The 44,432-nt window shown below is 65.5% G+C and carries 36 protein-coding genes; 19 read left to right on the top strand and 17 right to left on the bottom strand.

Annotated elements, in window-relative coordinates; all coding sequences use genetic code 11:
• Positions 1–942 (top strand): iron chelate uptake ABC transporter family permease subunit (locus tag ACS8YF_RS15515; RefSeq protein WP_440851054.1); only part of this gene is annotated, 942 nt, incomplete at its 5' end.
• Between the two features lie 9 nt (positions 943–951).
• Here the strand turns inward: ACS8YF_RS15515 and ACS8YF_RS15510 are convergent.
• Together ACS8YF_RS15510 and fhuF are read right to left on the bottom strand one after the other, a co-directional pair.
• The gene (locus tag ACS8YF_RS15510) at positions 952–1,140 is read right to left on the bottom strand and encodes a hypothetical protein (RefSeq protein WP_440851053.1); all 189 of its coding nucleotides are present in this window, start codon (positions 1,138–1,140) and stop codon (positions 952–954) included.
• A 121-nt stretch (positions 1,141–1,261) separates the two neighbouring features.
• Entirely contained in the window at positions 1,262–2,050 is a 789-nt protein-coding gene (gene fhuF, locus ACS8YF_RS15505) for a siderophore-iron reductase FhuF (RefSeq protein WP_440851052.1), read from the bottom strand.
• A 228-nt stretch (positions 2,051–2,278) separates the two neighbouring features.
• Here fhuF and ACS8YF_RS15500 point away from each other — a divergent pair, with 228 nt between their 5' ends.
• Positions 2,279–3,820: a flavin-containing monooxygenase gene (locus ACS8YF_RS15500; protein WP_440851051.1), complete on the top strand. Its 1,542-nt coding sequence runs from the start codon at positions 2,279–2,281 to the stop codon at positions 3,818–3,820.
• A gap of 13 nt (positions 3,821–3,833) precedes the next feature.
• Here the strand turns inward: ACS8YF_RS15500 and ACS8YF_RS15495 are convergent, their stop codons facing one another.
• Positions 3,834–5,099, bottom strand: a complete 1,266-nt coding sequence (locus tag ACS8YF_RS15495) for a PQQ-dependent sugar dehydrogenase (RefSeq protein WP_440851050.1) — start codon at positions 5,097–5,099, stop codon at positions 3,834–3,836.
• A 388-nt stretch (positions 5,100–5,487) separates the two neighbouring features.
• Here ACS8YF_RS15495 and ACS8YF_RS15490 point away from each other — a divergent pair, with 388 nt between their 5' ends.
• From ACS8YF_RS15490 to ACS8YF_RS15480, 3 genes are all read left to right on the top strand, one after another.
• On the top strand, positions 5,488–6,561 hold the full coding sequence (locus ACS8YF_RS15490; protein WP_440851049.1) for an NADH:flavin oxidoreductase/NADH oxidase: 1,074 nt from the start codon (positions 5,488–5,490) through the stop codon (positions 6,559–6,561).
• A gap of 118 nt (positions 6,562–6,679) precedes the next feature.
• Entirely contained in the window at positions 6,680–7,663 is a 984-nt protein-coding gene (locus ACS8YF_RS15485) for a bile acid:sodium symporter family protein (protein WP_440851048.1), read from the top strand.
• Positions 7,660–8,871: an MFS transporter gene (locus ACS8YF_RS15480; RefSeq protein WP_440851047.1), complete on the top strand. Its 1,212-nt coding sequence runs from the start codon at positions 7,660–7,662 to the stop codon at positions 8,869–8,871. The genes ACS8YF_RS15485 and ACS8YF_RS15480 overlap by 4 nt, the downstream gene beginning before the upstream one ends.
• Positions 8,872–8,890: 19 nt before the next feature.
• On the opposite strand, the gene ACS8YF_RS15475 is transcribed toward ACS8YF_RS15480, so the two are convergent.
• Positions 8,891–9,775, bottom strand: a complete 885-nt coding sequence (locus ACS8YF_RS15475; RefSeq protein WP_440851046.1) for a metallophosphoesterase — start codon at positions 9,773–9,775, stop codon at positions 8,891–8,893.
• A 126-nt stretch (positions 9,776–9,901) separates the two neighbouring features.
• Here ACS8YF_RS15475 and ACS8YF_RS15470 point away from each other — a divergent pair, with 126 nt between their 5' ends.
• The 4 genes from ACS8YF_RS15470 (at position 9,902) to ACS8YF_RS15455 (ending at position 15,462) form a co-directional block, all read left to right on the top strand.
• Entirely contained in the window at positions 9,902–12,052 is a 2,151-nt protein-coding gene (locus ACS8YF_RS15470; protein WP_440851045.1) for a TonB-dependent receptor, read from the top strand.
• An 88-nt stretch (positions 12,053–12,140) separates the two neighbouring features.
• Positions 12,141–13,415, top strand: coding sequence for an ATP-binding protein (locus tag ACS8YF_RS15465; RefSeq protein ID WP_440851044.1), 1,275 nt, complete (start codon positions 12,141–12,143; stop codon positions 13,413–13,415).
• Positions 13,412–13,939, top strand: coding sequence for a response regulator transcription factor (locus ACS8YF_RS15460; RefSeq protein WP_440851043.1), 528 nt, complete (start codon positions 13,412–13,414; stop codon positions 13,937–13,939). Before ACS8YF_RS15465 ends, ACS8YF_RS15460 begins: the two co-directional genes overlap by 4 nt.
• 305 nt (positions 13,940–14,244) lie before the next feature.
• Positions 14,245–15,462: a TraB/GumN family protein gene (locus ACS8YF_RS15455; protein ID WP_440851042.1), complete on the top strand. Its 1,218-nt coding sequence runs from the start codon at positions 14,245–14,247 to the stop codon at positions 15,460–15,462.
• Positions 15,463–15,486: 24 nt separating this feature from the next.
• Here the strand turns inward: ACS8YF_RS15455 and ACS8YF_RS15450 are convergent, their stop codons facing one another.
• Entirely contained in the window at positions 15,487–16,470 is a 984-nt protein-coding gene (locus ACS8YF_RS15450) for a sugar-binding transcriptional regulator (RefSeq protein WP_440851041.1), read from the bottom strand.
• Between the two features lie 446 nt (positions 16,471–16,916).
• Between ACS8YF_RS15450 and ACS8YF_RS15445 the strand changes: the two genes are divergently transcribed.
• The 8 genes from ACS8YF_RS15445 to ACS8YF_RS15410 all read left to right on the top strand — a co-directional run bounded on the left by ACS8YF_RS15445 (position 16,917) and on the right by ACS8YF_RS15410 (position 25,867).
• Positions 16,917–18,044 carry an alcohol dehydrogenase catalytic domain-containing protein gene (locus ACS8YF_RS15445; RefSeq protein WP_440851040.1) on the top strand — a complete coding sequence of 376 codons (1,128 nt, stop codon included), beginning with the start codon at positions 16,917–16,919 and terminating at the stop codon, positions 18,042–18,044.
• Between the two features lie 337 nt (positions 18,045–18,381).
• Positions 18,382–19,035: a DUF2291 family protein gene (locus ACS8YF_RS15440; protein ID WP_440851039.1), complete on the top strand. Its 654-nt coding sequence runs from the start codon at positions 18,382–18,384 to the stop codon at positions 19,033–19,035.
• On the top strand, positions 19,032–20,570 hold the full coding sequence (locus ACS8YF_RS15435) for a sugar ABC transporter ATP-binding protein (RefSeq protein ID WP_440851038.1): 1,539 nt from the start codon (positions 19,032–19,034) through the stop codon (positions 20,568–20,570). The genes ACS8YF_RS15440 and ACS8YF_RS15435 overlap by 4 nt, the downstream gene beginning before the upstream one ends.
• A 26-nt stretch (positions 20,571–20,596) precedes the next feature.
• The gene (locus tag ACS8YF_RS15430; RefSeq protein ID WP_440851037.1) at positions 20,597–21,745 is read left to right on the top strand and encodes an ABC transporter permease; all 1,149 of its coding nucleotides are present in this window, start codon (positions 20,597–20,599) and stop codon (positions 21,743–21,745) included.
• Between the two features lie 76 nt (positions 21,746–21,821).
• Entirely contained in the window at positions 21,822–22,790 is a 969-nt protein-coding gene (locus ACS8YF_RS15425) for a D-ribose ABC transporter substrate-binding protein (RefSeq protein WP_440851056.1), read from the top strand.
• 75 nt (positions 22,791–22,865) lie between these two features.
• Positions 22,866–24,599, top strand: a complete 1,734-nt coding sequence (locus ACS8YF_RS15420) for a dihydroxyacetone kinase family protein (RefSeq protein WP_440851036.1) — start codon at positions 22,866–22,868, stop codon at positions 24,597–24,599.
• Complete coding sequence (locus tag ACS8YF_RS15415; protein WP_440851035.1) at positions 24,596–25,078, top strand: ribose-5-phosphate isomerase; 483 nt, start codon at positions 24,596–24,598, stop codon at positions 25,076–25,078. Before ACS8YF_RS15420 ends, ACS8YF_RS15415 begins: the two co-directional genes overlap by 4 nt.
• 39 nt (positions 25,079–25,117) lie before the next feature.
• The gene (locus tag ACS8YF_RS15410; protein WP_440851034.1) at positions 25,118–25,867 is read left to right on the top strand and encodes a triose-phosphate isomerase; all 750 of its coding nucleotides are present in this window, start codon (positions 25,118–25,120) and stop codon (positions 25,865–25,867) included.
• A 445-nt stretch (positions 25,868–26,312) separates the two neighbouring features.
• On the opposite strand, the gene ACS8YF_RS15405 is transcribed toward ACS8YF_RS15410, so the two are convergent.
• From ACS8YF_RS15405 to ACS8YF_RS15385, 5 genes are all read right to left on the bottom strand, one after another.
• Positions 26,313–27,218 carry a ribokinase gene (locus tag ACS8YF_RS15405; protein ID WP_440851033.1) on the bottom strand — a complete coding sequence of 302 codons (906 nt, stop codon included), beginning with the start codon at positions 27,216–27,218 and terminating at the stop codon, positions 26,313–26,315.
• 200 nt (positions 27,219–27,418) lie between these two features.
• Positions 27,419–28,162 carry a DUF429 domain-containing protein gene (locus tag ACS8YF_RS15400; protein WP_440851032.1) on the bottom strand — a complete coding sequence of 248 codons (744 nt, stop codon included), beginning with the start codon at positions 28,160–28,162 and terminating at the stop codon, positions 27,419–27,421.
• Between the two features lie 61 nt (positions 28,163–28,223).
• Positions 28,224–29,477, bottom strand: a complete 1,254-nt coding sequence (gene ectB, locus ACS8YF_RS15395; protein ID WP_440851055.1) for a diaminobutyrate--2-oxoglutarate transaminase — start codon at positions 29,475–29,477, stop codon at positions 28,224–28,226.
• Between the two features lie 23 nt (positions 29,478–29,500).
• Complete coding sequence (locus ACS8YF_RS15390) at positions 29,501–30,958, bottom strand: NAD-dependent succinate-semialdehyde dehydrogenase (RefSeq protein WP_440851031.1); 1,458 nt, start codon at positions 30,956–30,958, stop codon at positions 29,501–29,503.
• A 262-nt stretch (positions 30,959–31,220) separates the two neighbouring features.
• A complete protein-coding gene (locus ACS8YF_RS15385; RefSeq protein WP_440851030.1) occupies positions 31,221–32,015 on the bottom strand; it encodes a COG4705 family protein in 795 nt (264 codons plus the stop codon).
• 514 nt (positions 32,016–32,529) lie between these two features.
• On the opposite strand from ACS8YF_RS15385, the gene ACS8YF_RS15380 reads away from it, so the two are divergent.
• The gene (locus tag ACS8YF_RS15380) at positions 32,530–33,546 is read left to right on the top strand and encodes an alcohol dehydrogenase (protein WP_440851029.1); all 1,017 of its coding nucleotides are present in this window, start codon (positions 32,530–32,532) and stop codon (positions 33,544–33,546) included.
• Positions 33,547–33,731: 185 nt separating this feature from the next.
• Here the strand turns inward: ACS8YF_RS15380 and ACS8YF_RS15375 are convergent, their stop codons facing one another.
• The 5 genes from ACS8YF_RS15375 to ddlA all read right to left on the bottom strand — a co-directional run bounded on the left by ACS8YF_RS15375 (position 33,732) and on the right by ddlA (position 40,922).
• The gene (locus ACS8YF_RS15375) at positions 33,732–36,785 is read right to left on the bottom strand and encodes an efflux RND transporter permease subunit (protein WP_440851028.1); all 3,054 of its coding nucleotides are present in this window, start codon (positions 36,783–36,785) and stop codon (positions 33,732–33,734) included.
• Positions 36,782–37,810 (bottom strand): efflux RND transporter periplasmic adaptor subunit, encoded by a 1,029-nt coding sequence (locus ACS8YF_RS15370; RefSeq protein WP_440851027.1) that lies wholly within the window; start codon positions 37,808–37,810, stop codon positions 36,782–36,784. Before ACS8YF_RS15370 ends, ACS8YF_RS15375 begins: the two co-directional genes overlap by 4 nt.
• A 3-nt stretch (positions 37,811–37,813) precedes the next feature.
• A complete protein-coding gene (locus ACS8YF_RS15365) occupies positions 37,814–39,253 on the bottom strand; it encodes a TolC family protein (RefSeq protein ID WP_440851026.1) in 1,440 nt (479 codons plus the stop codon).
• Between the two features lie 96 nt (positions 39,254–39,349).
• On the bottom strand, positions 39,350–39,766 hold the full coding sequence (locus tag ACS8YF_RS15360; protein ID WP_440851025.1) for a hypothetical protein: 417 nt from the start codon (positions 39,764–39,766) through the stop codon (positions 39,350–39,352).
• A 64-nt stretch (positions 39,767–39,830) separates the two neighbouring features.
• The gene (gene ddlA, locus ACS8YF_RS15355) at positions 39,831–40,922 is read right to left on the bottom strand and encodes a D-alanine--D-alanine ligase (protein ID WP_440851024.1); all 1,092 of its coding nucleotides are present in this window, start codon (positions 40,920–40,922) and stop codon (positions 39,831–39,833) included.
• Between the two features lie 176 nt (positions 40,923–41,098).
• On the opposite strand from ddlA, the gene htpG reads away from it, so the two are divergent.
• Positions 41,099–43,048, top strand: a complete 1,950-nt coding sequence (gene htpG / locus ACS8YF_RS15350; protein WP_440851023.1) for a molecular chaperone HtpG — start codon at positions 41,099–41,101, stop codon at positions 43,046–43,048.
• Positions 43,049–43,693: 645 nt separating this feature from the next.
• Here the strand turns inward: htpG and ACS8YF_RS15345 are convergent.
• Both ACS8YF_RS15345 and ACS8YF_RS15340 read right to left on the bottom strand, forming a co-directional pair.
• On the bottom strand, positions 43,694–43,993 hold the full coding sequence (locus ACS8YF_RS15345) for a CcdB family protein (protein WP_440851022.1): 300 nt from the start codon (positions 43,991–43,993) through the stop codon (positions 43,694–43,696).
• Complete coding sequence (locus ACS8YF_RS15340; RefSeq protein WP_440851021.1) at positions 43,993–44,238, bottom strand: type II toxin-antitoxin system CcdA family antitoxin; 246 nt, start codon at positions 44,236–44,238, stop codon at positions 43,993–43,995. Before ACS8YF_RS15340 ends, ACS8YF_RS15345 begins: the two co-directional genes overlap by 1 nt.
• Between the last annotated feature and the right edge of the window lie 194 nt (positions 44,239–44,432).

Below are 44,432 nucleotides of genomic sequence, written 5' to 3'. Positions count from 1 at the left end.
GCACCGTGGCGCTTGATCGGGCGGTGCGCGATCGTGGTGGCCGCGATGGCGGTGATCGCGCTGCTGGCCGGGCGCGGCCTGCATGGCTGGAACGCGCCGTTCGCACTGCCCTGGTCGGAAACCGGCGCCTGGCGGGCGCCGCGCGTGCTCGCGGCGGGCATGGCCGGCATGCTGCTGGCACTGGCGGGCACCATCATTCAGCGCGTGTCGGGCAATCCCATGGCGAGTCCCGAGGTGCTCGGCGTGAGCGCCGGTACCGGCATGGGCCTGCTGGCATTGATCTGGTTCGTGCCGGCCGCGGGCACGCTGGCCCTGCTCGGGGCCGGCACGCTCGGCGCGCTGGCGACGCTGGCCCTGCTGATCGCGATCAACGCCCGTGCGGGCTTCGAGCCGCAGCAGCTTTTGCTGACCGGCATTGCGGTGATGTTCGCCTTCGACGCGATCCAGCGCATCGTGCTCGCCGGCAACGATCCGCGCAGCCAGTCGATGCTGGCGTGGATCTCCGGCTCCACCTATTACGTCGACATGGGCACGGCGGGAGTGATTTCGGCGGTCGGCGTGGTGCTCGTCGCGCTGGCCTGGCCGCTGGCGCGCTGGCTCGATCTGCTGCCGCTCGGCGCGTCGGTCGCGCGCGCGCTGGGGATCAACGTCACCCTCAGCCGGCTGGTGCTGCTGGGGCTGGTGGCGGTGCTGACCGCCGCGGCCACGCTGGTGGTCGGCCCGCTGTCGTTCGTTGGCCTGCTGGCGCCGCATCTGGCCCGCATGGCGGGCCTGGCCCGGGCGCGAACGCATATGGCGGGGGCGATGGTCTTCGGCGCCCTGTTGATGATCGCGGCCGACTGGGTGGGCCGGCAGATCCTGTTCCCGGTCGAGATTCCGGCCGGGCTGGTGGCCACGCTGATCGGTGGCAGCTATTTCATGTGGCGGCTGCGGCGGATCTGACGACGGTTTTCAGTCGCGCTTGCGGCAATACTCGATTGTGCCGCCGAAGCGCAGGGTCTGCGGGCCGTCGGCGAAGAAATGATCGACCGAATCACGGGGCCATTTCTCGATCGCCGCGAACGTGCGGCCGGCGCGATCGGCTGCGGCGATGGCGTCGCTCTGGCTCGTCAGATAGGCCACGAAGGCATCGTGGGTCATGGTGCGGGCGCAGATCGAACACGAAATGATGGCCGAGCGCGCCCTGGGCCATGCTTGCGACCGCCGGCAAAGGCAGGCGGTAATCCCGAACAATCAGGCGAAACAGGTCCATGGGCGCGGCTCAGGCGCGGTCGGGCGCCTGGCCCGCCGGCTTCAGGGGACGCGCGGCGTTCGCTTCGCCGGCCTCCGGATAGGTAATGGCGCGGGGGCAGTTGGCGCACAGGGGCAGCGATGGATCGAGGTCGCGCACACAGCACAGCCGCCGACATTCGCGGGTCGGCGCGCCCTCGCCGTCGTGCGCACCCGCCGCCAGCGGCTTGAATGCGGCATGAAACGGGTTGGGGCCGCCGTCGGGCCGCGCGGGCGAATCCAGCAGCGTGCGCGCCGGTGCCAGCCCGCCGGGCTCGGTCCGGTGCTGTTCGGTGAGCTGGTCGAGCACCCACGCGTAGTACACCGCGCCATTGGCGCCGAACACGCGGGGCGACAGCCGGCAATCGGCGGCCAGCGCCGACGCCAGCGGTGTCATGACGGCGTCGATCAGGGCGCTCATGTCGCCCGGCGCGGGCGCGCCGAGTGGGTCGTGATCGAAGATGAAGTGCGCGATCGTGCCGTCTTCGCGACAAGACACGCGCCAGCGGGCCGGGTCGAGATCGAGCCGGCGGCCGGTGGCGCATTGAACCACCACCACCGGGATGATCAGTCGGGCAAAGAAGAACTTCGACCACTCGCTGGCCGCGGCCCGTCGATCGGTCAGCGCGCGCGCCGCGGCAAACCGGGGCAGCACTGTATCCAGCGCGTCGCCGCAAACCAGGGCCCGACCCGCGATGACCGGCCCGCCCGCGGGCACGGCATCGCGACAGAGCGCGTTCGCTGCGAATTCGAACCGGCGGGGGAAAAAGCGCGCGTACATGCCGCCTGCAATGCTGTCGCGTAAATGCGAATGGTTATCGATACGGTAACGCGCCCGGTCCGTCGAGGAAAGCGTGTCAGGCGGCGCGATCGATCCCGCCCACGCCGGGCACCGTGTCGCCAATTCTGACATGTCGTCTTGTCAGAATTGGCGGGCGTTGCTATGTTGCCGTCAGAACGCGCGCGAGCGCCGCGCCGCACTGATGCCATTCGTCCGATGGAGGCCGCCATGGCCGCGACCCGCCTGCTTGCCCGACTCAATCCGCTGGCCTCGCGCCGGATCGATACCGACATGGATATCGCCATCGTCGGCGCCGGCTTCTCCGGCCTGGGCATGGCGATCCAGCTCAAGGAAGCCGGGATCGAGAGCTTCACCCTCCTCGAGCGCGCGGACGAGGTCGGCGGCACCTGGCGCGACAACCACTATCCGGGCGCGGCGTGCGATGTCGCCTCGCACTTGTATTCGTTCTCGTTCGAGCAGAATCCGAACTGGTCGCGCGCCTTCGGCCAGCAGCCGGAGATCTTCGACTACATCAAGCGGGTGGCCGCGAAATACGATTTGTATCGCCACATCCGCTTCAACACGGCGATCCGCGAGGCCCGCTTCGATGAAGACGCCGGCATCTGGCATGCGATCACCGGCTCGGGCGAGGAACTGACGGCACGCGTGGTGATCTCGGCGGTGGGCGCGCTGTCCGACCCGGCCTATCCGAAGATCGAGGGGCTGGAACGGTTCCAGGGCAAGCTCATGCACACCGCGCAGTGGGACGACGACTACGATCTGGCCGGCAAGCGCGTGGCCGTGATCGGTTCGGGCGCCTCGGCCATCCAGGTGGTGCCGGAGATCCAGAAAGCGGCCGGCCACATCACCGTCTTCCAGCGCACGCCGAGCTGGATCATGCCCAAGCCCGACCGGCCGATTCCGGAAAAGGAACAGGCCGAATACCGCGATTCGTTCTACAAGCTGGCCAAGCGCCGTTATCGCATCTACTGGATGAGCGAGCTGTTCGCGCCTTTCATCATTTCCGATCGCAGGTTCTTCAAGAAAAAGGCCGAGCAGATGGCCAAGCGCCATATCCGCAAGCAGGTGGCCGACAAGGCCCTGCGCCAGACCGTCACCCCGGACTATGCGATCGGCTGCAAGCGTATTCTGATTTCCAACGACTGGTATCCGGCGATCCAGGCCGACAATGCCGAACTGATCCCCGACGGGCCGGCGCGGATCACCGAAAACAGCCTCATTACGAAGGACGGACGCGAGATCGCGGTCGACGCCATCGTCTGCGCGACCGGCTTCAAGGTGCCCTCGCGGGCGGCGCCGTTCCCGGTCAAGGGTCTGGGCGGGCTCGACCTGAACACGGCCTGGGCCGACGGTGCCGAAGCCTACAAGGGGGTCACCGTCTCCGGTTTCCCGAATCTGTTCTTCCTGATGGGCCCGAACACCGGGCCGAGCCATACCTCGGTGCTCGCCTTCACCGAAATGCAGATGGAATACATCGCCAGGGCGATCGGGCATATGGCGCGCCACGATCTGAAATGGCTGATGGTGAAGAAACCGGTGCAGGATCGCTTCAATCGCGGTATCCAGAAGCGCATGCAGCACACTTCGTGGACCTCTGGGTGCAACAGCTGGTATCTCACCGATTCAGGCAAGAACACCACGCTGTATCCCGGCTTCAACTGGGAATACCGCATGCGTCTGTGGTTGTTCCGGCCCGGTGAATACGAGTCCGCGCCGATGCGGCGCGTGGGCGACCGCGAGGCGGCTTGAAACATCAAGGGCCCTAGTTCTTCTGATAGCTGATGCGGTAGATCGTGCTGCCCTGGTCGTCGCTGACATAGAGCGCGCCCTTCGGCCCGACCGCGAGCCCGGCCGGGCGATGGGCGGCGCTGCCCGGCGAGCGCACGATCTTTTCGCCGGTAAAGCCGGCCGGGCCGGCGAAGGTGCGATAGGGTTTGCTCGGCTTGTCGCCGTTGAACGGCTGGTAGATCACCCGAAAGCCCTGTTGCGGTTCCGGTGAGCGATCCCAGGAGCCGTGGAAGGCGATGAATGCGCCGCCGCGATAAGCCTTGGGGAAGGCCCTGGCCTGATAGAAGACCACATCCATCGGTGCCCAATGCGCCGGGTAGGCCGCGATCGGGTCGGTATAGTCGGCACAGCGGCCGATCTTGTGGCCATCGCCGCCGTATTCCGGGTTCAGGCGGCGCGCATGCGCTTTACCGTCGTAATAGCAGTACGGCCAGCCGAAGTTGTCGCCCTGCTTGATGTCGAGCAGAACCTCCGCCGGGAGCCGTACGTTCTGCTCGGTCGAGAATTTCTTCGGCCATAGGGCCGACAGCTGATCGCGGCCCATCTGGGCGCCGACCAGGCGGTGCCGCGCCCGATCCCAGGTCAGCGCGAACAGATTGCGGATACCGGTGGCATAGCGTGCCTTGGCGCTGAATTTCTGATTCGGCTTGTCGGCGGCGAAACGCCAGATGCCGCCCTGTTTTTTCAGCAGGGGGCAGGGGTCCTGGCCGGGCGAGCCCGGCTGACGATCGTCTTTCTGGCAGGCATTCGATGGCGCGCCGATGGCCACATACAGATGGTCGGCATCGTCCACCGCGAGCCCGCGTGCACTGTGGGCTTTCTGATCGGGCAGGCCGGTGACGATGAGCTGGCCCTCGCCGTCGGGAACCGCGCCCCGATGCAGTTTGTAACGGCGCACGCCCGTCGCCGAGGCGGCATACAGCCAGCCATCATGGAGGGTCAGGCCGGTGGCGCCGCCGCGGCCGAACAGTTGGCGTTTGTCGGCCACGCCGTCGCCGTTGCTATCGATGAGCGCGAGAAGATCGTGTTTGCCGTCACCGTGATTGACGTTGGCGTAGACCGTGCCGTTGGCCGCCACAGCGATATGGCGCGGCTGGCGCGCGTTCCTGGCGAAAACCGTGGCGCAGAAATGCGGCGGCAGATCGAGGCCGGCCGTCTTGCACGCCGCCGCGGCCGCCCCGGGCACAACCAGCATCAGCAGGGGCGCGCCGAGCAGCGCTGGGTTCAGTCGACGAATCATGGCATGGCCTGGCATCAGTTCGCTTTCGCTTATAGCAGCCCCGGTGCCCGGGCGCTATCCGAAGCAGTACGCAGGAGTGCGCGTTATCGTGGCCTGTTGCCAGGGGCCGTGCCCGGTGCGGAGGAGGCCTGGGGCTCCGGGGCCGTATCCGGCGGCGGGCCCCAAGCGACGACGCCTGTCTTGCCGGTTGCGACTCCGGACAAGGTCGAAGCCGCGCGGTCAGTGCGAACCGGCGCGAATTCCGGCCGCCGACGCTGCGCCGGCCCGGCAACAATCGTCGCGATAGTCAGAATTGCATGCCCGGTCTCTTGAAGCCGTGCATGATGCACCGATCTAGTGGGTATCGATTTTCACGCGCGCAATACGTCGCGCCCCACTGGAGTGCTGCATGCCCGATCTATTCAAGCCCTGGACCATTGGCGACGTGACTTTCCGCAACCGGATCTTCGTGTCGCCGATGTGCCAGTACTCGGCCGAGGATGGCTATCCGAACGACTGGCATTTCGTGCATCTCGGCAGTCGCGCGGTCGGCGGTGCCGGGCTGGTGATGATGGAGGCCAGCGCCGTCACGCCCGAGGGCCGGATCACGCCGGGCGATCTCGGGATCTGGAGCGACGCGCATATCGGCGAGTTCAAGCGCAATGCCGATTTCATCCGTGCGCAGGGGGCGGCGGCCGGCGTGCAGCTCGCCCACGCCGGGCGCAAGGCGTCCTGCACCGCGCCGTGGATCGACGGTGGCCGGGCGCTGACCGCCGCGGAAGGAGCCTGGCAGACGGTGGCGCCGAGCGCGGTTCCGTTCTCCGATAATGCGCCGACACCGCATGCCCTGGGCAGCGATGAAATGGCGGCGCTGATCGATGCATTCGTGGCCGCGGCCAAACGCGCCGACGCCGCCGGCATGGACATGATCGAAATCCACGGTGCGCACGGTTATCTGTTGCACGAGTTCGTCTCGCCGCTATCCAACGAGCGCACCGACGACTATGGCGGCAGCCTGGAGAATCGCTGTCGTTTCCCGCTGGAAGTGGTGCGCGCCGTACGCGCCGTCTGGCCGGCCGACAAACCGCTGTTCTATCGCGTCTCCGCCAGCGACTGGGAAGATGGCGGCTGGGACATCGAGCAGACCGTGCAACTGGCCGCATGGCTCAAGGCCGAGGGCGTGGACGTGCTCGATTGTTCCGGCGGCGGCAATACGCCGTCGGCACAGATCCCGGTCGGGCCGGGTTACCAGACCGAATTCGCGGCCCGCGTACGGCGCGAGACCGGCCTGGCGACTGGCGCGGTCGGCATGATCACCGACCCGGTGCAGGCCGAACACATCGTGCATTCCGGCCAGGCCGACTGCGTGCTGCTGGCGCGCGAAATGCTTCGCGATCCGTACTTCCCGCTGCGGGCGGCGACCGAATTGCACGGCGACGATAATCTGGCGCCGCCGGTGCAGTACGCGCGCGCCTTCAAGTAGCATCGGCCGATCGCGCCGGGTGACTCCGCCCCGTTCGAATGCAGGCGAGCGGGGCGTTTCTCGTTATGGCTCGCGCGCCGAATCCACAAAGCCGGCGCGCCGAGGTTAGAATAGCGCGATGCCACGACCGCGCCTTCTGCCCGACAACTTCATCCTCGCGTTGATCGGGGCGATTCTGCTCGCCACGCTCCTGCCGATTCGCGGCGGGGCGGCGGCCATTTACGAGCACGCCACTACATTGGCGATCGCGCTGTTGTTCTTTCTGCACGGCGCCAAGCTCTCGCGTGAGGCCGTTGTCGCCGGGGCCTCGAACTGGCGCCTGCACCTGTGTGTGCTGGCCGCCACCTTCCTGCTGTTTCCGCTGATCGGTCTGGCGGCCCATCCCCTGTTGTCCGATCTGCTCACGCCCGGGCTGGCCGCTGGCGTGCTGTTCGTCTGTCTGCTGCCCTCGACCGTACAGTCGTCGATCGCCTTTACCTCGATCGCCGGCGGCAACGTATCGGCCGCGGTCTGCAGCGCGAGCGCATCCAATCTGCTGGGCGTGTTCCTGACCCCGGCGCTGGCGGGGGTGTTTCTGTCCCAGGCCGGCCATGCCGGCGGTTCGTTGTCGGCGATCGTGCATATCGTGGGCGAGATCGTGGTGCCGTTCGCGGCGGGCCAGTTCGCGCGCCGCTGGATTGGCGGCTGGGTCAAGGCGCACCCGAAGGTGGTCAAGTTCGTCGACCAGGGCTCGATCGTGCTTGTGGTGTATGGCGCGTTCTCGGCATCGGTGGTGCAGGGGCTGTGGCACCAGATCCCGCCGATCGCGCTGGCCTGGCTGTTCCTGGCCGACGCGGCGCTGCTGGCGATCGTGCTGGCGGTCACCTGGGGTGTCGGGCGGGCGTTTTTCGCGCGTGAAGACGCCCTGGTGCTGTTGTTCTGTGGTTCCAAGAAATCGCTGGCCAGCGGCATCCCGATCGCCAAGGTGCTGTTCGCGTCCGGCGCGCTCGGGGCGATCGTGCTGCCGTTGATGATCTTTCATCAGATCCAGCTCATTGCCTGCGCCGCCATCGCGCGGCGGGCGGCCCGATACGCGCCCGAGGCCCAGCCGGTTCGCGGATGACACGCGCGCAGCGCAGCTGGGCGATCGCGGCGATCGCCTTCACTGGCGGTGTGGGCGGCGGCGTGGTGTTTCCGATCCTGCCGATGGTGGGTGTACAGCTCGGCATCAGCGGGGCGATGATCGGCCTGATTCTGTCCGCCAACCGGATTGCACGGCTGCTGTTCAATCCGGCCACCGGCTCGTTGCTGGATCGCTTTGGCGCCCGTTGGCCGGTGGCGGCTGGTCTGTTACTGGAGACCATCGGCAGCGGTGCCTACGCGATTGCGTTGTCGGCTGACCGTCCGGCGCTGTGGTTCCTGGTCGGACGTCTCATCTGGGGGCTGGGCTCGTCGCTTCTGCTGGTGGGTGTGCTGGCGGCCATCATGTCGATCAGCGGAAATGCTTCCCGCGGTAGCATGACCGCGCGCGTGCGCACGGCGATCAGCCTGGGGTTTCCCGGCGGTCTCGTCATCGGCGGGCTGATCGCCGATCTTGCCTCGGATAACGCCGCGTTTCTGGTCGCCACCGGACTCAGCCTGGCCGCGGCCGCCGGCGCGGCCTGCGTCATGCCGGACCACGCCGAGCGCCGGCGTCCGGCGCGCGCGAACGGCGCATCACGCTGGGCCGCCTGGGGCGACGTGCTGTCGCTGGGCACGCTGCGCATCATCTTCGCCGCCAACGCGTTGCTGTTCTTCGCCGTGTCCGGGGTGTTGCTGGCCACCGTGGCGCTGGCCGTCGATGCCCGGCATCTGTTGCTGTTCGGTCTGGGTGCCCAGGGCAGTGCCGGGTTGTTGATGGCGGTGCTGATGGGCGCGCGGGCGTCATCGTCTCTCGCTTGCGGGCGCTATCTCGATCGCTCGACCTCGCGGACCCGATTGTTGCTGCCGGCCATGGCGGGCGTGGCGACCGGTTTCGTCATCCTGGGCCTGGCCACGAATCTGACGCTGGCGATCATCGGTCTGTTGCTTATCGGCGCCGGCGCGGGCGGCCTGACCATTCCCATGCTCACGCTGCTGGGCGACGTGGCGCCGGCGCGCATCCACGGCCGGGCGCTGTCGGTTTATCAGTGGTCGTCCGATCTGGGCGGTGCGCTCGGCCCGGTTCTGGGGCTCATGTGCGGCCGCTGGATCGGCTACGGGCAGAGCTATGTCGCGGTCGGTCTGCTGATTGTGGCGATGGCGCTGCCGCTGCGGCATCTGGCGGTCGATGAGCGGCGGCGCGCCGGCTGATCGGTGTGGTGGCTGCGGATCAGTCCGGGGTCGCCAGGGTCAGGTGTTCGATGGCCTGTGCCGTGTCGTCGACCCAGACCGTTGCGGCGTGGGCTCCGCCAGCGTCGAGGGTGAGCTGGAGATGATGGCGCCGGCGGCCGTTGTCCTCGATGCGCGGCACGCGCGCGGCATTGAGGTAGAGCGTGTCGTGGTGGTGCGCCCAGGTGCGGCGCCAGGCCCCGCTGTGCTTGCTGCGATGGTGCATGTGACCGGCGACGACGGCACGCACGCGATGACCGGTGGCACGGGCATGCACGAGCGCATCGCGCAGATCGGGATCGCCGAAATCGCCCAACCCGGGATCGAAATCGCAGCCGAATGGGTCGGTAGGATCTGCCCCGAGCCCGGCCGGGCCGTTGTGGGCCAGCACGATCAGATCGCGCGGTGCGGCGTCGATGAGCGCGCACAGTCGGTCGCGGCTGTCGGCGAAGCGGGATACGCCGAATGCGCTTTTCAGGTAAGGCCGGAAATACAATCGGTTGCCGCCCATGGCATGAGGGCGCGCGATCACCAGACCGAGATCGGGCGCCAGCGAATGGAGGCTGTAACCCCCAAGCGTGACCGGGCCCAGGTCGCGGGCGAGCCGGGCGACACGGCGGCGCATGCCGAGTGCGGTCCAGCGTGTGGCCCAGGGGCGGCCCCGGATCTCGGCGAGCAACTGCGCCAGAGTGGTTGCGTCGTGATTGCCCGGGATGGCCCATGCCGGCACCGTCAGCCGCGCCAGCTGACGCGCCACGGGCCGGCTGTTCACCACGCGGGCGAAATCGCCCACGAATAGCACGGCGTCGTAGCCGGCGGCGTTGAAGAACGCGGTGTCGATGTCGTCCCACGCGCCGTGGATGTCGCCGATGATGCCGATCTGCATTCGAGGGTTGTAAGAGCGCCGCGGCCAACCGTCAAGACGTCGGGCGCCGCGACGATATGTCGCATGGGCGCATGCCGTGTGCCCGGCTAGTCTTGCCGCCGATTCCGCAGCAGTTGGGGGCATGGCATGCGACGTTATTCGGTGATGGTATGGGGCGGTCTTTTTCTGGGTGCGGCGGCGCCGGTGTCGGCACAGGCTGCGGGCCCCGGGCCGGACATCGTTGCCGCCCCGGCGGTGAGTGCGCCGACCACCAGGCTGGCGCCGCTTGCGGTGCGTGGCCTGATCAGCCGGGCCGATAACGTGCAGCCCCCACTGGCGCCGTCGACCGTCGATACCGCGGCGGCGATGGGCGAGGTGCCCGGGGGCGCGCTGGTGGACAACGGCGGCATCTCGGGCCAGGTCCAGTTCCGCGGCTTGACCGGCTATCGCAATCAGACGCGCATCGACGGCATGAGCGTGGCCTCGGGCGGGCCGAACTGGATGGACCCGCCGTTGCACTATGCGCCGGCCGCGCTGGTCGAGTCGCTGTCGGTGACACGCGGGATTCCCTCCGTGGCGGACAGCATCGATACGATCGGCACAACGGTCGATGCCAGGACCCGCCAAAGCCGCTACACCAGTGGCGATAGCTACGAGCTGCACGGCTGGGGCGAAGCGACCGCGCAATCGGTCGACGACGGCTACAGCCTGTCCGGCCAGGCCAGCCTGGCCAACGACATCAACCGGATCGGCCTGACCGCGGTGACTGACCAGGCCGCGAACCTGCGTACGCCGTATGGCAAACTCCGGGCCTCGGCCTACGATCGCAAGCAGTACGGGCTCGATTTCGGCCATCGTGAGGCCTGGGGCGAAACATCCGGCTTCGTGCGCGCGCAGCGCACCGGCGACACCGGCAACCCGGATCTGCCGATGGATATTCATTACTTCCATGGCACGCTGGCCGAATTGAAGCAGACCGCGGATATCGGGCGGACGCGGGTCACCGCCCAGCTCGACTTCAGCCACGTCGAGCACGAGATGGACAATTACATCCTGCGCCCGGCGCCGGACTTCTCGCCGCTCAACGGCGATGCGCCCGATCCGCGCTATATCCGGGCCCGCAGTCAGCGCTATGCGGCCAAGCTGCACGCGGCGCACCCGCTGGCCGGGGGCACCTTCAAGGCCGGCTTCGACGGCAGTTGGGTCCAGCACAATGCCTTCGTGGGCAATCCGAAAATGGCCGCGTTCGGCGTGAATGCCTTCGACGACATTCGCCGCGACACCTACAGCCTGTTCGGGCAATGGGCGGGGCCGATCCGCGGGCCGTGGCACGGCGAGCTCGGTGTGCGCGACACGATCGTGCATACCGCGGCCGGGCCGGGCGGCGTGGCCCCCTCGCTGCCGATGCCGGCGCAGCGCCTGGCGGCCGATTTCGCCGCCAGCGATCGCGATCAGACCGACAACAACGTGGATGTGGTGACCAGGCTGTCGCGCGATATCGGCCAGCGCTGGCAGGCCCGGCTCGGCCTGGCACGCAAGACACGCTCGCCGTATTACACCGAGCGCTATGCCTATATCCCGCTGGAAGCCACGGCGGGCTCGGCGGACGGCAACAATACCATCGGCAATACCGGGCTTTCGCCCGAGGTCGCCTACATGGCGGATCTCGGTCTGAGTTTCACCGGTAGCCGGCTGACGTTTTCGCCCGAGGTCTATTACCACCGCATCCACGACTACATCACCGGCGTGCCGTATGCCGGGGGCAATAAGGACGTGGTCATGGTGTCGACCGCCAACGGCGATCCGACGCCGTTGCAGTACGCCAATGTCGGGGCCGAGGTCTACGGTGCCGACCTTGCCGCCGCCTACAAGCTGGATAACGCCTGGACGCTGTCCGGCGGGGCCGGCTACACCCGCGGTCGGCGCACCGACACGGGCGACAATCTGTATCGCATCGCGCCGGCCAACGTGCGTGCACGGCTGGCCTACCAGCGCGCCGACTGGCGCTTTTCGCTGTCCGAGCGCTATGTCTTCGCCCGGCATCACATCGCCGATTCGCATCGTGACGCCCGGCTGGGCGATCCCGAAACCGGCGGCTATGCATTGACCGACATTGCCGCCCACTATCAGGCCAACCGGCATCTGTGGGTGGAAGTCGGCGTGGATAATCTGTTCAACCGGGGGTATCGCGATTTCATGGGCGGCTTCAATCGCGTGGCCGACAGCGCGGTGCCGGTGGGCGCGCGCCTGCCCGGGGCCGGGCGCAATGCGCACGCGACGGTGCATTTTGCGTTCTGAATGGCGTTGGAACGGGCGCGCGAGGCCGGCCTCGCGTGCGCTGGCGTGCAAGCGGTAGGGTGGTGTGCATTCCGGGGCTGGAGGGGCCATGAAACCTACGCTGCCTGCCCATGTGTTTTCGCTCGAGCCCGCCGCTGTGATGCGGGTGCTGGCCGGGTTGCGCTATCTGGCGGTGGCGCTGGTCGGCCTGGCACTGCTGCTCATGGCGGTGGCCGGGCGAACGTTGCCGCCGGCGCTGTGGGCCCTGCCCGTTCTGCTGCTGGCGTTCAATCTGGTCGTGGTCTGGCGCCTGCGCTATGCCGCGCCCCCGTCCGCGCTCGAGCTGGTCGCCCATCTGGCGGTCGACACCCTGGCCCTGTTCACGCTGTTCTGGGGGCTCGGCGGGGCGACCAATCCGTTCGTGTCGCTGTTCCTGGTGCCGGTGGCGCTGGCTGCGACGATCCTGTCGATTCGCGATGCGATCGCGGTGACGCTGCTGGCGGTGGCGGCCTATACAGCGCTGCTGTTGCGTTATCTGACACGAATCCACGACCCGGAAGCCATGGTCGGCTTCGAGCGCCACGTCGTCGGCATGTGGGTCAATTTTCTCCTGGCCGCGGCGTTGCTCTGCGGTTTCCTGCTGGTGCTGGCGGCGGTGCTGCGGGCGCGCGAACGCGAGCTGGCGGGGCAACGCGAGCGGCTGATGCGCGACGACGCCGTCGTCTCCGTGGCCACCGTGGCGGCCGGCGCGGCCCATGCATTGAATACGCCGCTGTCGACGATCGCGGTCGCGGCCGAGTCGGTCTCCGAGCATCCGGATCTGCCGCCCGACGTGCATGAGGATATCGCCATCATCCGCAGCCAGACCGCGCTGTGCGCGGCCGAACTGCGGCGCTTGATCGCGGCCCGGGACCCGCGTGCGCAGTCGGTCACGCCGCTATCCGCCTATGCCGGGCATCTGGTCGCCGACTGGCATATGCGTCGGCCGGAGATCGATCTGACCGAGACCGGACGCGCCGCGCTGACCGCCGCGCCCATCCGCAACGATCCGGCGCTGACCCAGGCGCTCGTGAATCTGCTCGACAATGCCGCCGATGCGGCGATCGCGGCGGGGGATCAGCGCCTGTGGCTGACATGGCGTTGCGAGTGCCGGTTGCTCGAGTTGATCATCGACGACCCGGGCGCAGGTCTTGAAACCGTTGCCGACCAGACCGCACGCCCGGCGCGCGGTCTGGGCCTGGGGCTGACGCTGGCGCGCGCGAGTCTGGCCCGCCTGGACGCCACGCTGGATTTTTCGACCTCGTCGCACGGCGGCACGCGTACACGGGTGCGGCTGCCGCTCGGCCCGCTGATGCCGAACGACGCGACAGGAGACGCGGCATGAGGTTGCTGATCGTGGATGACGATGTCGTGTTCACGCGCACGCTCGGCCGTGCGCTGGAGCGGCTCGGGCACGTCGCTACCGCTGCCGATACGCCGGCCTCGGCGCTGTCGGCGGTCACGCCGGACCATTTCGATGCCGCTATCGTGGATCTGCGGCTCGGCGAGCGCAGCGGGCTGGCCTTGATCGAGCCCTTGCTGGCCGCCGATGCCAACCTGCGCATCCTCATGCTCACCGGCTATGCCAGCATCGCCACCGCAATCGAGGCGATCAAGCGCGGCGCGTTCAATTATCTGCCGAAGCCCGCGACCGCGCGCCAGATCCTCGCGGCGCTGGCGCAGGACGGCGTCGCCGACAATCCGGTCGAGCCGCCGGGCACCCCGACCTCGCTACGCCGGCTCGAATGGGAGCATATTCAGCATGTGCTGGCCGAACACGACGGCAACGTCTCGGCCACGGCGCGGGCGCTGGGCATGCATCGGCGCACGCTACAGCGCAAGCTGGCCAAGAAGCCGGTCGCCGAATGACGACGCCGGCGACAACGTTTGGGTGGCGCGTCGAACCGCGTCCGGATTCGGGAGGGTGAATCATGATCGGGATCTTCATCTTTGCCGCGGCCATGGTGCCGTTCTTCGGTTTCCTCGGCTGGGTCGCCTACAAGCTCATCACCAGCGACGACGATTGAACGGGCCCGCGACGCCTGCGCGAATCCGGTCGAATCGTCGTCCGGAATGCCCGGGTTGCCGTCGAGCGTGGACGCTGAACGCTGCAGCGGCGACAATCGGGCGCCTGATGCGGGGCGCCCGCCTGTTTTTGCTGCTGGATCGCATTTATGTCCGAGTCGTCGAATCCGACATCGCCCGCAACCGAGGCCGGGCCCCGCCGCATCGTCACCCGTGGCGAGCGTCGTTTCGTGCTGCTGGGCACCGCCCATGTGTCGAAAGCGAGTGCGGACGAGGTGCGCGCCGAGATCGAGACCGGCGACTACGACCAGGTGGCGATCGAACTCTGCGATGCGCGCCATGCTGCGCTCACCCGCCAGTCCGAAATGGCGGATATGGATCTGTTCGCGGTGATCAAGAGCGGCCAGGCCGGCATGGTGGCGGCCAATCTGGCGCTCGGCGCCTATCAGCAGCGGCTGGCCGACCAGTTCGGCATCGAGCCCGGTGCGGAGATGCGGGCCGCGATCACCGCCGCGGAAGCGGCGGATACCCCGCTGACGCTGGTCGACCGCAATATCGGCATCACGCTCAAGCGGGTCTATCGCGGCATCCCCTGGTGGCAGCGCGCGTCGGTGCTCATGGGGTTGGCCGCAAGCCTGGTCTCGTCGAACAAGATCAAGGAGGAAGACATCGAGCAGCTCAAGGAAGGCGACATGCTCGAAGCCACCTTCAACGAGTTCGCGGAGCAGTCCGAACACATGCACGCCGCGCTCATCGACGAGCGCGATCAGTACATGGCCGCCAAGCTGCTGATGCAGGCCGATACGCCCGGCACCACGCTGGTGGTGGTCGGCGCCGGCCACCTGAAGGGCCTGGCCCGCTATCTCGAGCGCGGCATGGCGGCGCCGGCCGAGCGCGTGGCCACGCTCGATACCGTGCCGGCCGGCGCGCGCTGGGTGAAATGGATTCCCTGGGTGATCGTGGCGCTGGTGCTGGCCGGTTTCGGGCTCGGCTTCGCCCATAGCCCGAATCTGGGCTGGCATCTGGTCGCGGAATGGTTTCTGATCCACGGCGTGCTGTGCGCCGTGGGTGCCGCGCTGGCGCTGGCGCATCCGTTGACCGTCGTGGCGGGATTCGTGGCATCGCCGCTGACCTCGCTCAATCCCACCATCGGCGCCGGCATGGTGACCGCTGCGGTGGAGCTATGGATACGCAAACCGCGGGTCGGCGATTTCTCGACGCTGAAATCGGATGTCACCACAGTGCGCGGCTGGTGGCGCAACCGTGTTTCCCGCGTGTTGCTCGTGTTCCTGTTGTCGACCATCGGTTCGGCCGCCGGTACCTGGATCGCCGGTTTTCGGATCGTCGATCAGCTCATCGGCGCCTGACCACCGGCGTGCGGCGCGGCGTGCTCAGGAGGTCGCGCTGCTCCGGGCGGCCACACTGTCGGTCGCCTGGGCGAGATTGAGCACGGTCTGGGCGATCGATTGCGTGGTGGCCAGGGTGTCGATCGCGCCGGTGCGCAGCGCGCCGAGGATGCCGGTCACCTTGGTCGGCTCGCTGGCCATGGCGATGACGTCCGGAATACTGTGCAGATGCTCGATGGTGAGTCCGATCACGCGGCCGATCAGTGGCGTTTCCGCCAGATTGCCGTCGATGTCGATGAAGTCGTAGCCCATGATATCGCCGACCACGCCGAGCTGGCGCAATGTGGTGATCTCCTCGTTGGTGAACCAGCCCATGCGGACCATGTTGCTGTCTTCGAGAATATCGCCGACGCCGACCACCGCCACGTCCGCGTGCTGGGCCTTGTTGAGTGACTGGCGCACCGTGTCGTTGGCCAGCAGCGCATCCCGGATCTGGGGGTCGGAGACGATGGCCGGGGCATAGAGCGTAACGCTCTCGCCGCCGAAGCGCATCGCCATGTGCCGACAGATCTGGTCCGAATTCATGGCTTCGCCGCCGCGGTAGGAGCCGCCGATGGCGCAGACGAAACTGCAGTGCCGGCGCTGGTTCGAGACCACGTGCTCGGGCACCGCGCTCACATTGCGCCCCATGCCGACCGCGACCACGCTGGTTTCGGTCAGGGACTGATCGAGATAGCGCGCAACCAGGCCGGCCAGCAGTTCGCGCTGGCGCTCCGGGTCCTTGTGATCGACGGAAATGATCGCCCGCCGGATGCCGAAGCGGTCCATGAGCGCTTTTTCGAGCGCCGCGGTGGTGTTCGGCGGATGCTGCAGGCGCACGCGGATCTCGACGATGCCCTCGGCGACCGCGCGCTTGAGCAGGCGCCCCACCTTCACGCGGGAGATCTCGAATCGGCTGGCCAGCTCTTCCTGGGTCCAGCCGTCGATGTGGTAGAGCTTGGCCAGCTCGGTCAATTCATCGGGTGACATGGATTTTGTCTTTCACCTCGTCTGCCTCGGCTCGTACGTCCGAACGATCTGCGTCGAAGCCAGTGCGATCATATGTTCGATCAGTGTACATATGCACTAGACATTCATCCTACGGTGGCACACCGGTTTGTCCAATAGCATGACCGGGTATGACGTCGCTATATTTAAGTTTATACAGAGATTTAATACCTAGGTCGTATCGACCAAAGTCTAGGGCTATAAACAGGGTTTTCGCGTTGACCGGCCACGAGGGGCGAAATATTATCGATCACGAATAAACAAATGAACTGTGAATGATCATATGTTCATTCACGAAAGCCGGAAGCCGGGCACTTGCGACAGGCAGGTCGGGCCGCGGCGGGCGCCGATGGTGTCCCGGCGCAGCGGATGAAAACCGGCGATGGCGTGCCCCGCGGCGCGAAAGTCATATTGAGGAGTCAGCCGTCATGTCTGATGTTATCGATCGTCCCGAAGATGCCGCCCAGGCGGGCGCCATTCCCAAGACCATGCAGGCTGTCGTCTGTTACGCGCCGGGCGACTACCGGCTCGAGGAAGTCGAGGTGCCCACGCCCGGTCCGGGCGAGATTCTGTGCCGGGTGGAACTGGTCGGCATCTGTATGTCGGATGTGAAGGTCTACCACGGCGCGCCGTCGTTCTGGGGCGATGACACCCAGCCGCGCTACGTGAAGCCGCCGATGATTCCGGGGCACGAGTTCGTCTGCCGTGTGGTCGCACTCGGCGAGGGCGCCGGCGAGGCCAAGAACGTCAAGATCGGCGATCGCGTGATCTCCGAGCAGATCGTGCCCTGCTGGGACTGCCGCTACTGCAACCGGGGCCAGTACTGGATGTGCGAAAAGCACGATCTGTACGGCTTCCAGAACAATGTGCAGGGCGCTTTTGCTCAGTACATGATCTTCACCAGGGAAGGCATCGTCCATCAGGTGCCCGATCATGTGCCGGCCGAGGAGGCCGTGCTGGTCGAGCCGCTGGCCTGCTCGCTGCATGCCGCCGACCGCGCCCAGGTGACCGCCGACGATGTCGTGGTGGTGGCCGGCGCCGGCACCCTGGGGCTGGGCATTATCGGCCAGGTCGCGCTGTCCAACCCGAAGAAACTCATCGTTCTGGATCTCAAGCCTGAGCGCGCCAAATTCGCGAAGCAGTTGGGTGCGCACGAAGTATGGAATCCGGCCGAGGAAGACGTGATCGAAAAGATCAAGTCGATCACCGACGGCTACGGTTGCGATATCTACATCGAGGCCACCGGCTATCACAAGGCGGTGAACCAGGGCATCCACATGCTGCGCAAGCTGGGCCGTTTCGTGGAGTTCTCGGTGTTCGGCTCCGAGGTCACCCTCGACTGGTCGATCATCAGCGACCGCAAGGAACTGGACGTGCTGGGCTCGCATCTGGGCCCGTATACGTATCCGCGTGCGATCGACTTCATCGCCACCCGCAAGCTCGACATGCGCGGCGTGGTCACCCACACCTATCCGATGTCGAAGTTCCACGAGGCACTGGAAGTGATGGAACGCGGCGAGAAATCGATGAAGGTGGCGGTGGACCCGCACACCTAGGCGCAAGCGGGTTCGATCAGGTGTTTATGGCAGGGCGCGACAGCGCCGGCGGATGTGGGGCGCGCTGGCTTGTTCCGCTTGCTGGTCGCGGGCAGGCGTGCGCTGTCGCCGGCAGCGGTCGTGCGCAGTCAGCAAACGGCCGCGCGGGAGGGCGCTTCCGGTCGCGGCACCAGAAGACGAGCGTGAAGACGCACCCCCGCCCCCGCTCTGATAGCCGCTATACCGCCACCGCCGGCTTGCGGGTCATCGGCGGTGGCGGGGCTGTGATCGCGTGGCTGTCCGCGCCCGGGAAGCGCGCGTCCGGCAGTGCGCAACGCATTGATTATGGAGGTTCTGCATGAGTACAGCCACGAGCGTCCCAGCGTCCCGAAAGGTTTGGAGCGGGCGCAAGATTGTCCTGATTGTTGTGGGCCTGGGCGTGCTGATTGCCATGGGGCTGGATACCAAGGTCGTGCGACAGGGCGAGGGCCCCGCCGGGCCGAAGCAGTTCTCGCAGGCGGCCTACGGCAAAAAGGAGTTTCCCAAGGTACGCACCAGGATCAGCGAGCGCGCGGCACCGGCAACGCAGCTGGCGGCGGCGCTGGCCAAAGACAAGAGCGCTGCGGTCAAGAAGTACGGCGTGCCCAACGATATCGGGCCCATTATGTCGGTGAAGTTCTCCGGCGTGGTCGGCAAGGGCGACGAGGGTGTGTTCAATATCAAGGTCCCGGGGTTGCCGCAGGATCTGACCATTCGCCTGCAGACCGGGCCGGCCATCATTGGAACGACCCTGCGTGATGGCGCCGGCGGGATCAGATTCGGCGACTTCGAAAACCAGATTCAGTATCAGAACGCGGCGGCCGGCATCAATAACGCCATGAAGAAGCAGGTGTTGTCCGGGCTTGATCGCGATCATCTGACGGGCAAGACGGTCCACGTGGTCGGCGCGTTTCAGTTGATCAATCCGCACAACTGGCTGGTCACGCCAGTGGAACTCAAGGTCGGATCATGAGCGATCAAGCGATCTCGCAGAAGCACGGCAGGGCCATCCTGTCGGCCCGCGACGTGCACAAGCGCTACGGCGGCGTGCGTGCCCTCAAGGGCGTCGACTTCGACATCTATCCCGGTACGGTAACGACGCTGTTCGGTGAGAACGGCGCCGGCAAGTCGACGCTGATGAAGATCCTGTCGGGCGTCGAGCAGCCGAGCGAAGGCCGCATCATTCTCGACGGCGAGCCGGTCACATTTGCTTCGACCGTGGATGCGCGCGACCGCGGTATTTCCATCATCCACCAGGAGCTGTCGCTCGCGCCCAATATGTCGGTGCGCGACAACATCTTCATGGGCCGCGAGCTGCGCGGTCACCGCGGCGTCGACTACGCCGAAGAGGCGCGCCAGGCGGCCGCGCTGATGGCGGAGCTCGAGGAGGACATCGATCCGCTGACGTTGGTCGGTGAGTTGCGTGTCGGCCAGCAGCAGATCGTCGAGATTGCACGCGCGTTGTCCGTGAATTCGCGCATCCTGATCATGGACGAACCGACCTCGGCGCTGTCGGCCACCGAGGTCGAGGTGCTGTTCAAGGTCATTCGGGATTTGACGGCCAAGGGGGTGGCGCTGGTCTACATCTCGCACCACCTTGAGGAGGCGCTGGAGATCACCGACTACGCGGTGGTGCTGCGCGACGGCTCGATGACGGCCCACGCCCAACGCGCGGACATCGATCTGCCGTGGATCGTGCGCAAGATGGTCGGCGAAAACTTCAACCTGGGGTCTCCGCCGGCCGGCCATGATTTCGGCGATGTCGCCCTGTCGATCGACGACGTTTCGGTCCTGGATGCCACGGCGAGTGGCCGTCTGGCGGTCGATCATCTTTCCCTGGACGTGCGCGCCGGCGAGATCGTTTGCATTTATGGCTTGATGGGCGCCGGACGCACTGAATTGCTGGAAGCCCTCGCCGGTGGCAGCCCGATCAGTGGCGGTCGCGTCTTGCTCGGTGGCCGTGATGTTTCCGGTTTGTCGATCGCGCAGCGTATTGGTGCCGGGCTCTGTCTGGTGCCCGAAGACCGTCAGCGCGACGGTCTGGTGCAGACCATGACGGTCGGGCGGAATCTGTCGCTGGCCAGTATTGGTGCCTTCGTGCGCAATATGCTGCTGTCGCCGCGCACCGAAAAACGCCTGGTCGATGCGGCGATTCATGATGTCACGGTCAAGACCGACGGGCCGGAGGCCATGATCGGCTCCTTGTCTGGCGGCAACCAGCAGAAAGTGGTGATCGGCAAGATGCTGATCACCCAACCCAGCGTCATCCTGCTGGATGAGCCGAGTCGCGGCATCGACGTCGGCGCCAAGGCCGAGGTCTTTCGGCTGCTGGCCGAGCGGGCACGACAGGGCGCGGCGATCGTGTTTTCGACGTCCGAAGTCAACGAATGCCTGTCCATCGCCCATCGCATTCTCGTCATGGCGCGCGGCCGTATCGTGGCTGAGTTCGGTCCAGACGTCTCCAAGGAACAAATCATGGCGGCCTCCGGCGAATCCGTCGCCGCTTGAGCACCACGGATCAGGAATTCAGAATCATGAGCGATAAACGCGGTCAAACCATGACCAAGGACAAGGGCGGGCTGTTTGCGGGCGGCTTCGATCCTATCGGCTTGCTCCTTGAAGGACGTGCTTTTTTCGGTCTGATCGCGATCATCGCGGTCTTTTCCTATCTTTCGCCGAACTACTTCACCTTCAACAACCTGCTGACCATGACCTCCCATGTGGCCATCTTCGGCCTGCTGGGCATGGGCATGTTGCTGGTGATTCTCACCGGCGGCATCGACCTGTCGGTCGGCTCGACGCTGGGCCTGTGCGGCGTGATGGCCGGTTTTTTCATTCACGGCGTCGATATCGGCGGGGTCACGCTTTATCCCGCGATCTGGGTCGTGGTGGTCCTGGTGTGTGCGGTCGGTGCACTGGTCGGCCTGATCAACGGCATCCTGGTGGCCTATTTCAGGGTACCGTCATTCGTGGCCACGCTGGGATCGCTCTATGCGGTACGCGGGGTGGCGCTCCTGATGACCGGCGGCCTGACCTACAACAATCTCGGCGGCAAGGCGTCGCTGGGCAATACCGGCCTCGACTGGCTCGGTTTCAACACCATACTGCAGGTGCCGGTCGGCATATTGATCATGATCGCGGTGGCGATTGTACTCATCGTGGTGCTCAATCGAACGGCCTTCGGTCGCTGGCTGTATGCGACCGGCGGCAATGCGCGCGCTGCGCGCCTGTCGGGCGTGCCCACCAACCGCGTCACGGTGCTGGTGTTCGTCATGTCGGGCATCTGTGCGGCCATCGCCGGTCTCGTACTGACCTCGGAGCTGACCTCGGCCGGCCCGACCGCGGGCACCACCTATGAACTGACCGCCATCGCCACCGTGGTGATCGGCGGTGCCGCGCTGGCCGGTGGTGTCGGCAATATCCGCGGCACGCTCCTGGGCGCTTTCGTGATCGGCTTCCTGTCGGACGGCCTGGTCATCGTGGGCGTGTCCAATTACTGGCAGATGGTCTTTACCGGGGTGGTGATCGTGTTTGCGGTGCTCCTGAATTCGATCGAATACAAGGCCCGGCGCAAACCCCGCACCTCCGCATCCGCCGATGGCGGCACGCCGCCGGCGGCCGCAAGTCAACAAAATCCGGTTGATCCGGCCTCGTCGTTGGGGACGTCGACGGGCGAATCGTAGGCACAGAACGTCCCTGACAAAACCGCTGGTTGAACGGCGGAAATAATCACTACACAAGGAGATAAGCATGCAACGCATGAAAATCACAATCGTGGCGGCGAGTGTTCTATTCGCATTCGCCGCCTGCGCCGGAATATCCACGGCTTCGGCCGCAGACTCCGGCAACGGCAAGCTGATGACGATCATCGTCAACGATCCCTCGAATCCCTACTGGCAGACGGAAGGCCAGGTGGCGGCGAAGGAAGCCCGCAAGCTCGGCTACAAGGCGAATGTGGTGGCCCATCACGGCGACACCAATACCGAACGCAATGAGGTGGACACCGCGATCACCAACCACTCGGCGGCCATCATCCTCGATCCGGCCAACGCCAAGGGCTCGATCGGTTCCGTCAAGAAAGCGGTTCAAGCGCATATCCCGGTGTTCCTTGTGAATGCCGAGATCGACCAGAAGGGTCTGGCCAAGGCACAGCTGGTATCGAACAACGCACAGGGTGCTGCCCTGGGTGCCCAGCAATGGGTCAAGGCCGTCGGTACGCACGCCAAGTACGTCGAACTCAAGGGCGCGCCGTCGGACAACAACGCGGCGACGCGGTCCAATGGCTATCGCACCGTGCTCTCCCAGTATCCGGGCCTGAAGGAAGTGGCCTCGCAGGTTGCCAACTGGGACCGCACCCAGGGCCACGACAAGATGCAGGGCATGCTGCAGTCGCATCCCAACATCACCGGCCTGATCAGCGGTAACGACGAAATGGCACTGGGCGCGATCGCGGCGCTCAAGCAGGCCGGCAAGCTCAGCCAGGTCACGGTCGGCGGCTTCGATGGTTCGCCCGCGGCCATAGACGCCATCAAGAAGGGTGAAATGGCTTACACCGTGCTACAGCCGGTGGCCGTGTTTTCGAAAAAGGCGGTCGACGAAGCCAATCACTACATCAAGACCGGCAGCACCGGCGTGGATCACGAGAAGCAGTTGTTCGACTGCATCCTGATCACCAAGAAGAACATCGGCAACTATGTGGCGCCGTTTACCCTGAAGAGCATGCAGTAACAAGCCCCTCGGGGTAACGGCTGCAATGAACGCGCGGGCCGCAATGGCTCGCGCGTTTTCGATAAGGAGACACTGATGACTTATCTGGTGAATCAGCCCGCCGATTTCGTCGACGAAAGCATCGACGGTTTCGTGGCCGCCAACCGAGCCCTGGTGCGCCGCGTGCCGGGCGGCGTGGTGCGTGCCACGCGAACCCCGCCGGGGCAGGTTGCCGTGGTCATCGGCGGCGGCTCCGGTCACTATCCGGCATTCGCCGGGCTGGTGGGCCAGGGCCTGGCGCACGGCGCGGCCATGGGCAACGTCTTTGCCTCGCCGTCGGCGCAACAGATTTATGCCGTGGCCAAGGCCGCGGCCTCCGATTCGGGCGTGCTGCTGTCGTTCGGCAATTATGCCGGCGACGTGCTCAACTTCGGCATCGCCGAGGAACGCCTGAAGGCGGAAGGCATTGCCTGTCGTTGCTTTGCCGTCACCGACGATATCTGCAGCGGCCCCGCCGACAAGGCCAGCGAGCGTCGCGGCATTGCCGGCGACCTGACCGTGTTCCGCGCTGCCGCACTGGCTGCCGCCGAGGGCAAGTCGCTGGACGAGGTATACCAATTCGCAAGCCATGCCAACGATCGCACCCGGTCGTTCGGGGTGGCGTTTTCCGGGTGCACGCTGCCCGGTGCCAAACAACCCCTGTTCACGGTGCCCGAAGGGCGCATGGGCGTGGGCATGGGCATCCACGGCGAGCAGGGCATCGAGGAAGTCGACATGCCGAGCGCGTCGGATCTGGCCGACATGCTGGTCGATCGCCTGCTCGACGAACGCCCGGACGGCGCGGCTTCGCCGCGTGTGGGCGTGATGCTCAATGGTCTGGGCTCGGTGAAGTACGAAGAACTGTTCGTGCTCTACAAGCGCGTGTCCGAGCGACTGGAAGCCGCGGGCCTGACGCTGGTACAGCCCGAGGTGGGCGAGCTGGTCACCAGTTTCGAGATGGCCGGTGTATCGCTGACCCTGTTCTGGCTCGACGAGGCGCTGGAAAAAGCCTGGACCGCGCCGGCCACCACGCCGGCGTATTGTCGCGGCGGTGTGGCGCTGGAAGGCGAGCCGCGCGACGACGCCGACCTGGCCGCCGCCCATGAAGAGGAAACCCCGCCCGCCAGCGCCGATTCCAGGTCCGATGCGGCCGGCATGCTGGCCGTGATCGAGGCCATCCAGGCCCGGATCGAGGCCGAGGCCGAGGGCCTGGGCCAGCTCGATGCCATCTCCGGTGATGGCGACCACGGCATTGGCATGGACACCGGTGCCCGGGCCGCACTCGCGGCCGCGCGGCGTGCGGTTGAAAAAGGCTGCGGCGCCGGCACCGTCTTGATGCGGGCCGGCGATGCCTGGGCCAACGAGGCCGGTGGCACCTCCGGCGCGCTGTGGGGCCTCGGCCTGCGCAGTGTGGGGGCGCGCATCGGCGATGATGACCGCGTGGCCGCGCCCGCGGTGACCGCCGGCGTGGTCGACGCCACCGACGCGATCATGCGGCTCGGCGGCGCCGAGATGGGCGACAAGACCATGCTCGACTCGATGAAGCCGTTTGCCGACACCCTGGCCGATGAAGTGCAGTCGGGCACGCACCTGCGTGCAGCCTGGCGCCGTGCTGCCGAAGCCTCGCAGCACGCCGCCGAAGCGACCGCCGATCTGGCGCCGAAGAAGGGCCGGGCCAAAAACCATAGTGATAAAAGCGTGGGCCACCCCGATCCGGGGGCGATTTCGTTCGCGATGATCGTCGCCGCCGTCGCCGACACTCTCGAATCCCTGCATGAGGACGCAGCATGAGCGACAAACTCCGAATCATCATCGGCTCCGACGAGGCCGGCTATCGCTACAAGGAAGCGATCAAGGCCGATATGCAGGCCAGCGACACCGTGTCCTCGGTGGAGGACATGGGCGTCGACGAGGCGGCCAGGACGCCGTATCCCACCATCGCCATCGCTGCGGCGCAGAAGATCGCCGCGGGCGAGGCCGACCGGGCGCTGCTGATCTGCGGCACCGGCCTCGGTGTGGCCATTTCGGCCAACAAGGTGCCGGGCATTCGCGCGGTCACCGCGCACGACGGCTACTCGGTCGAGCGCGGCGTACTGTCCAACAACGCCCAGGTGCTGTGCTTCGGCGAGCGCGTGATCGGGCTGGAGCTGGCCCGCAAGCTGGCCCGTGAATGGCTGACCTATCGTTTCGACGAGAACTCCTCGTCGGCGAAGAAGGTGGCCGTGATCAAGCAATACGAGGAAACCGGCGACGCCAGCCCCGTCGAGTAGGCGACAATGAACGCCGGTTTGCACAACCATTGAACTGCAATGCATATCGGCGTCAGCTTCAAGATGTATCTCGACCGGCCGCGTACCCGTGAGTGGTGCGCGGCCGCCGCCGCGACCGCCAACCGGCATCCGGCGGTCCGGTCGGGCGCGGTCGAGCTGATCGTCTTTCCCACGTTGCCGGCCATGGAAGCCGCCATGGCGGCCTGTGCCGATGCCCCGGTGGCCTTCGGCGCCCAGGATCTGTTCTGGGCCGATCGCGGTGCCTACACCGGCGCGGTCAGTGGTGCCGATCTGGCCGATATGGGCTGTACCTACGCCGAGATCGGGCATGCCGAACGCCGTCGTGTGTTCGGCGAGGACGACGCCGCGATCGCGAAGAAAGTTGCCGCCGCGGTACGCAACGGCCTCATCCCCTGGATCTGTATCGGCGAACCCGAGTCGGGCCCGGCCGGGGCGGCGATCGACTTTTGCAATCGCCAGCTCGCTGCATCGCTGGCTGAACTGGGGCGACCCACGCCAATGGTGATCGCCTACGAACCGGTCTGGGCGATCGGGCAGACCGAAGCGGCCAGTGCCGCGCACGTGGCCGAAGTCGCCCGCGGCATCAAGGCCGGCCTGGCCGAACGCACCGGGCAGACCGACGTGCCGGTGGTCTATGGCGGCAGCGCCGCACCGGGCACGCTGACCGAACTCGGCACCGCCGTCGACGGGCTGTTCCTCGGCCGCTTTGCCCACGATACGGCGGCCTTCGAAGCTATTCTCGACGAGGCCGCAGATCTGAGAGGCTAGAGCTTCTTTTCGTGAGCCCTGATTCAAATCTCATCAGGCAATGAAATGCGAGATTGTTCAGTGCGTTGTTGCTCTGGAAGCCTTTGACTGGCCGGGGTTTCGCGCTGATGCGCGAGTCACCTTTCTTGCCTGCCCAAGAAAGGTAACCGAAAGAAGGGCACCCGACACAGCGCCGGCTACGCCGGTTCACTCCGACGCACAATGCCGACGGGATGCGGCCAGAACTCACGTCGCTTTGGCGACGCTCAGACAGACTGGCCGCCCCGGCGCCGTGCGCCGGACACCCGTCGCCATTGCGCGTCTCCGTCGCCGCGTAACGGGACGCAATACAGATCCATCCCGTTACTCTGCCCGAGTCTCGCGCCCAATCACGATGAACAGGCTCCGTCTTCCATCTGCGTGAATCTGCGTCGATCTGCGGACAAAATGCCTTTGGAGAACGCTTTTAGTCGCCCATGGCAGCGCGCACGGCGGCGCGATCCGGCATGCCGGCCCGTGCACCGGCCGCGCCCACTGATAGCGAGGCGGCCACGCCCGCCATGCGGATTGCGTCCTCGACCGACTGGCCTTCCACGCGCGCGGCGGCGAACGCGCCGGCAAACGTATCGCCGGCGCCGGTGGTATCGACCACCGTGCACGGCCGGCCGGGGACATGGCCACGGCTGCCATCGCGGCCGATCCAGAGTGCGCCGTCCGCGCCGAGGGTGGCGATTACGCCGATATCGTACTGCTGGGCAAGGCGCGCGGCCTGATCGACGGTCTGGTCGCGGCTCGCGCCTTCGCGCTCGCCAAGCAGAAAAGCCGCCTCCCCGGCGTTGACCATCAGCCAGTCCACGGCGGTCATCTCGAAAGCCTTGAGCGGAGCGGCGGGCGCGGCATTCAGGATCACCTCGGCGCCGGCTGCCCGACCGGCGCTCAGCGCCGCATTAACGAACGCGGTCGGCGTTTCGAGTTGCACAAGGAGCACGTTCGCGCCGCCCATGGCGCCGGCCATGTCGCGCGAGCCGTCGAGCTCGCCATTCGCGCCGGGTACCACCACGATCCGGTTCTCGCCGGCTTCGTCGACGGTAATCAGGGCTATACCGCTGCTGCCGGGAAAGCGCTGCACGCCGTCGGCATCGATGCCCTCGGCGGCCAGATCGGCCACGATCCGGTCGCCGAAATCGTCATCGCCGGCCGCGCCGAGAAAACGCACCGGCGCACCCAGCCGCGCGGCGGCCACGGCCTGATTCGCGCCCTTGCCGCCCTGGTGCATGGCATAGCCCGAGGCAATCAGCGTCTCGCCCGGCTCGGGATGATGCGCGACCCGGGCGACCAGATCGATGTTGGCACTGCCGGCGACCACGATCATGAGCGGCCTCCGGCGGCTGGGCACGACAAGCGGATCGCGGAGCGGCGGATTTCGAATGCTGTCATGAAATTCAGTTGGCGAGGTTGAGCGGACCTATTCGACCATACTTGCGAGCGTATCGGCAGTCATCGCGTGATGATCGCCGCCGTCGGCGCCGGTAAGTGCGCTGCACTCGGTTTCGTCGCAAGCGGCAATCGTCCCTAATAGCAAATCCGCATCGGCAGGCCGTGTTCGTCCGTGGGCGGATGTTCGGGCACGCTCCGGTGGATGCCGGCGGCGATGCGTTCGGCCGAGAACAGCGCGGCATAGGCGTCGGCGATGTCGTCATCGGCGGCGTGGCCGACACGATGTTTCTGTCTGAAGTGTTCGAAGTGCGCACGGCCGTAGCGTGTGAACACGCGTTGCAGACGATCGTGGGCGCCGAGGCCGGATTTCTTCGGGTATGGCATGGGCCGCAACGGGCCGCCCGTATCGGCATTCCAGCAGGCAAAGGCGAGTTCGGGATGCACTTCGTGGACGCTCGTGCGCAACGCCGGCTGATCGGCAAGCAACGCGTCCACTTCGCGAATCTTGCCGAACAGGTTGAACGCCTGGGCCGATACGCCGCCCGCGTCGTTGTCGATGTTGATACGGCTGGCCCTGGCATGGGCGTCGCGCAAAGCCAGCCCGACGGTCGTTGCGTAGATCGCGCCCCGGGTGGCGGTCGGAAACACGCTGTTGCCGCGAGCAGCGCCGAGAAGACGGCGGGCTTCGAGGTCGCATGCTCGCTTGCCGGCGGCGGCCAGGCCGATCGGCATGTCGACGGCCACGATATCGCGCTCGGCGACGACGCCCAGCGTTTGCAGCAGATCGGATAGCCGCGGCCGGAGAAACACGCCGCCCGGGGTGGCGGCGACCCATCCGGCAGGGCAGCCGTCGATGCCGATACAGTTCGGACCCGTCATCGCGTCAGTTTAGCGGATGCGATGACGGGCCCGACGGCGTACGGCCGGGCGCCTGTGGCCCTCAGGCCGCCAGGGCCGCCCCGATGGCATCGTCGATGATGGCCAGGCCTTCGTCGATATCCTCGGCCGTGCTGATCAGCGGCGGCATGACCTTGATCACCCGGTCGCCCGGGCCGGTGGTTTCCATGATCAGGCCGCGCTTGAAGCACTCGCCGATGACGGCATTGCCATGGTCCGGCACCGCGCAGTCCAGGCCAATGAAGAAACCGCGGCCGCGGACTTCACCGTCGAAACCGTCGTGGTTGTCGATGATTTCCTGCAGCCGAGCACGGATGCGTTCGCCCTGCTCGGTGACGTGCCGGGTGAGTTGGTCGTCGCGCCAGAACTTGTCGAGCGCGGCCGCGCCGGTGACGAATGCATGGTTGTTGCCGCGGAAGGTGCCGGTGTGTTCGCCCGCGTCCCAGACATCGATTTCCGGGCGCATGAGTACCAGCGACATCGGCGAGCCCATGCCCGAAATCGATTTCGCGAGGGTGACGATATCGGGCTGGATCTCGGCCGGCTCGAACGAGAAGAACGGCCCGGTGCGGCCGTAGCCGGCCTGGATGTCGTCGACGATGAACAACAGGTCGTGCTCGCGGCAGACGTGGGCCACTTCGCGCAGCCAGTCGAAGCCGGCCGCATAGATGCCGCCTTCGCCCTGCACGGTTTCCACGATGACCGCCGCCGGCTTGTCGACGCCGGAGAACGAATCCGACAGCAGGGCGTCCAGATCGGCGATCGTGTCGCGACCGTCGCGATAATAACCGTCGAAGGCCGCGGTGGTGGTATCCGACAGGCCGACGCCGGCGCTGTTGCGGATGGCGGCGTTGCTGGTGACCGAGGTCGAGCCCAGTGTCATGCCGTGGAAGCTGTGGGTGAAATGGATCATTCCGGAGCGGCCGGTGTATTTACGCGCCAGCTTGAGCGCGGCTTCCACCGCGTTGGTCCCGGTCGGGCCGGGGAATTGCAGTTTGTAGTCCAGCTTGCGCGGCTTGAGGATGATCTCTTCGAAAGTCTCCATGAACCGGGTCTTGGCCGCGGTGGCCATGTCCAGGCCGTGGTTGATGCCGCCGGACTTGATGTAGTCGAGCAGGGCGGCTTCCATGTCGGGGTCGTTGTGGCCGTAGTTCAGTGCGCCGGCGCCGGAGAAGAAATCCAGATATTCGCGGCCGTCGACGTCGGTCATGCGGTTGCCGCGGGCGGTCTTGAACTCGGTCGGAAACGAGCGCACGTAGCCGCGGACTTCCGATTCCAGGCGATTGATGATGTCCATGCTCATGGCGATCGTTGCCTCTTTCAGACTTTGGGCAGGTTGCCCAGGCAGTAGTATTTCGTCTCCAGGTACTCACTGAGACCGACATGGCCGCCTTCGCGGCCGAGGCCGGATTGCTTGACGCCGCCGAACGGCACGTGCGGCCCGGTGATGTCCATGGTGTTGACGCCGACCATGCCGTATTCCAGCCCGCGCAGGTACTTGCGGATGCGGGCGTCGCTGGGCGTGAACACGTACGAGGCCAGGCCATAGATGGTGTCGTTGGCCGCGGCCAGGGCCTCGTCGTCGGTATCGAACGGCGCGATCGGTGCAACGGGAGCGAACTGCTCCTCGGCGGCCACGCGCATGGCCGAGGTGAAATCGGCGACCACGGTGGGCATGAAGAAATTCTCGCCGGGGGCATCGGACTGATCGCGCCCGATGATGCGGGCGCCGCGCTCGCGGGCGTCGTCGACCAGCGATTGGGCTTTTTCGACGGCATCGGCGTGGATCAGCGGGCCGATCTCGGTGTTCTCGTCGAGACCGTGGCCTACGGGCATGGCGTTCATCTTTTCGACGAAGCGATCGACGAAGTCGTCATACATCGAGCGATGCACAAAGATGCGGTTGGCGGCCACGCAATCCTGGCCCGTGGTCTGGAACTTGGCGGCGATGGCGCCCTCGACGGCGGTTTCCAGATCCGCGTCCTCGCAGACGATGAAGGGCGCGTTGCCGCCGAGCTCCATGGCGTTCTTCTTGACCGTGGCGGCGCTTTGCTCGATCAGCTTGCGGCCGACCTCGGTCGAACCGGTGAACGACAGTGCGCGCACGCGATCATCCGCGCAGACGCGCTCGCCGAACTGCTTGCCCGAGCCGGGCACGACATTGAATTCGCCGTTCGTGAGCCCGGCCTTTTCGGCCAGATCGGCGAGCGCCAGGGCGCAGAATGCGGTCTCGGTGGCGGGGTTGACCAGCGTGGTGCAGCCCGCGGCGAGCGCGGCGCCGACCTTGCGCGTGATCATCGCCAGCGGGAAGTTCCACGGCGTGATGACGGCCGCCACGCCGACCGGCTCCTCGACCGTGCCGATCGCCTTGGTCGGGTCCTCGGCGGGGATGGTCTTGCCGCGGATGCGGCGCGCTTCCTCGGCGAACCAGCGAAAGAAACTGGCGGCATAATCGACTTCGCCGCGGGCCTCGCTGATCGGCTTGCCCTGTTCGACGGTCATCAACCGCGCCAGCGCCTCTCGGTTGTCCTGCATGCCCTGGTACCAGGCATGAAGACGATCGGCGCGGGTCAGCGGGGCGGTATGCCGCCACGCCTCGAAGGCGCTCGCCGCGGCATCGATCGCCGAGTCCATCTGGCGTTCGTCCAGCGCCGGCACGTGGCCGAGCAGTTCGCCGTTGGCCGGGTCGCGTACGGGACGCTTCTCGTCGGGCCCGGCCTGACGCCATTCACCACCGATGTAGGCGGCTTCGTGCATGAGTGCCTGATAGTCGGACATGAAATCGCGCTCGTGATCTGAGGATCCAGACCTCGCACGCTACCAATTTGCACGATGCCACTACATCAGTAGTCGTGCGGAGCCTGCTTGCGCGTTGCCCGGCCGGTATCCGGCCGGGCTGTCCGTTCGAGTGCTCGGCGATGGCTCGCGGAGCCGGTCCTGATCGCCGGTTTGTGCCCCGCGCGGTCAGGGTTGACAGGCCCGCGCCGATCCTTTGGCCCGTCGTGTCCCGGGGCCGGTGTCAGCCGACCCCGGGCGGGTTTCAGGCGCGCTCTGGCGCTTGTCCGGCCGAATCGATCCGGTCGTGTCCGGTCACCGAAAGATAGGTCACCAGTGCGCATATCATGGCCAGGAAGACGGCGCTCGTCAGGGTCGTACCCAGCCCCAGTCCACCGTTTGCCAGCGGCTGCGACAGGCCGTCGCCGCAGGCGGCGCCGAACGGCCGGGTGAGGATGTAGGCGACCCAGAAGCAGACGATGCCATTGGCGGCGGCGCCGTAGTAGGCCAGGGCGGACACCCCGATCAGGCCACCGAAGAGCAGGCCGGTGCCGGCGAAACCCAGGCCCAGCCCCTCGGCGATCCAGTCGCCCACGGCCGTGCCCAGGGCAAACGTCATGAGGATGGCCGTCCAATAGAAGCTTTCCCGGCGCCGGGTATTGATGCAGTGTATGGACAATGTCCGCTCGCAGGCATACCACAGCGCAAAGGTCGCGGCGAGCGCGAGCGCGAACAGCAGCGAGGAGGCATACAGCGGCACCCCCAGGCGGTCGGTCAGATTGTCGGTGACCAGGGTGCCGAACACGCTGATCACGACCACGGTCGACCAGTAGCGGGCCGGAACATAGCGCCGACTGCGCATCTGCAGCGCCAGCAGTCCTGCCAGCACCAGGCCGGTAACCACCGATGTGCCGGACAGCCCGAGGTGCAGCCGGACGTTGACGAAATCCGCGGCCGTTTCGCCTACGGTGGTCGACATCATCTTGATCAGCCAGAAGATCAGGGTGACCTGCGGTACCTTGTTCCAGTAAGTCGTGGATTTCTGCGCGGCGTAAGTCATGGTGTGGCTCACTTGAGGTTGGGGTTCAATGGTTGCGTTCGCTGTTTTCGGCGGTGTCGCTCGTCTGCGGCCCGGCTATTGCCATGCCGCCCGGCACGCGGACCGGACACACCACGCATTGCCATGGAGAGGAGCGCCGCTGTATCGCGTGGCCCCGATTGTGGCGGGCGAGACTTAGCTCGAGCTTAGGGGACCGGTTCGCGGCGGATCGTGTTATTAACCCGGCACAGAAATAGATGATTTTTCGGGTTGATAGCGCGCGCATGCGACCGCATGCTCGCCGCGGCCATTGGCCGTGAAGCCTTAGAAGATAAAAGACGGACAGGCGCCGGCTTTTATTTTTGCAGGCGTTGAAGACAGCTGATGAAGTCAGCTGTCTTGGTGCCGGATTAATAGCGCCCGGCGTGTGGGCCGGCACCATCTCGGACCATGATCCGGCGTCCGGTAATGCGGCAACCGGCGCCGGGGAGGTGTTAGATTCGGGGTCTGTTTTTCGTTGACCCGGCCAATTCCCATGTCCCAAATGCAAGTTGCCCAGATCAGCCGCGCGGGCGGCGCGTTCGAACTGGTGACCCGTTCGGTCGCCGAACCCGGCCCGTCGCAGGTGCGCATCAAGATTGCCGCCTGTGGCATCTGCCACTCGGATGCCTTCGTCGTCGATGGCGGATTTCCCGGGCTGCAATACCCGCGCGTGCCCGGCCATGAAGTCATCGGCACCATCGATGCGCTGGGCGAGGATATCGACCATTGGCAGGCCGGCCAGCGCGTGGGTGTGGGCTGGCACGGCGGCCATTGTTTCGCCTGCGATTCCTGTCGGTCCGGCGATTTCGTGACCTGCAAGAACCAGCAGGTCTGCGGCATTTCCTACGACGGCGGCTATGCCGAATACATGATCGCGCCGGTGGAGGCGCTGGTCGCCATTCCCGAGGCCTTGTCATCTGTAGAGGCGGCGCCATTGTTGTGCGCCGGCGTGACCACCTACAACGGCATGCGCCACACCGGCGCGAAGCCGGGCGACGTGGTGGCCATCCAGGGCATCGGCGGGCTCGGCCACCTGGCGCTGCAGTACGCCCACGCCATGGGCTTTCATACCGTGGCGCTGTCGCGCGGCACCGACAAGAAGGATATGGCGCTGGCGCTCGGCGCCGACACCTATGTCGACACCGAAGCCGAGGACGCGGTCGAGGCGCTGCAGAATCTCGGCGGCGCCCGTGTGATCGTGGCCACCGCGCCCAACCCGAAACTGATGAGTTCGGTGATCGACGGCCTGGGCGTCGACGGTCAGCTGCTGGTGCTCGGCGCCTCCCCCGAGCCGATCGAAGTCTCGCCGTTCCAGTTGTTGATGGCGCGCCGCAGCGTGGCCGGCCACCCGAGTGGCACCCCGCACGACTCCGAAGACACGCTGAACTTCTCGGCCCTGCGCGACATCAAGACGCGCATCGAGACCTATCCGTTGTCCGACGTGAATGCGGCCTACCAGCGCATGATCAACAACGAGGCGCGTTTTCGGGTCGTACTGACGATGGAATGACGCGGGCCGTCGCGGGCCGGGTGACCTGACCGCGCCCGACGAGCCGATGCCCCGCGGCCGCGATGCGGACGCAACGGCCCGTCTTCTGCGCCGAGCGGGAGACGGGCCGTTGCGATTTCGCCGCGACACCGCCACAACGGTGCGGCATGGCGGCGCCCCAGGTCACGCCCCGGCGGGTGCAGGCGTCATCGCGCGCGGGGTCTCATCAGTTTGTAGATCACGGGCATCAAGACCAGCACCAGCGGCATCTGGACCAGCAACCCGGTGATGATGGCAATTGCCAACGGTTGCAGCATGGCCGAGCCGCGGCCAATGCCGAGCGCCAGGGGCAGGAGCGCGAGCGCAAACGCCAGTGCGCTCATCACGATGGGCCGTATCCGGTTGCGCCCGGCGCGAATCAGATTTTGCGCCAGCGGCTGTTTAGAGCCACCCACGACCTCGATCAGCCGCAGTTCGGAGAAATAGAAGATCGCGATCTCGGTGACGATGCCGATGATCATCGTCATGCCCATCATGGCGGTGATATTGAGCTGCACGCCCGTCATCCACAGCCCGATGAACACCGCGCTGGCCGCGAGCAATGGCTGTACGAGAATGGCCAGCGCTGCCCGGAACCGTTCGTAGAGAAACAGCAGCAGGAAAAACACCAGCGCGACCGCGGCAATGAACACGCGGATCAGGCCGGCGAATGATTGCTGCTGCTGCTTGTACAGACCGCTGAGCTGGTAATAATCGTTTTTGGGAATCAGCCCCGGTTTCTGCAGGACTTGCTTGACGCTGGCCGCCGCCGCGCCCAGCGAGCGGCCGCTGATGCGGGCGGTCACCATGACATCCGACTGCAGGTTATATCGCGTCAACTCGGGCTGGCCGGATACGATCTTGACATCCGCCACCCGCGACAGCGGCACCAGATGCCCATCGGGCGCCTGTAGCCGCATATTGCGCACGGCATCGATATTGTTGCGCAATTTTTTCGGTACCCAGACGCGTACGCCGATGAATTTCACACCCTTGCGCACTTGCGTGGTGACCACGCCCCCCAGATAGGTCTGTAACTGCTGCGTGATGGCCTGCGGCGACAGGCCCTGAATCGCCGCCTTGACGCGCTTGACGTGAATATCAAGGCTGTCGCCGGCGATCACCACGCCGTTCTTCACACTGACGATACCGTTCACGCCGCTGATCGCATGGGCGACCTTTTTGGCCACCTGCCGCAGGTCCTGGACGTTGTCGCCGAACAGGCGGATGGCAATGGGCTGTGGCACCGAGGTCAGATCGCCGATTTCATCCTCGATGAGCTGCGAGACATCGATGTCCAGGCTGGGCACCTTGTTCTGAACCTGCTGACGGATATGGTTCATGACCGCCGATGTCGACGGGCGCGGCAACGGTTTCAAACGCACGAAGAAGTCGCCGGTGTCGGGCGCGGTGATGCCGCCGCCCAGCTGGTAGCCCGTGCGCCGCGACCAGTTGCTGACATAGGGGTTGTTTTTCAGGATCCCGGCCACCTGTTTCAGCAACCGATTGGTTTCCTGTAACGAGGTACCCGGTGGCGAACGATAGTCGAGGACAAAGCCGCCCTGGTCCATTTGCGGGATAAAGCCCGACCCCACGCTGCCGAACGCCAGATAGGCCACGGTCAGCAATGGCACGAGACCCACCAGTAGCCAGGCCGGGCGCCGCAGCACCCGGACCATCAGCCTGGTGTAGCCACGATTGACGTAGCGGGTAATGCGGCCGACTTTCTCGCGTTCGGTATCCTTGGGCCCCAGCATGAAGTTGGCCAGTAGCGGGACCACCAGCCAGGCCACGAGAAACGAGATGAACAGTGCGCTCGCCATGGTCAGCGACAGCGCCTTGAAAAAGGCCCCCGTGACTCCGCTGAGAAAGGTCAGCGGCAGGAAGATGATGATGGTCGAGGCCGACGAGCCCACTTGCGGGGGCGTGAACTCGCGTGCGGCCGCCAGCACTCGGTCGATGCCGTGTTCGCCGGTGTCCTGGACCCGGCGCACGATCTGCTCGACCATCACGATGATATCGTCGATGATGAGGCCGACGGCCGCCGCCATGCCGCCGAGCGTCATCATGTTCAGCGTCATGCCAAAGACATAGAGCAACAGCATGCTCACCGCCAGGACGGCGGGGACCGCGACGACCGCGACCAGCGTGATCTTCAAGCTGCGCAGGAACACCAGCAATACCAGCGCGGCCAGCCCGACGCCGATGAAAATGGCGCTCACCACGCTCGACTTGGACAGCTGCACCAGAACCGATTGGTTATACCACTGATTCAGCTGCACGCCCTTGGGCATCTGTGGCTTGAATTCAGCCAGCCGGCTTTTCAGGTTGTTGGATAGATTGATGACGCTGGCGGACGGCTGCTGATAGACGTTGAGCAGCACCGCCTGCTGGCCGTTGGCCGTGACCCGTGTGTACTTGGGCGCGGTGGCCAGCTTGACCTTGGCCACGTCCTCGAGCTGGACCTGTCCGTTGTCGCCGCTTTTGAGAATGGTGTGGCGAATCTCCTGGAGGCTTTTAAAGCGCGTGTCGGAGACTTCCAGATACAGCTTGTAATGATCCTGGATTCGGCCGACGGCGGTCAGCACATTGGAGGCCGAGACCGCCTTGGTCACGGCGGCCATCGACAATCCCACGGCCTTGAGCCGTGCGGGGTTGACGCTCACCCGGTATTCGGCTCTGTCCCCGCCCTGCACCGTGACCTTGGCGACCCCTGTCACGCTGGACAGGTAGGGCACGAGCTTGTACCTGGCCAGGTCGCGCAGTTGCACCTGGCTGAGTTTCTTGGAGGTCAGGCTGTAGGCCACCACCGGCCCGTAGTTCGCCGGGTAGCGCCGCTGGGCGGTATAGGTTGTGCCCTGTGGCAGGCTGGACATCATCTGGCCGATGACCGAATCCACCTGGAGCACGGCATTCTTCATGTCGTGGCCCCAGTCGAAATTGATCTCGATATCGGTCGAGCCGCGGCTGGTCGTCGAGCGAACCGAGCGTACGCCGGGTACCGAGCGCACGGCCTGCTCAACCGGCCGCGTGACCTGCAGCATCATTTCGTGTGCCGGGCGCACGCCAGCGTTCAGGGATACGCGTACCCGCGGGAACGAGACCTGGGGGAACAGGCCGACGGCGAGCTTGCCGTAGCTAAAGGCCCCGCCCAGGGCGAGCAGTACCAGCAAGAACAGAATCGAGCGGGTGTGATTCTGTACCCAGCTTGCGAAACTCATGAGCCCTGACGGACCGCCATGCCGTCCGATAGCTCGTAGTTACCCTGAACCACTATGGGCATGCCGACCTTCAATTGGGTGTTCGTGGGCTTGATCGCGACCAGCCCATCCTGCTCGAGCCCCTTGTGGACATTGATCCGCTGCGCCTTGCCATGGCGCACGACGAACACATAATCGCCCTGCTTGTCGTGCAATACCGCCGAGCGCGGCACGGCAAGCGGATGATGCGTGGATAACTTGAGCCGGCCCTTGACCCGCATCCCGGGCAGAAACGGTTGCGCCTGTGCGCCGCGCAACGGCGCGATGGCGTTGACCAGGCGCGTGTTGGGGTCGACCACGGCATTGACCACGCTGATCTGGCTGGCGACGCCCTTGCCATTGCCGAACAGGGGAATCACCTGGACCGACATCCCCGGTTTGATTTGCTTGATTTCGTCCGGCTCGATACCCAGGGCCACCCGCAGCCGATCGCGGCGCGCGAGCTGGAACAACAGGGTGCCGGACTTGACCTGATTGCCCGGGTTGATGGGCAGCTTGCTGACGATGCCGCTGAAGGGCGCGGTCACGACACGCGTCTGCTGCCCCGTGCCCAGCGCTTTCTGTGCGGCGAAAGCGGCCTTCGCCTGGGCCAGTTTCTGCCCGGCGGAATCGACGTTGGCGTGGGTCGCCAGATGTTGCTTGAGCAGTTTTTTCTGGCGGGCCAGGGCCTGGCGCGCAAAGCGGACATTGGCTTTGGCCGTCAGGTAATTCGAGCGCGCCGAGGGGGCCGTGCGCAGCGTCAGCAGCGGATCGCCTTTTTTAACCGGTTGGCCGAGGTTGACATCGAGCTTGCGTACGAACGCGGTATAGGTGGCATCGCGCGTGGTCTGCGCTTCGGGGTCGGGCCGCACCACGCCGAACGCGGTGATGGTGTGGTCCATGGCATGGGTCTTGAGCGGGGTTGTCTGCACTTTGACGCTGGGCTGCGTGGCGGCGAACAGCGCCGTCGACACGCACAAAAGCGCAATTCCGATCGTTAGTCGCATCGTTTAACTTTTTCCGGCAGCTTGATTGGCGGCGGGCGTGTCCAGCGGCATGCCGAGCAGCGTTTCCAGGTTGGCCTGGGCCTGCTGCAGGGAACTCTTGAGCCGGATTGCCTCGATCTGCTTCGACAGCAGGCTCGTGCGTAGATTGATATAGGTCCCCGCGCTCATGTTGCCCTCGGCGAAGCTGCGTTGGGCAGCGGTGGTGGTTTGCTTGAGCAGCGGCAGATGGGCTTGCAACTGATGCAGTTGCCGGCTGCGAATCCGCACCTCGCGCCATAGCTTGTGGGCCTGGTTGGCGGCCTGATCCAGGCGCGCCTGGTAGCTCTGGCGCAGTGACGCGCGTGTTGCGCGGGCGATCGCGATCTGGCCCTGGTTGTGGTTGAACAACGGCAGGGTGAGGTTGATGCCCGCGCCCACGGTCTTGACCTGGCTGGTATCGCTACCGTTGGTCGGCCCGATCGACAGTGCCGGAAACTGCTTGAGAATCGCCTTGCGCACCTTGGCTTCCTGGCTGTGATAGCCGGCGCGCAGCGCGAGCAGATCCGGCCGGCGCTTGGGCAGCTTCGCCAAGGCGGACTGGAACTCGGCCTTGGATAACGGCTGGATATCGATGGCGCCGGTCAACCGCGGCTCGACGCCCGGCTTCACGCCGAGCAGGGCATCCAGCGCGTGCCAGGTCTGGTTGCGCTGGCGCTGGAGCTGGCGCAACTGGCTGTTGGCGTTGACCAGGGTGACCAGGTCGGCGGACGTGGTCGACAGCGTGGCATTGCCCTGTTTCAGGGCCTTGCGGTCGCGTTGATAGTGCTGCTTGTTGAGCCGGTGCTGGGTTTTCAGCAGATCGGCGAGCCGCGCCTGCGCGCGTGCCTGGATGAACAGCTGGCGTGCTTTCTGCGCGACCTGCCATTCCTGCCAGAGGATATTCAGGTTGACCTTGGCCCGATTCGAGCGCGCGGCATCGCGCGACGCGTGCCAGGTGACCAGGCTGGTCAGGTCCGCCATCAGCCCGAGGCTGTAGCCGTTGTAAAGCGGCGGCGGCCCGCCCGTCGGATGGATGAAGTTCGCGCTCAACTGCGGATTGGGCAGCAGCCCGGCCTGTAACAGCTGTGCCTGCGCCACCCCGGCTTGCGCCCGCTTGGCCTTGAGATCGGGATTGTCGAGCACCGCCAGCAGGACCACGTCGGTCATGTCCAGGCCCTTGGCCGGGTTGACCGCATGCGGCTGCAGTCCGGGGACCGCGAGTTGCCGGGCCGGGACCTGCAGCGCGGGCGGCGTGTCCGCCAGATCCGGGCTATCGGGTAATGGCTTGGCGTGATAGGTCGCGCAGGCCGACACCAGCATCACCGGCACGATCGCCAGGGCAAGGCGGATTGGACGAGCCCCGGGGCGGCCCGGGCCGTTGACGCAAGGCTGGATCATCAGAGCAAGGCGCGCCGTTACCGGCACGGGAACCACGTGTTGGAACGCGAGTCTAAACAGTTGGCTGTAATAGCCATGTTAACCCTGGCCGGCGCGGGCTGGGCGCCGAATCAGGCCGCATGCTCAGAACAGCGACTGTTGCGGGTTCGCACGCGTTGTGCCGAAGCGCCGCAGCTGTTCGACAGATTGGCCGAGATAGCTCGCGATGCTCGATAACGCGGTGATATCGGCGAACGACTGGTCCGCGATCAGCTGTCGGGCGGTGTTGCGGTCGTCTTCGGAAGCCGCCTGCAGCAGATCGGCCAGCATGATCTCGTCCACCGGGGCGAAGGTTTCCGGGTATTTCCAGGCCATCAGTTCGGCCGGCCGGTCGAGCTGGGCGGCGAAGGCCAGTTCGTGCACGAGCGCGGCCGCGGCGGCCAGGTCGGCGCCGTGACCGGCCACATGCTGGCGCCGGGCGAATTCATGGCAGGCCTCGGCATCGACCGACGCCATGCCGGCCAGCAGCGTGTTCATCGGCGTGTCGTCGGTATAGGCCATGGGCGCATCGGCTGGTGAATGGATCGCGCATCATCCGGAGCTGATGCGCACGGTGCAAGCCTCGCTACATCGAGGTGGCGAGCGCCCGGTCGGCGGCGTGCTGTTCCCGCGCCAGATCGACCAGCCGCGCCACCAGATCGGGATAGTCCATGCCGGATTCGGCCCACAGCTTGGGATACATCGAAATTCGGGTAAAACCCGGCAATGTATTGATTTCGTTGATCACGACATGGTCGTCGGGGGTAACGAAGACATCCACCCGCGCCAGCCCGCGGCAGTCCAGCGCGCGGTAGGCGGCCAGGGCCACGCGGCGCACGGCCTCGATGCTGTCGGCATCGAGCGCCGCGGGAATCACGACCTGTGCGGTGTCGTTCACGTACTTGGTGTCGTAGGCATAGAAACCGCCGTCGGCGACCACCACCTCGCCGACCGTGCTCGCCTGGGGGTCGCTGTTGCCGAGTACGGCGCATTCGATCTCGCGCCCGGTCACCGCCGCTTCGATCAGCACCTTGTGATCGAAGCGCAGCGCGAGATCGATCGCTGCGGCCAGCTCCTCGGCCGTGGCCGCCCGGCTCACGCCGACCGACGAGCCCAGATTGGCCGGTTTCACGAACAGCGGGCTGCCCAGACGCGCGGTCAGCGCGGCATGATCCAGCGGCCGGTCCGCCGCGGTCACGACCTCGAACGGCGCGATCGCCAGCCCGGCGTCGCGCAGCAGCCGCTTGGTGACGTCCTTGTCCATGGCCGCGGCCGAGCCGAGCACGCCGGCGCCGACGCAGGCGATGTTGGCGGCCCGCAGCAGGCCCTGCAGGGTGCCGTCCTCGCCGGTCGGCCCGTGCACGATGGGAAAGGCCACATCGATTTCCAGTGCGACCTTGCCGGTGTCGGCGCTCACGATCTGGCCGGATTCGCGGCCCGGCACGATGGCGAGTGCCGCGGTGTCGGCCTTGAGCGCGATACGCTTCGGATCGTCCGGGTGATACACGAAATCGGCCGGGTCGGCGGCATGCCAGACGCCGGCCTTGTCGATGCCGATGACGAACACCTCGAAGCGCTCGCGATCGAGTGCCGCGACGATATTACGCGCCGATTGCAGCGACACCTCGTGCTCGGCCGAGGCGCCCCCGCAGATCACGGCTACTCGCGTTCGGCCCATGGGCCTCTCCCTTCCATCCGTCATTGGCGTGCGAGCCGCCAAGGATGCCATGAAAGCCCCATTCGCCACAGCGGGCGCGGGCCGCGCTTGAAAACCCGCCTCGCGGGCCGCATTCAAGGCATGCAGGCGGCGCTGCCGCACCCATTTGGCATCAACCACTACTGATTGAACACGCCATGAGCGACGACAACACGAACACGCAGGGGGCCGCGCAGGCCGGGACCCACGCCGAGAAGCACGGCTTTCAGGCCGAGGTGAAGCAGCTGCTTAAGCTGATGATCCATTCGATGTATTCGAACAAGGAGGTCTTCGCCCGCGAACTGATCTCCAATGCCTCGGATGCGCTGGATACGCTGCGCTTCGAGGGCTTGAAGGACGATTCGCTGTTCGAGGGCGATTCCGACCTGCAGATCTGGATCGAACAGGACAAGGACGCCCGCACGGTTTCGATCTCGGACAACGGCATCGGCATGACGCGCGACCAGGTCATGGAGCGCATCGGCACCATTGCCAAATCCGGCACCCGCGCTTTCCTCGATTCGCTCTCCGGCGACGAGAAGAAAGACGCCAAGCTCATCGGCCAGTTCGGCGTGGGTTTCTACTCGGCCTTCATCGTGGCCGATCAGGTCGTGGTCGACACCCGTCGCGGCGGCGAGTCCACCGGCGTGCGCTGGATTTCCGATGGCGGCGGCGAATACACGCTGGAAGAGATCGAAAAGTCCCAGCGCGGCACCACCGTCACGCTGCATCTGCGCGAGGACGAGGAGGAATTCCTCGAGCCGTACCGCATGCGCCATCTGGTCAAGACCTATTCCGACCATATCGCCTTCCCGATCCGGATGCGCGAGCAGCTCTCGGAAGAAGACGAAAAGGAAGGCAAGGAAGCCGGCTGGGAACAGGTCAACCGCGGTGCGCCGTTGTGGGCCGAGCCCAAGGCGAACCTGTCCGACGAGGATTACGTCGAGTTCTACAAGCACACCAGCAACGACTTCGAAGAGCCGCTGACCTGGACCCACAATAAGGTCGAAGGCAGCCAGGAATACACCAACCTGCTGTTCATCCCGAAGCGCGCACCGTTCGATCTGTTCGACCCGAACGGCAAGGCGCACGGCGTGAAGCTCTACGTGCAGCGCGTGTTCATCATGGACGACGCCGACAAGCTCATGCCGCGCTACCTGCGCTTCGTGAAGGGCGTGATCGATTCCAACGATCTGCCGCTGAACGTCTCGCGCGAGATCCTGCAGTCCAACCGGCTGCTGGACAAGATTCGCGCCGGTTCGGTGAAGAAGGTGCTGGGGCTGATCGAGTCCATGGCCAAGGACGAAGACGATCCGGAAAAGTTCAAGACCTTCTCCAACGAGTTCGGCACGGTGTTCAAGGAAGGCATCGTCGAGGACTACGAGAATCAGGCCCGGATTGCCAAGCTCCTGCGCTTCAAGACCACGACCGACGAGTCGGGCGATCCGGGCGTGTCGCTGGATGAATACATCGCGCGCATGCAGCCCGGCCAGGAGAAGATCTACTACATCACCGCGGATACGCTGGCCGAGGCCAAGCACAGCCCGCATCTCGAGATCTTCAAGAAGAAGGGCATCGAGGTGCTGCTGCTGACCGACCGCGTCGACGAGTGGGTGATGGCCCACCTGACCGAATACGAGGGCAAGGAGTTCTCGTCGGTCGCCAAGGGCGCGCTGGATCTCGGCGAAGCCGAATCCGAGGAAGAAAAAGAGCAGCAGAAGAAGCTCGAGGAAGAGTCCAGGGATCTGGTCGAGCGCATCAAGGAAGCGCTGGGTGATCGGGTCAACGAAGTCCGCGTCACCCATCGGCTGACCGATTCACCGGCCTGTCTGGTGGCCGACGAGCACGGCATGTCGGCGCATCTCGAGCGCATTCTCAAGGAAGCCGGCCAGAGCATGCCCAGCTCGGCACCGCATCTGGAGATCAACCCGACCCATCCGCTGGTCGAGAAGCTGGCCGAGGAGCAGGGCGAGGACGAATTCAACTCCTTCTCCCAGATGCTGTTCGAGCAGGCCGTGCTGGCCGAGGGCGGCGAGCTGGACGATCCGGCCTCCTTCGTGCGCCGGATGAACCAGATGCTGCTGGCCGTGTCGAAGGGCGCGGCATAGCGTCGATGTCATGGGCCGGCACCGGCCCATGACTGCCCGACGCCGGGTGCCACCGGGATGAAAACCAAGAATAAAGTCTGTCGATATGTGGGCCTGTTGCCGTTTCGTGCGAGTCCGCGCCAAGCGCTGTTTTGCGGCAAGACGAGGCGTAGTGCGCGCCGTACAGTCACTCTGCACAAGCGTGCTACAACGCTGGGTTGCCGTCGTGTCGTTAATCTTTGGGCGCTTGTCCCGAAGGGTTGGGCCGCCCATAAAAATCAACTAGCGGCGCTCGGCGGCGTTGCAAGTCTTGATCGTGGCACGCCACGATCGGCGACTCGCGCCTTGCCGAACACGATTTGCGGTCTCCAACGCGACGCTCGCACGAAACGGCAACAGGCCCGCAGCTGCTGAGACCTTGTTTTTTAAGATATCAGAAATAGCACCATTCCAGACAAAGTCTGTCCAGATTTATCTATAGTAGGATAAGTTGGTTGCGAGCCTTCGTGTCGGTACAGCTATACGCGTTAAGAGCTGCAACCTTTCCGGTGCCGTGCCATATCCGCGATCGCTACACACCGTCGCGCCACATGATTACCGGCGGCGCGACCTATCCTTTTTCGTTGGGCGACTGCGTTATACCGCTGAAAAGCATGGCGCGTTGCATCAAAAACCCAGGAACAGCATGTCCAGCGCCGCTGAGATATCATGCTGCTGTTCAGCAAGGCTGCCAATGCCGACACGCAACTCGTTTTCTGGCACGGCCGCCATGAACTGAGTTGCCATGAGCACCTCCTGGCCCTCAACCTTAAATATGGGGTTCAGTCGTTCGGCAGGAAATGGCGCCGCAGGCCTGGGCAACAGGGGCACAACAATGCGGGTGTTCAAGCTACTGAGAAGATCCGACTGTACATCCAGCAAATAGCCAGAACCGCCTGGGTTCTGGAAGATGTCGAAAAGGGCCATCAGAACTGACGGTGCCGGATTAGAGGTAAGCCATTGGCTTCGACATAAGCGTTGGAGCTTGCCAGTGCACCGGTATTTTCTTTCAGCCACTGCTGTTGCTTATGTCGCTTCACCGCTTCCGAGATCCCGGCCTCTGCGGATCGTGAAACGTTGATTCCCAAGGCTTTCGCTTCCTTCAGGAGTGCACTGTCAAGCGATAGATTCGTAGGCCTTCGGGTGGATTTGGCAGTTTCAGCAGCTCGCACGGCATCGGACCTCTCGCGGGGAGATGCTTACACTATATGCGCATATAAATTGCGCATCAATATGCAGTAACGGCAACAGCCCCTGGGCGAACTGCAGGGTCCGTACACAAAAATTTTCTTGATTAGTTCGCAAACTCAGCTTGCCTCAATTGGGTTTCGGTACAAGGGGTTGTGCGAGCAGCGGCTTTCGCCAG

This window comes from Salinisphaera sp. SWV1 (genome assembly GCF_052044155.1).
Lineage (GTDB): Bacteria > Pseudomonadota > Gammaproteobacteria > Nevskiales > Salinisphaeraceae > Salinisphaera.
This window is presented reverse-complemented; position numbering and strand designations above follow the sequence as displayed.

Bases quoted from the DNA above. Each gene is read 5' to 3' on its own strand.
- ACS8YF_RS15510 (WP_440851053.1), bottom strand. From the start codon at position 1,140: ATGACCCACGATGCCTTCGTGGCCTATCTGACGAGCCAGAGCGACGCC.
- fhuF (WP_440851052.1), bottom strand. From the start codon at position 2,050: ATGTACGCGCGCTTTTTCCCCCGCCGGTTCGAATTCGCAGCGAACGCG.
- ACS8YF_RS15500 (WP_440851051.1), top strand. From the start codon at position 2,279: ATGGCCGCGACCCGCCTGCTTGCCCGACTCAATCCGCTGGCCTCGCGC.
- ACS8YF_RS15495 (WP_440851050.1), bottom strand. From the start codon at position 5,099: ATGATTCGTCGACTGAACCCAGCGCTGCTCGGCGCGCCCCTGCTGATG.
- ACS8YF_RS15490 (WP_440851049.1), top strand. From the start codon at position 5,488: ATGCCCGATCTATTCAAGCCCTGGACCATTGGCGACGTGACTTTCCGC.
- ACS8YF_RS15485 (WP_440851048.1), top strand. From the start codon at position 6,680: ATGCCACGACCGCGCCTTCTGCCCGACAACTTCATCCTCGCGTTGATC.
- ACS8YF_RS15480 (WP_440851047.1), top strand. From the start codon at position 7,660: ATGACACGCGCGCAGCGCAGCTGGGCGATCGCGGCGATCGCCTTCACT.
- ACS8YF_RS15475 (WP_440851046.1), bottom strand. From the start codon at position 9,775: ATGCAGATCGGCATCATCGGCGACATCCACGGCGCGTGGGACGACATC.
- ACS8YF_RS15470 (WP_440851045.1), top strand. From the start codon at position 9,902: ATGCGACGTTATTCGGTGATGGTATGGGGCGGTCTTTTTCTGGGTGCG.
- ACS8YF_RS15465 (WP_440851044.1), top strand. From the start codon at position 12,141: ATGAAACCTACGCTGCCTGCCCATGTGTTTTCGCTCGAGCCCGCCGCT.
- ACS8YF_RS15460 (WP_440851043.1), top strand. From the start codon at position 13,412: ATGAGGTTGCTGATCGTGGATGACGATGTCGTGTTCACGCGCACGCTC.
- ACS8YF_RS15455 (WP_440851042.1), top strand. From the start codon at position 14,245: ATGTCCGAGTCGTCGAATCCGACATCGCCCGCAACCGAGGCCGGGCCC.
- ACS8YF_RS15450 (WP_440851041.1), bottom strand. From the start codon at position 16,470: ATGTCACCCGATGAATTGACCGAGCTGGCCAAGCTCTACCACATCGAC.
- ACS8YF_RS15445 (WP_440851040.1), top strand. From the start codon at position 16,917: ATGTCTGATGTTATCGATCGTCCCGAAGATGCCGCCCAGGCGGGCGCC.
- ACS8YF_RS15440 (WP_440851039.1), top strand. From the start codon at position 18,382: ATGAGTACAGCCACGAGCGTCCCAGCGTCCCGAAAGGTTTGGAGCGGG.
- ACS8YF_RS15435 (WP_440851038.1), top strand. From the start codon at position 19,032: ATGAGCGATCAAGCGATCTCGCAGAAGCACGGCAGGGCCATCCTGTCG.
- ACS8YF_RS15430 (WP_440851037.1), top strand. From the start codon at position 20,597: ATGAGCGATAAACGCGGTCAAACCATGACCAAGGACAAGGGCGGGCTG.
- ACS8YF_RS15425 (WP_440851056.1), top strand. From the start codon at position 21,822: ATGAAAATCACAATCGTGGCGGCGAGTGTTCTATTCGCATTCGCCGCC.
- ACS8YF_RS15420 (WP_440851036.1), top strand. From the start codon at position 22,866: ATGACTTATCTGGTGAATCAGCCCGCCGATTTCGTCGACGAAAGCATC.
- ACS8YF_RS15415 (WP_440851035.1), top strand. From the start codon at position 24,596: ATGAGCGACAAACTCCGAATCATCATCGGCTCCGACGAGGCCGGCTAT.
- ACS8YF_RS15410 (WP_440851034.1), top strand. From the start codon at position 25,118: ATGCATATCGGCGTCAGCTTCAAGATGTATCTCGACCGGCCGCGTACC.
- ACS8YF_RS15405 (WP_440851033.1), bottom strand. From the start codon at position 27,218: ATGATCGTGGTCGCCGGCAGTGCCAACATCGATCTGGTCGCCCGGGTC.
- ACS8YF_RS15400 (WP_440851032.1), bottom strand. From the start codon at position 28,162: ATGACGGGTCCGAACTGTATCGGCATCGACGGCTGCCCTGCCGGATGG.
- ectB (WP_440851055.1), bottom strand. From the start codon at position 29,477: ATGGACATCATCAATCGCCTGGAATCGGAAGTCCGCGGCTACGTGCGC.
- ACS8YF_RS15390 (WP_440851031.1), bottom strand. From the start codon at position 30,958: ATGTCCGACTATCAGGCACTCATGCACGAAGCCGCCTACATCGGTGGT.
- ACS8YF_RS15385 (WP_440851030.1), bottom strand. From the start codon at position 32,015: ATGACTTACGCCGCGCAGAAATCCACGACTTACTGGAACAAGGTACCG.
- ACS8YF_RS15380 (WP_440851029.1), top strand. From the start codon at position 32,530: ATGTCCCAAATGCAAGTTGCCCAGATCAGCCGCGCGGGCGGCGCGTTC.
- ACS8YF_RS15375 (WP_440851028.1), bottom strand. From the start codon at position 36,785: ATGAGTTTCGCAAGCTGGGTACAGAATCACACCCGCTCGATTCTGTTC.
- ACS8YF_RS15370 (WP_440851027.1), bottom strand. From the start codon at position 37,810: ATGCGACTAACGATCGGAATTGCGCTTTTGTGCGTGTCGACGGCGCTG.
- ACS8YF_RS15360 (WP_440851025.1), bottom strand. From the start codon at position 39,766: ATGGCCTATACCGACGACACGCCGATGAACACGCTGCTGGCCGGCATG.
- ddlA (WP_440851024.1), bottom strand. From the start codon at position 40,922: ATGGGCCGAACGCGAGTAGCCGTGATCTGCGGGGGCGCCTCGGCCGAG.
- htpG (WP_440851023.1), top strand. From the start codon at position 41,099: ATGAGCGACGACAACACGAACACGCAGGGGGCCGCGCAGGCCGGGACC.
- ACS8YF_RS15345 (WP_440851022.1), bottom strand. From the start codon at position 43,993: ATGGCCCTTTTCGACATCTTCCAGAACCCAGGCGGTTCTGGCTATTTG.